At 70.6% G+C, this 53,703-nt stretch carries 59 protein-coding genes and 1 pseudogene (1 of these 60 only partly in view); 30 read left to right on the top strand and 30 right to left on the bottom strand.

Going from position 1 to position 53,703, the window contains the following annotated elements; genetic code table 11:
• The first annotated feature begins 181 nt into the window (after positions 1 to 181).
• The 8 genes from HNR73_RS30110 (at position 182) to HNR73_RS30145 (ending at position 7,357) form a co-directional block, all read left to right on the top strand.
• Positions 182 to 1,369, top strand: coding sequence for a sensor histidine kinase (locus HNR73_RS30110; RefSeq protein ID WP_184791070.1), 1,188 nt, complete (start codon positions 182 to 184; stop codon positions 1,367 to 1,369).
• A gap of 49 nt (positions 1,370 to 1,418) precedes the next feature.
• Positions 1,419 to 1,829, top strand: coding sequence for an ATP-binding protein (locus HNR73_RS30115; protein ID WP_184791071.1), 411 nt, complete (start codon positions 1,419 to 1,421; stop codon positions 1,827 to 1,829).
• 119 nt (positions 1,830 to 1,948) lie between these two features.
• Complete coding sequence (gene wrbA / locus HNR73_RS30120; RefSeq protein WP_184791072.1) at positions 1,949 to 2,551, top strand: NAD(P)H:quinone oxidoreductase; 603 nt, start codon at positions 1,949 to 1,951, stop codon at positions 2,549 to 2,551.
• An 81-nt stretch (positions 2,552 to 2,632) separates the two neighbouring features.
• Positions 2,633 to 3,631, top strand: a complete 999-nt coding sequence (locus tag HNR73_RS30125; RefSeq protein WP_184791073.1) for a hypothetical protein — start codon at positions 2,633 to 2,635, stop codon at positions 3,629 to 3,631.
• The gene (pheA, locus tag HNR73_RS30130; protein ID WP_184791074.1) at positions 3,568 to 4,482 is read left to right on the top strand and encodes a prephenate dehydratase; all 915 of its coding nucleotides are present in this window, start codon (positions 3,568 to 3,570) and stop codon (positions 4,480 to 4,482) included. The genes HNR73_RS30125 and pheA overlap by 64 nt, the downstream gene beginning before the upstream one ends.
• A 45-nt stretch (positions 4,483 to 4,527) precedes the next feature.
• Complete coding sequence (locus HNR73_RS30135) at positions 4,528 to 5,646, top strand: S8 family peptidase (RefSeq protein WP_184791075.1); 1,119 nt, start codon at positions 4,528 to 4,530, stop codon at positions 5,644 to 5,646.
• 35 nt (positions 5,647 to 5,681) lie between these two features.
• Positions 5,682 to 6,053 (top strand): hypothetical protein, encoded by a 372-nt coding sequence (locus tag HNR73_RS30140; RefSeq protein ID WP_184791076.1) that lies wholly within the window; start codon positions 5,682 to 5,684, stop codon positions 6,051 to 6,053.
• Positions 6,054 to 6,079: 26 nt separating this feature from the next.
• A complete protein-coding gene (locus HNR73_RS30145; RefSeq protein ID WP_184791077.1) occupies positions 6,080 to 7,357 on the top strand; it encodes a WXG100 family type VII secretion target in 1,278 nt (425 codons plus the stop codon).
• Positions 7,358 to 7,360: 3 nt separating this feature from the next.
• On the opposite strand, the gene HNR73_RS40265 is transcribed toward HNR73_RS30145, so the two are convergent.
• The 4 genes and pseudogenes from HNR73_RS40265 to HNR73_RS30160 all read right to left on the bottom strand — a co-directional run bounded on the left by HNR73_RS40265 (position 7,361) and on the right by HNR73_RS30160 (position 9,862).
• Positions 7,361 to 7,729: a cellulose-binding domain-containing protein gene (locus HNR73_RS40265; RefSeq protein ID WP_260337528.1), complete on the bottom strand. Its 369-nt coding sequence runs from the start codon at positions 7,727 to 7,729 to the stop codon at positions 7,361 to 7,363.
• Between the two features lie 6 nt (positions 7,730 to 7,735).
• Positions 7,736 to 8,884, bottom strand: a pseudogene (locus HNR73_RS30150) (glycoside hydrolase family 10 protein); the annotation flags it as partial.
• Complete coding sequence (locus tag HNR73_RS30155; RefSeq protein ID WP_239121934.1) at positions 8,781 to 9,506, bottom strand: cupin domain-containing protein; 726 nt, start codon at positions 9,504 to 9,506, stop codon at positions 8,781 to 8,783. The gene HNR73_RS30155 and the pseudogene HNR73_RS30150, both read right to left, overlap by 104 nt.
• 8 nt (positions 9,507 to 9,514) lie before the next feature.
• On the bottom strand, positions 9,515 to 9,862 hold the full coding sequence (locus HNR73_RS30160; RefSeq protein WP_184791296.1) for a metallopeptidase family protein: 348 nt from the start codon (positions 9,860 to 9,862) through the stop codon (positions 9,515 to 9,517).
• Positions 9,863 to 9,923: 61 nt separating this feature from the next.
• Between HNR73_RS30160 and serS the strand changes: the two genes are divergently transcribed.
• The 5 genes from serS (at position 9,924) to HNR73_RS30185 (ending at position 14,582) form a co-directional block, all read left to right on the top strand.
• On the top strand, positions 9,924 to 11,180 hold the full coding sequence (gene serS / locus HNR73_RS30165) for a serine--tRNA ligase (protein ID WP_184791079.1): 1,257 nt from the start codon (positions 9,924 to 9,926) through the stop codon (positions 11,178 to 11,180).
• Positions 11,181 to 11,185: 5 nt separating this feature from the next.
• Complete coding sequence (locus HNR73_RS30170; RefSeq protein WP_184791080.1) at positions 11,186 to 11,998, top strand: HAD family hydrolase; 813 nt, start codon at positions 11,186 to 11,188, stop codon at positions 11,996 to 11,998.
• 39 nt (positions 11,999 to 12,037) lie between these two features.
• On the top strand, positions 12,038 to 12,853 hold the full coding sequence (locus tag HNR73_RS30175) for an HAD family hydrolase (protein WP_184791081.1): 816 nt from the start codon (positions 12,038 to 12,040) through the stop codon (positions 12,851 to 12,853).
• Positions 12,854 to 12,948: 95 nt separating this feature from the next.
• Positions 12,949 to 13,770 (top strand): HAD family hydrolase, encoded by an 822-nt coding sequence (locus HNR73_RS40270; protein ID WP_184791082.1) that lies wholly within the window; start codon positions 12,949 to 12,951, stop codon positions 13,768 to 13,770.
• Entirely contained in the window at positions 13,767 to 14,582 is an 816-nt protein-coding gene (locus HNR73_RS30185) for an HAD family hydrolase (protein ID WP_184791083.1), read from the top strand. The genes HNR73_RS40270 and HNR73_RS30185 overlap by 4 nt, the downstream gene beginning before the upstream one ends.
• A 4-nt stretch (positions 14,583 to 14,586) precedes the next feature.
• Here HNR73_RS30185 and HNR73_RS30190 read toward each other — a convergent pair whose 3' ends face one another.
• From HNR73_RS30190 to HNR73_RS30215, 6 genes are all read right to left on the bottom strand, one after another.
• Positions 14,587 to 15,297 carry a hypothetical protein gene (locus HNR73_RS30190; protein ID WP_184791084.1) on the bottom strand — a complete coding sequence of 237 codons (711 nt, stop codon included), beginning with the start codon at positions 15,295 to 15,297 and terminating at the stop codon, positions 14,587 to 14,589.
• 136 nt (positions 15,298 to 15,433) lie between these two features.
• Positions 15,434 to 16,372 carry an alpha/beta hydrolase gene (locus HNR73_RS30195; RefSeq protein WP_184791085.1) on the bottom strand — a complete coding sequence of 313 codons (939 nt, stop codon included), beginning with the start codon at positions 16,370 to 16,372 and terminating at the stop codon, positions 15,434 to 15,436.
• A 9-nt stretch (positions 16,373 to 16,381) separates the two neighbouring features.
• Complete coding sequence (yidD, locus tag HNR73_RS40980) at positions 16,382 to 17,035, bottom strand: membrane protein insertion efficiency factor YidD (RefSeq protein ID WP_239121935.1); 654 nt, start codon at positions 17,033 to 17,035, stop codon at positions 16,382 to 16,384.
• A gap of 56 nt (positions 17,036 to 17,091) precedes the next feature.
• A complete protein-coding gene (locus HNR73_RS30205; RefSeq protein WP_184791086.1) occupies positions 17,092 to 17,928 on the bottom strand; it encodes a DUF1028 domain-containing protein in 837 nt (278 codons plus the stop codon).
• A gap of 244 nt (positions 17,929 to 18,172) precedes the next feature.
• Positions 18,173 to 18,799 carry a bacterial proteasome activator family protein gene (locus tag HNR73_RS30210; protein WP_184791087.1) on the bottom strand — a complete coding sequence of 209 codons (627 nt, stop codon included), beginning with the start codon at positions 18,797 to 18,799 and terminating at the stop codon, positions 18,173 to 18,175.
• Between the two features lie 19 nt (positions 18,800 to 18,818).
• The gene (locus HNR73_RS30215; RefSeq protein WP_184791088.1) at positions 18,819 to 19,613 is read right to left on the bottom strand and encodes an enoyl-CoA hydratase-related protein; all 795 of its coding nucleotides are present in this window, start codon (positions 19,611 to 19,613) and stop codon (positions 18,819 to 18,821) included.
• A 71-nt stretch (positions 19,614 to 19,684) separates the two neighbouring features.
• Between HNR73_RS30215 and HNR73_RS30220 the strand changes: the two genes are divergently transcribed.
• Positions 19,685 to 20,446 carry a MerR family transcriptional regulator gene (locus HNR73_RS30220; protein ID WP_184791089.1) on the top strand — a complete coding sequence of 254 codons (762 nt, stop codon included), beginning with the start codon at positions 19,685 to 19,687 and terminating at the stop codon, positions 20,444 to 20,446.
• Entirely contained in the window at positions 20,443 to 21,015 is a 573-nt protein-coding gene (locus HNR73_RS30225) for a GyrI-like domain-containing protein (protein WP_184791090.1), read from the top strand. The genes HNR73_RS30220 and HNR73_RS30225 overlap by 4 nt, the downstream gene beginning before the upstream one ends.
• Here HNR73_RS30225 and HNR73_RS30230 read toward each other — a convergent pair.
• Both HNR73_RS30230 and HNR73_RS30235 read right to left on the bottom strand, forming a co-directional pair.
• The gene (locus HNR73_RS30230) at positions 20,993 to 22,417 is read right to left on the bottom strand and encodes an FG-GAP repeat protein (protein WP_184791091.1); all 1,425 of its coding nucleotides are present in this window, start codon (positions 22,415 to 22,417) and stop codon (positions 20,993 to 20,995) included. The two genes, HNR73_RS30225 and HNR73_RS30230, sit on opposite strands and share 23 nt — an antisense overlap.
• Positions 22,418 to 22,446: 29 nt before the next feature.
• Positions 22,447 to 23,871 carry an integrin alpha gene (locus HNR73_RS30235; protein WP_184791092.1) on the bottom strand — a complete coding sequence of 475 codons (1,425 nt, stop codon included), beginning with the start codon at positions 23,869 to 23,871 and terminating at the stop codon, positions 22,447 to 22,449.
• A gap of 110 nt (positions 23,872 to 23,981) precedes the next feature.
• On the opposite strand from HNR73_RS30235, the gene HNR73_RS30240 reads away from it, so the two are divergent.
• Entirely contained in the window at positions 23,982 to 24,902 is a 921-nt protein-coding gene (locus tag HNR73_RS30240) for an NADP-dependent oxidoreductase (protein WP_184791093.1), read from the top strand.
• A gap of 124 nt (positions 24,903 to 25,026) precedes the next feature.
• Here the strand turns inward: HNR73_RS30240 and HNR73_RS30245 are convergent, their stop codons facing one another.
• Both HNR73_RS30245 and HNR73_RS30250 read right to left on the bottom strand, forming a co-directional pair.
• A complete protein-coding gene (locus HNR73_RS30245) occupies positions 25,027 to 26,223 on the bottom strand; it encodes a S8 family peptidase (RefSeq protein ID WP_184791094.1) in 1,197 nt (398 codons plus the stop codon).
• 702 nt (positions 26,224 to 26,925) lie between these two features.
• Positions 26,926 to 27,270, bottom strand: a complete 345-nt coding sequence (locus HNR73_RS30250; protein WP_184791095.1) for a hypothetical protein — start codon at positions 27,268 to 27,270, stop codon at positions 26,926 to 26,928.
• 140 nt (positions 27,271 to 27,410) lie between these two features.
• On the opposite strand from HNR73_RS30250, the gene HNR73_RS30255 reads away from it, so the two are divergent.
• The 3 genes from HNR73_RS30255 (at position 27,411) to HNR73_RS30265 (ending at position 30,745) form a co-directional block, all read left to right on the top strand.
• On the top strand, positions 27,411 to 28,577 hold the full coding sequence (locus HNR73_RS30255; RefSeq protein WP_184791096.1) for a hypothetical protein: 1,167 nt from the start codon (positions 27,411 to 27,413) through the stop codon (positions 28,575 to 28,577).
• A gap of 336 nt (positions 28,578 to 28,913) precedes the next feature.
• A complete protein-coding gene (locus HNR73_RS30260) occupies positions 28,914 to 29,828 on the top strand; it encodes a GNAT family N-acetyltransferase (RefSeq protein WP_184791097.1) in 915 nt (304 codons plus the stop codon).
• Positions 29,829 to 29,830: 2 nt separating this feature from the next.
• Positions 29,831 to 30,745, top strand: a complete 915-nt coding sequence (locus HNR73_RS30265) for a GNAT family N-acetyltransferase (RefSeq protein ID WP_184791098.1) — start codon at positions 29,831 to 29,833, stop codon at positions 30,743 to 30,745.
• Here the strand turns inward: HNR73_RS30265 and HNR73_RS30270 are convergent.
• The 5 genes from HNR73_RS30270 to HNR73_RS30290 all read right to left on the bottom strand — a co-directional run bounded on the left by HNR73_RS30270 (position 30,734) and on the right by HNR73_RS30290 (position 34,004).
• Positions 30,734 to 31,078 (bottom strand): type II toxin-antitoxin system PemK/MazF family toxin, encoded by a 345-nt coding sequence (locus HNR73_RS30270; protein WP_184791099.1) that lies wholly within the window; start codon positions 31,076 to 31,078, stop codon positions 30,734 to 30,736. The two genes, HNR73_RS30265 and HNR73_RS30270, sit on opposite strands and share 12 nt — an antisense overlap.
• Positions 31,072 to 31,314 (bottom strand): hypothetical protein, encoded by a 243-nt coding sequence (locus tag HNR73_RS30275; protein WP_184791100.1) that lies wholly within the window; start codon positions 31,312 to 31,314, stop codon positions 31,072 to 31,074. The genes HNR73_RS30270 and HNR73_RS30275 overlap by 7 nt, the downstream gene beginning before the upstream one ends.
• Positions 31,315 to 31,451: 137 nt before the next feature.
• Complete coding sequence (gene arfB / locus HNR73_RS30280; protein ID WP_184791101.1) at positions 31,452 to 31,877, bottom strand: alternative ribosome rescue aminoacyl-tRNA hydrolase ArfB; 426 nt, start codon at positions 31,875 to 31,877, stop codon at positions 31,452 to 31,454.
• A 61-nt stretch (positions 31,878 to 31,938) separates the two neighbouring features.
• Positions 31,939 to 33,435, bottom strand: coding sequence for a glutamate-cysteine ligase family protein (locus HNR73_RS30285; RefSeq protein WP_184791102.1), 1,497 nt, complete (start codon positions 33,433 to 33,435; stop codon positions 31,939 to 31,941).
• Between the two features lie 158 nt (positions 33,436 to 33,593).
• Entirely contained in the window at positions 33,594 to 34,004 is a 411-nt protein-coding gene (locus HNR73_RS30290) for a CBS domain-containing protein (RefSeq protein ID WP_184791103.1), read from the bottom strand.
• Between the two features lie 156 nt (positions 34,005 to 34,160).
• Here HNR73_RS30290 and HNR73_RS30295 point away from each other — a divergent pair, with 156 nt between their 5' ends.
• The 3 genes from HNR73_RS30295 to HNR73_RS30305 are packed head-to-tail and all read left to right on the top strand — an operon-like array spanning position 34,161 to position 36,810.
• Entirely contained in the window at positions 34,161 to 34,886 is a 726-nt protein-coding gene (locus tag HNR73_RS30295) for a CDP-alcohol phosphatidyltransferase family protein (RefSeq protein ID WP_184791104.1), read from the top strand.
• A gap of 8 nt (positions 34,887 to 34,894) precedes the next feature.
• Complete coding sequence (gene galE / locus HNR73_RS30300) at positions 34,895 to 35,863, top strand: UDP-glucose 4-epimerase GalE (protein WP_184791105.1); 969 nt, start codon at positions 34,895 to 34,897, stop codon at positions 35,861 to 35,863.
• Complete coding sequence (locus HNR73_RS30305) at positions 35,836 to 36,810, top strand: formylglycine-generating enzyme family protein (RefSeq protein ID WP_239121936.1); 975 nt, start codon at positions 35,836 to 35,838, stop codon at positions 36,808 to 36,810. The genes galE and HNR73_RS30305 overlap by 28 nt, the downstream gene beginning before the upstream one ends.
• Here HNR73_RS30305 and HNR73_RS30310 read toward each other — a convergent pair.
• The gene (locus HNR73_RS30310; protein ID WP_184791106.1) at positions 36,807 to 37,196 is read right to left on the bottom strand and encodes a RidA family protein; all 390 of its coding nucleotides are present in this window, start codon (positions 37,194 to 37,196) and stop codon (positions 36,807 to 36,809) included. The genes HNR73_RS30305 and HNR73_RS30310 overlap by 4 nt on opposite strands.
• A 73-nt stretch (positions 37,197 to 37,269) precedes the next feature.
• Here HNR73_RS30310 and HNR73_RS30315 point away from each other — a divergent pair, with 73 nt between their 5' ends.
• Positions 37,270 to 38,160: a LysR family transcriptional regulator gene (locus HNR73_RS30315; RefSeq protein WP_184791107.1), complete on the top strand. Its 891-nt coding sequence runs from the start codon at positions 37,270 to 37,272 to the stop codon at positions 38,158 to 38,160.
• Here HNR73_RS30315 and HNR73_RS30320 read toward each other — a convergent pair.
• Positions 38,147 to 38,881: a PIG-L deacetylase family protein gene (locus tag HNR73_RS30320; RefSeq protein WP_184791108.1), complete on the bottom strand. Its 735-nt coding sequence runs from the start codon at positions 38,879 to 38,881 to the stop codon at positions 38,147 to 38,149. The two genes, HNR73_RS30315 and HNR73_RS30320, sit on opposite strands and share 14 nt — an antisense overlap.
• A gap of 127 nt (positions 38,882 to 39,008) precedes the next feature.
• Here HNR73_RS30320 and HNR73_RS30325 point away from each other — a divergent pair, with 127 nt between their 5' ends.
• Positions 39,009 to 39,983 (top strand): serine hydrolase, encoded by a 975-nt coding sequence (locus HNR73_RS30325; RefSeq protein WP_184791109.1) that lies wholly within the window; start codon positions 39,009 to 39,011, stop codon positions 39,981 to 39,983.
• A gap of 56 nt (positions 39,984 to 40,039) precedes the next feature.
• On the opposite strand, the gene HNR73_RS30330 is transcribed toward HNR73_RS30325, so the two are convergent.
• A complete protein-coding gene (locus HNR73_RS30330) occupies positions 40,040 to 40,471 on the bottom strand; it encodes a hypothetical protein (protein ID WP_184791110.1) in 432 nt (143 codons plus the stop codon).
• Between the two features lie 99 nt (positions 40,472 to 40,570).
• Here HNR73_RS30330 and HNR73_RS30335 point away from each other — a divergent pair, with 99 nt between their 5' ends.
• The 3 genes from HNR73_RS30335 (at position 40,571) to HNR73_RS30345 (ending at position 42,510) form a co-directional block, all read left to right on the top strand.
• Positions 40,571 to 41,026: a MarR family winged helix-turn-helix transcriptional regulator gene (locus tag HNR73_RS30335; protein WP_184791111.1), complete on the top strand. Its 456-nt coding sequence runs from the start codon at positions 40,571 to 40,573 to the stop codon at positions 41,024 to 41,026.
• Between the two features lie 54 nt (positions 41,027 to 41,080).
• Entirely contained in the window at positions 41,081 to 41,659 is a 579-nt protein-coding gene (locus HNR73_RS30340; RefSeq protein WP_184791112.1) for a TetR/AcrR family transcriptional regulator, read from the top strand.
• A 71-nt stretch (positions 41,660 to 41,730) separates the two neighbouring features.
• Positions 41,731 to 42,510: an SDR family NAD(P)-dependent oxidoreductase gene (locus tag HNR73_RS30345; RefSeq protein ID WP_184791113.1), complete on the top strand. Its 780-nt coding sequence runs from the start codon at positions 41,731 to 41,733 to the stop codon at positions 42,508 to 42,510.
• Positions 42,511 to 42,553: 43 nt separating this feature from the next.
• Here the strand turns inward: HNR73_RS30345 and HNR73_RS30350 are convergent, their stop codons facing one another.
• On the bottom strand, positions 42,554 to 43,558 hold the full coding sequence (locus HNR73_RS30350; RefSeq protein WP_203685759.1) for an NADP-dependent oxidoreductase: 1,005 nt from the start codon (positions 43,556 to 43,558) through the stop codon (positions 42,554 to 42,556).
• Between the two features lie 125 nt (positions 43,559 to 43,683).
• Between HNR73_RS30350 and HNR73_RS30355 the strand changes: the two genes are divergently transcribed.
• A complete protein-coding gene (locus HNR73_RS30355; protein ID WP_184791115.1) occupies positions 43,684 to 44,568 on the top strand; it encodes a LysR family transcriptional regulator in 885 nt (294 codons plus the stop codon).
• A 7-nt stretch (positions 44,569 to 44,575) separates the two neighbouring features.
• Here HNR73_RS30355 and HNR73_RS30360 read toward each other — a convergent pair whose 3' ends face one another.
• Positions 44,576 to 45,031 carry an Lrp/AsnC family transcriptional regulator gene (locus tag HNR73_RS30360; protein ID WP_184791116.1) on the bottom strand — a complete coding sequence of 152 codons (456 nt, stop codon included), beginning with the start codon at positions 45,029 to 45,031 and terminating at the stop codon, positions 44,576 to 44,578.
• Positions 45,032 to 45,138: 107 nt separating this feature from the next.
• On the opposite strand from HNR73_RS30360, the gene HNR73_RS30365 reads away from it, so the two are divergent.
• Entirely contained in the window at positions 45,139 to 46,398 is a 1,260-nt protein-coding gene (locus HNR73_RS30365) for an APC family permease (protein ID WP_184791117.1), read from the top strand.
• On the opposite strand, the gene HNR73_RS30370 is transcribed toward HNR73_RS30365, so the two are convergent.
• Complete coding sequence (locus HNR73_RS30370; RefSeq protein ID WP_184791118.1) at positions 46,351 to 47,415, bottom strand: winged helix DNA-binding domain-containing protein; 1,065 nt, start codon at positions 47,413 to 47,415, stop codon at positions 46,351 to 46,353. The two genes, HNR73_RS30365 and HNR73_RS30370, sit on opposite strands and share 48 nt — an antisense overlap.
• A 10-nt stretch (positions 47,416 to 47,425) precedes the next feature.
• Entirely contained in the window at positions 47,426 to 48,277 is an 852-nt protein-coding gene (locus HNR73_RS30375) for an SDR family NAD(P)-dependent oxidoreductase (protein WP_184791119.1), read from the bottom strand.
• Positions 48,278 to 48,324: 47 nt separating this feature from the next.
• On the opposite strand from HNR73_RS30375, the gene HNR73_RS30380 reads away from it, so the two are divergent.
• Positions 48,325 to 48,702 (top strand): winged helix-turn-helix transcriptional regulator, encoded by a 378-nt coding sequence (locus HNR73_RS30380; protein WP_184791120.1) that lies wholly within the window; start codon positions 48,325 to 48,327, stop codon positions 48,700 to 48,702.
• 830 nt (positions 48,703 to 49,532) lie between these two features.
• Here HNR73_RS30380 and HNR73_RS30385 read toward each other — a convergent pair.
• The 4 genes in view from HNR73_RS30385 to HNR73_RS30400 are tightly spaced (each overlapping or abutting the next) and all read right to left on the bottom strand, a layout consistent with a single transcriptional unit that may run on beyond the window.
• The gene (locus HNR73_RS30385; protein ID WP_184791121.1) at positions 49,533 to 50,270 is read right to left on the bottom strand and encodes a hypothetical protein; all 738 of its coding nucleotides are present in this window, start codon (positions 50,268 to 50,270) and stop codon (positions 49,533 to 49,535) included.
• Positions 50,260 to 51,432, bottom strand: a complete 1,173-nt coding sequence (locus HNR73_RS30390) for a DUF5047 domain-containing protein (protein ID WP_184791122.1) — start codon at positions 51,430 to 51,432, stop codon at positions 50,260 to 50,262. The genes HNR73_RS30385 and HNR73_RS30390 overlap by 11 nt, the downstream gene beginning before the upstream one ends.
• The gene (locus tag HNR73_RS30395; RefSeq protein WP_184791123.1) at positions 51,429 to 52,295 is read right to left on the bottom strand and encodes a hypothetical protein; all 867 of its coding nucleotides are present in this window, start codon (positions 52,293 to 52,295) and stop codon (positions 51,429 to 51,431) included. Before HNR73_RS30395 ends, HNR73_RS30390 begins: the two co-directional genes overlap by 4 nt.
• A protein-coding gene (locus HNR73_RS30400) for a hypothetical protein (RefSeq protein ID WP_184791124.1) crosses the window boundary here: on the bottom strand, positions 52,292 to 53,703 show its 3' portion. Its footprint extends 172 nt past the window's final position; the window shows 1,412 of its 1,584 coding nt (coding positions 173-1,584); the start codon falls outside the window, past its right edge — the gene reads right to left on this strand; the stop codon is at positions 52,292 to 52,294. The genes HNR73_RS30395 and HNR73_RS30400 overlap by 4 nt, the downstream gene beginning before the upstream one ends.

Here is a 53,703-nt window from a genome sequence, read left to right on the forward strand (position 1 = left end):
GGGGCTTCGCCCCAGACCCCACCAGGGACTCCGTCCCTGGACCCGGAACTCGCTGCGCGAGTCTCTTCGAGACTCGCTACGCGAAGATCAAGACCTAACCCCGCTACGCGAAAACCCAGACCACCCCGCTCCGCGAAAACCAAGTCCTCGCCTCTCCACTCTCGTCCCGTACCGTGACCCCATGGCCCCCCACCCGCGTGTAGCCGTCTTCCTCACCGGGATCGGCGACGTTCTCACCGCTGCCGACGCGGGCGGTCCCCACGCGCACGGTGTCACGGCCCTCACCCGGCTCACCGAAGTCACCACCGAAGCCCTCGGCGCCGTCATGACCACCTATGCCGAAGTCGTCGGACGACGCGCACGCACCCTCTCCGCGTCACGCCGGGCCCGCTTCCTCCTCGGCCGGCAGACCGAACTCCCCACCGAACACCTCACCGCCCTCACCCGCGGCGTCCCCTGGGGAACCGCGACCCACGACCCCCTCCTGGCCGACACCGCCCCACACACCGTCCACGTCCCCGTCCTCGTCCACGACCGGCCCGTCGGTCTCCTCCAGGTCTTCCTCAACGAGGCCCCGAACAACGAAGACCAAACCCCGGCCCTCCACCTCGCCGCCGCCACCGCCGCTCACCTCGTCTCCGACCACGAGGCCGCCTCCACCACCCCCACCACCCAGGACGCCACCGACGATCTCTTCCTCGCCGCCGCCGGTCATGAGCTGCGCACCCCCGCGACCGTCATCAAGGGCTACGCCGACACCCTCCGCCATCGCTGGACGCGTCTCGACGACACCGCCCGCCTCGAAGCCGTCACCGTCATCGCGCAGCGCGCCGACGCGCTCGCCTCGCTCGCCGACCGGCTGTTGTCCGGGGCGGCGCTCGGCGGCGGACCGCGCGATCGCGAACCCGCCGTCTTCGACCTCGCCGAGGCCGTCGGCACCGTCCTCGACGATCTCCCCGGCGACCTGGAGGCGCGACTTGAACGCGATCTCACTCCCGGCACCCTCGCTCACGGTGACCGGTCGAGCCTTCCCCTCGTCGTCGGCGAGCTCGCCACTAACGCATCGCGCTACTCCCCGGGCGACACTCCGATAAATGTGTCGGTGATCACCGAAAACGAGACGGCGTGTCTGCGTGTCGCCGACAGAGGGGCCGGTTTGAGCGCGGAAGAGGCCTCCATGGCCTTCGAGAGATTCTGGCAGGGCGAGCGAGGTGACGACAGACGCTATGGCGGCGTGGGCTTGGGGTTGTACCTTGTACGGCAGATCGTTGAACGTCAGCATGGATGGGTGTCCCTTCGGCCGAGACCGGGGGGCGGGACGATCATCGAAGTGCGGTTGCCGCGCGCGGCACCGTTGAAGCCGCGGTAGGGAGCGGACGCTTTTGCATAAGGCCACCGGTGAGACGACCCGCGGAGTCATGCGGGTGGCTCACCATGCCCGCAGCGCGGCGCTGGTCCGGCGGTGGCTCGCCGAGCAGCTCAACGGCCTGTCGAGCGAGCTGGTCGCCGACGCGACCATGGTCGGCACCGAACTCGTCGCCAACGCCATCCGCCACGCCACGCCCCTGCCGGGCGGTGTCGTGTCCGTCGGATGCGAGGTCACCGACACGCACATCGAGATCTCGGTGACCGACGGCGGCGCCGATACAACCCCCGAGCCCCGCAAGGCCACGATGGAGGACGTCGACGGACGCGGCCTGACCATCGTCGACGCCCTCGCGCAGCGCTGGGGCGTGCGCACGGGCATCGACGGGCAGTCGGTGTGGGCCTGGCTCGGACCGGTCCGCGCGGCCCTGACCGGCGGTCCCGGGGTGGGGTCGGCGGCCTGACGGCCGTGCCATTCTTCACGTGCGCGAATCACTGATCGGGATCTTCTGCGACGGTTGACCCTCCACGAAAGCGGGCAAAGCCCGACAATCGAGGGAAACCCGACGGAAGGGACACCATCATGGCGAAGGTCGCCGTCATCTATTACTCCTCGACCGGCACCGTCCACGAGATGGCCGGCCACGCCGTCGCCGCCGCCGAGAAGGCCGGCGCCGAGGTGCGGCTGCGGAAGGTCGCCGAGCTCGCGCCGGACGCCGCCGTCGCCTCCAACGAGGCCTGGGCCGCGCACGCCGCGGCGACCACCGACGTCGAGCACGCCTCGCTCGACGACCTGGAGTGGGCCGACGTGCTCGTCTTCGGGACGCCCACCCGCTACGGGCTTCCCACGGCGCAGATCAAGCAGTTCATCGACACGAGCGGGCCGCTGTGGCAGCAGGGGAAGCTGGTCGGGAAGGTCGCGACGTCGTTCACGTCGACGGCGACGACCCACGGCGGGCAGGAGAGCACGATCCTGGCGCTGAACAACACCTTCTACCACTGGGGATGCGTCATCGTCAGTCCCGGCTACTCCGACCCGGTCATGTTCGACCCGGCCAACGGGAACCCCTACGGCGTGAGCGTCGTGGGCGGTTCGGGCGTGTCGGAGCCGCAGGTCGCGGCGATCGGCGTGCAGATGAGGCGCGCGGTGTCGGTCGCCGACGCCCTCGCGGCCGCCGCGGGCTGAGCGCGTGGTTCCCCCGCCCGGGGGAACCACCTCCCCTGCGCACGTGACGCGCCCGGCTTCGGCGAGCACGAGCCTGGGGGCATGACCAGAAACCTGCCCGTCGTCACCGCCGTCGGGGCCCTCGCCTACGGCGCCCTGCGCGCCGCGTGGGCGTGGCTCGGCGCGCCCGAGCTGCCGCCGATGGGCGGCGACCTCATCGTGTTCACCGGCTGGGCGCCGACGTCGCTGTGCCTGGCCGCCGCCGGGATCGCCATCGGGCTGCGCTTGTCGGGACGCTCGCGGGCGCTGATCGTCGCGGGTTTCGGCGTCGCGGCGGCGCTGCTCGTCGCCGACGCGCTGTTCCTGCTCGACATCGTGGGCGTGCTCACCTTCGGCGTCGACACCGGCCCCGAGGCGGCCGCCCTGGCGTCGCGGACGGGGTGCGCGGCGGTCGCGCTGCTCCTGCTGGCGTCGGTCGTGCGGTACCGGCGCGGTATGCGCGGCACCTGCCCGCGCTGTGGCCGGCGCGAGTCCTCGCCGCCGATGACGACAGTGCCGGGCTGGGCCCGCGCCGGGGCGTGGACGGCGGTCGCCGGCTGCCTCGTGCGGGTCGGGGCGCAGATCGCCGTCGGTTTCGACGGGATGCCGCTCAACGGGTCGCTGGTGGTCTTCGAAGGCGGTTTCCTGCTCGCGGGGACGCTGCTGCCGTTGGCGCTGGTGCACCGATGGGGGCGCGTGTGGCCGCGCTGGACCCTGTTCCTCGCCGGGCGTCGCGTCCCGCGCCGGCTCGTTCTCGGACCGGCGGTGGTGTTCGCGACCGGGCTCGTCGTCTACTTCGGGATCGCGCTGAGCCAGATGGCCGTCAGCACCGCGACCGGCGACTTCGACGGCGGCACGCTCCCCGCCGCGTTCTACTGGGTCGCCGTGCCCGCCTACTGGGCCTGGGGACTGGGGATGGGAGCCGCGTCGGTCGCGTACTTCCAGCTCACCCGACCCGCGTGCGCGGCCTGCGGTCGCGGGGAATCTAGGCTCGGGGCATGGTCACCATCGCATACCTCGGACCACCCGGAACCTTCAGCGAGGCGGCCGTCCGGCGTCTGAGCCCCGCGCCGGACGAGGCCGTGCCGACGCGCAGCATCCCCGAGGCGCTCGACGCCGTGCGCGACGGCGCCGTCGGGGCCGCGCTGGTGCCGCTGGAGAACTCCCTGGAGGGGTCGGTGCCGGTCACGCTCGACAACCTCCTCGGCGGGCCGGGACTGCGCGTCGTCGGGGAAGTCGCCCTGCCCGTGACCTTCGCCCTCGCCGGACGTGGGCCGCTGGAGTCGGTCCGGACCGTCGCCAGCCACCCCCACGCCCTCGCCCAGTGCAGGGGCTTCCTGCGCGCGAAGCTCCCGTCGGCGTCCACAGTGGAGGTGCTGTCGACGGCGGCCGCCGCGCAGGCCGTCCTCGACGGGACCGTCGACGCCGCCGTCTGCGCGCCCATCGCCGCCACCGCCCTGGGCATCCCACTGCTCGCCGAGAACATCGGCGACCGCCCCGACACCGCGACACGGTTCGTCCTCGTGGTCCCCGCCGACACCCCGCCGCCGGCCCCGACCGGCAACGACGTCACCTCCCTGGCCGTCTACATCGCCCACGACCGCGTCGGCGCGCTCCTGTCGGTGCTCACCGAACTCGCCGTGCGAGGCGTCAACCTGACGCGCATCGAGTCGCGCCCCACCGGCGAACGCCTCGGCAGGTACGTGTTCCTGCTCGACTGCGCCGGACACGTCGCCGACTCCCGGATGGGCGAGGCCCTCCTCGGGCTCCGCCGCGTCTGCGCCGAAGTGCGCTTCCTGGGGTCCTATCCCCGCGACACCGACGACCCACCCGTCGCCGCCCCGGCGGGGCTCACCGACGACGACCTGCACGCCGCCGAGGACTGGCTCAGGGGGCTGCGCGGCGGGGCGTGACGCGAGGCTTGCGGTGGGTTGTGGGGGTGGGTTAGCGTGCCCCACATGCGACGGTTGTGGGCGGGCGTTGCGGCCGTCGGAATCCTTGTGCTGTGGACGACCCCGGCACACGCGGACTCCGTACGCGACTCCGAGTGGATGGTCGAAGCCCTGAGACTGCCCGAAGCCCACCAGATCGCGACGGGTGAAGGCGTGACCGTGGGAATCGTCGACACCGGCGTGGACTCGACCCACCCGGACCTGACGGGGGTCGTCGTCGCGGGGAAGGACTCGTGGAGCCCGGCCGGGGACGGGCAGACCGACGCCACGGGACACGGGACCGCGATGGCGTCGCTGGTGGCGGGGCATGGGCATGGGGCCGACGGGGGGGATGGCGTGCTGGGGGTGGCGCCGGGGGCGAAGGTCATCTCCTATGGTGCTTGGCGCGAGGGCGACGAGCAGTACGACAACGCCGAGCTGGAGAAGGGAATTCGGTGGGTCCTCGACAACGGCGCCGATGTGATCTTGCTGGCTTACGGGAACGGCAACTCGACGCCAGGCGAACAGGCGCTTGTGGAAGAGGCGCTCGCCATGGGAATCCCCGTGCTGACACCTACCGGAAACACCGAGGAAGGCCAACTAGGCGTCGGCTTTCCAGGCATGTACCCGGACGTAATGTTGGTTACCTGCAGCAACCGTGAGAACAACTACTCCAAGATCGGCCTGCCTTCACCAGAGGTCGACTTCGCTGCCCCATGCGAAGATGTTGTGTCCGCCTCGAACGATCACAGCTACAACAGCATCAGCGGTCCGTCCAAGGCGGCCGCAGTAGCGGCAGGTATGTACGCCTTGATCCGATCTCGCTGGCCAGATATCTCGTTGGCAGACATGCACCGCAAGATCCTGCTAACCGCAGCGGACACAGGCTCTCCTGGCCCCGACTCCGAGGGCGGCTACGGCGTCCTCAGGCCACTGGACGCACTGACAGCTGCTGTCGAACCTGCTGACCCGGCCAACCCTCCGCATCCTGTGGGGGATCCGATCTACGCGTCGGGACAGCCTGACCCCGCTACAGAAGCCGAGAAGACTTCCGGCGCACCTTGGCCTCTCATCGCAATCGGAAGCGCAATTATCCTGATCGGCGCCTTGATCTTGGTAGTAGCCATCCGTCGGAAACGGACTTGACAGCCCTGTCATGATGGCCTGGGGAGGACAGCAGAGTGACCAATGTGTACATGGACCCGGCAGAGCTTCGGCGTATCGCCGAGCGGCTACTAGGCGATCGCGAGTATGACTATCGTGTGCAGCTCAGTGAGATACACGAGGATCTTCGTGTAGGCAACGCCTCGCGGTTCGTCAACGGCGCACCGAATGAGGGCTACGTCTACGGACGAAGCGGCATTGGCGCGTACCACGACGAGTGCGTCGAAGACAACGTCATCATGTTTGAGAACATCGACCAGGGCCTGATCGCACTCGCGAACGTCTACGCGGCGATTTCGGAGGACTACACCGATACCGACGGAGAAGCCGGGCTCGAACTTGAATCCACCATGGACTACTTCACGCCAGGTGGCGCGGTTCCGCGATAGGACCTGAGAACGGGGGGGGGGAAGAGATGGCTGACGAGTTCGGCGGGTCCGTGACAGCTGGTGGCGAGGACAGGTTCGACGACCTAGATCTCGAAGGCATGGCGTACGTGATCTTCGCCGACTTTGAGCAAGTACCGAAGTGGCGCACACAGGCAAAAGGTTATCGACGCCTAGCTGTACTAGCTGAACAACTGCGTGGCGATCTTTCCGTCCATGTGAATCAGGCCATGGACAGCTGGTCTTCCAAGGGCGCGCTCGGGGTGCACGAAGAGGCTACAAAGATCGACGACTCGTTCCGGCGCGGCCTCGAATCCGCACGAGGGAACGCAGAAGCACTTGAGCGGATCGCCGATGAGGTTGAGGACGCACGAGCGGAGATCAGCCGTCTTCAGACGGAGTGGGCCGAGATGAAGGCCAAGTACCAGAAGAACCCCCATCTCTTCGACGGCTACTCCGCCGACGGAATGAGCGGCTACCAAGCGGCGAAAGCCTCCTACGACCGATCCGCGCGCGAGCGAATGCACGCGATGTCAGTCGTCGCATCGCAGGCTTGGTATACGAACATGCACAAGCCAGGCGAATACACGGGCCCGAGAGCTGGCAGGGAGCCGAAGTACCCCCTCCACCCCTCCACCGGCTCCGGCTCCGGCGGCGGCCCCGACACGACCTACCCCTTCACCTACCACCCCCCTCCGCCGTCCGGCATGACGCCCGGCACGGGCCCCACCGGTGAGGACATCGCGCCTCCCAGCGGCGCCACTCCTCCGCGCCCGCCCGCCAACGACCCCAGCCTCGAATTCCCGACGGCCCCCGTCCACTCCCCCGGTCCCGCCGTCATCTCGCCGACGGTGCCCTCTCCGACGGGTCCTGCTCCGCTGCCGTCGGGCGGGTTTCCGTCTTCGGCGCCGCCCGTGTCTCCCGGGCTCTTCAACGGGCTGCGGCAGGCTTCCAGCGGCGCCCTTCCCGGGCAGCCGGCGCGCACTTCGCCGTCCGTTCTCGGGCAGCGTGCGGGGACGGCGAGCGGCCGTCCGGCCGCGGTGGCTCGTCCGGGGGCGGCTTCGCCGGAGCGGGGTGTGATCCGCAATCCCAAGCAGGCCAATGGGTCCGGGTCCACACCTCAGCAGCGTTCGAGCCGTCGGGAGCAGGATCGCGAGGACGACGTCTTCCGCGACGGACCCGAGACCGACGAACTGTTCGAGGGCCTGTCCCTCGACTCCGTCCCCGATGTCGTGCGGCCCGAGGCCCCGCCTCCGCGGATGCGGCGGCGGGACGTCGGGCCGGTGTTGCGACAGCGTCTGCGGTAGTCGTCAGCCGACCGTGCAGGCGGTCCCGTTGAGGCTGAACGCGTTCGGCGCGGGGTTGGACCCCGTCCACGTGCCGTTGAACCCGATCTGGGTGGACTGGCCGGGCGCGATCGAGCCGTTGTAGGCGACGTTGCGGACCGTCACCGTCGCCCCCGACTGGCTGTACGTGCCGTTCCAGCCCTGACTCACGCTCTGTCCACCGGGGAATGTCCACACCAGACTCCACGACGAGATCGCCGCCGTGCCGGTGTTCGCGATCGTCACGTTGCCGGTGAAGCCGCCTTGCCAGTCGTTGGTGCGGTACGTGACGCGACAGGGGCCGGTGCCCGGGTCGGGTCCGGGACCGCCGGGCGTGCCACCGAGCGCCTCCAATGTGGACGTGTACGCGGGTTTCGGCTGGTAGTTGGCGTCGTAGATCAGCGCCGCGCCCTGGCCGGGGAACACGTCGGGGACCCACGAGTACTTGTCCGTGAAGCCCCAGATCGTGATGCCGCGGCAGCGGCTCACGCCGAGGCAGGCGTTGACGACGGCGGCGTAGTCGGCGGCCTGCCGCGCCAGTTTCGTCGCGTCGGCCGGCGTCTGCATGCGGATGTCGAGCTCGGTGATCCGCACGTCGAGGCCCAGGTCGGCGAAGCGCTGGAGGTTGGCGCGCATGTCGCCGGGGACTCCGCCGACGGTGAGGTGCGCCTGGAAACCGATGCCGTCGATCGGCACGCCCTGCGCCTTCAGATCGCGGATCATGTTGTAGTACATGGTGCTCTTGGCGTTGACGCCGTCGATGTTGTAGTCGTTGATGTACAGCTTCGCCGACGGGCTCGCCGCCCGCGCCGCGCGGAACGCCTCGGCGATGTAGGTGGTGCCGAGTTTCTGGTACCAGAAGGAGTTGCGGTAGTTCGCGTCGTCACCGATCACCTCGTTGACGACGTCTTACGAGTCCACTGTGGAGTAGTGCTGCATCACCTTGGTGATGTGGTTGCGCATGGCCGGAAGCAGGTCGGCGGCCGAGAGGTTCTGCACCCAGGACGGCGCCTGACTGTGCCAGACCAGCGTGTGGCCGTAGACGCGCTGTCCGTTGGCGGCGGCGAAGTTCACCACCGCGTCGCCGCCCGACCAGTTGAAGCTGTTCGGTGAGGGCTCGACGGTGTCCCACTTCATCGCGTTCTCCGCGGTGAGCGAGTTGAACTCCCGTGCGACCGTGGTGCGGTAGGCGGTCTCGCCGGCGAGGGGGCCGGTCGCCACGGCGGTGCCGATGACGATGTTCTTCTCCGCCGCGGCGGCGCGTAACGTGCTCGCCGCCGGCGAAGACGTTGCGGTGAGGATGAGGCCGAAGGCCGCGAGGAGCGCGACGATTCCCAGTCGCGCCAACAGACGTGCTGTGTCCTTTGTGTACACGGTGTGCTGCCTTTCCAGGTTCGAAAAGCGGTTACCGCGCAGGTTGGGCACCTTCCACGTCGAAGGTCTGCAGGTGTCCGCACATTCCGTACCGTCGCGGGCCCGGGTGGGCGTCCGCGGCGAACACGGAAGCATGTGACAGGTGCTCGGGATCGGCTCCGGCCGCCAGGGCGTCAAGGTGCTCACCGGTCCGGTGCGCCTCGGCGAGGGGTCGGTCCCGCCATAGATTCTGCCAGCCGGATGCCTTGCCGCGCACCAGTTTCGCGGCGTGGGCATGAAGTTCCGCCAAGGCTGCCGGCCCTTCGGTCTCCACCCGCGAGCGCCACCAGAGGTACCCCTCGACGGCGTGGTCGCGGCGGCGGCGCACGAACTCCTCGACGCCGGGCCCGTCCGGGATCGCCGTGACGGCGGCGTAGGCGCCGGGATCGGCGAGCAGTTCGGGCTTGTAGGTCAGCACGGCGTCGCCCGCCTCGGGCAGGCCCGCGTTGGACATGACGACGAGGATCTCCAGCCCGCCGCCGTTGACCAGCCGGTGGACGGTGCCCGGCGTGAACCACAGGATCCGTTCGCGCGTAAGGGGATGCGACGCGAAACCGTCGGCCCCGAGGGTCTCGACGCGCCCGCTTCCGGCGAGCACGACGTAGCCCTCGGCCGACGCGGTGTGCAGGTGCGGCGACCCGCCCGCGCAACCGTCCACCGTGGGCCAGTCGTAGACCGAGACGCGGGAGACGGAGGTGCCGCCGGGGAACCAGGCCATGTGATCCATTATCCCCACCCCCACTCGTGCAGGTGCGCGTCGTCGATGCCGAAGTGGTGCGCGATCTCGTGCACGACCGTCACCGCCACCTCCTCGACCACGTCCTCCTCCGTCTCGCAGATCCGCAGGATCGGGTTGCGGAAGATGCTGATCTTGTCGGGCAGCACGCCCCCGTAGTCCCACCCACGGTCGGGCAGGGCGACGCCCTCGTACAGTCCCAGCAGCTCGGGCCCGTCGGGCGGGGATTCGTCCTCGACGACTATCGCCACGTTGCGCATCATGCGCAGCAGCTGCTCGGGGATCTCGTCGAGCGCGTCGGCGACGAGCTCCTCGAAACGTTCGGCGTTCATCTCCACGGCCACGCCGACAAGTTAACTCGCGTGCGGGCGCTTCGCGCCGGTCGTTACCCTGAACGGCATGATTGATCTGCGCATCCTCCGCGAGAACCCGGACCTGCTACGTGCCAGCCAGCGCACCCGCGGGGCCTCCGAGTCCGTGGTCGACACGCTGATCAAGGCCGACGAGGACAACCGTGCGGCCCTCCACGCCTTCGAGGTCCTGCGCGCCGAGCAGAAGACCCTCGGCAAGGAGGTCGCCAAGGCCAAGGGCGACGAGAAGGCCGCCCTCCTGACCCGCACGAAGGAGCTCGCGGCCCAGGTGAAGGCCGCCGACGCCCACGTCACCGAGAGCGCCGAGGCCCTCAAGCGCGCGCAGCTCGACGTCCCCAACATCGTCGACGAGGACGCCGTCCCCGGCGGTGAGGACGACTTCGTCGTCGTCCGCGAGGTCGGCACGATCCCGCGGCTGGAAAAGACGCGCGACCACCTGGAGCTCGGCGAGCTGCTCGGCGCGATCGACATGGAGCGCGGCGCGAAGGTCTCGGGTTCGCGTTTCGCGTTCCTGCTGGGCCCGGGCGCGCTCCTGCAGCTGGGGTTGTTCAACTTCGCGCTGCAGCACGGTGTCGCGAACGGTTTCGTCCCGTCGATCACGCCGACGCTGGTGCGTCCGGAGTCGATGGAGGGCACCGGTTACCTGGGCGCGCACGCCGACGAGGTCTATCACCTGGAGCGCGACGACCTGTACCTCGTGGGCACCTCGGAGGTCGCGCTGGCGGCCTATCACGCCGACGAGATCCTCGATCTGAGCGAGCCGAAGCGTTACGCGGGCTGGTCGAGCTGTTTCCGGCGTGAGGCCGGCAGCCACGGCAAGGACACGCGGGGCATCATCCGCGTGCACCAGTTCGACAAGGTGGAGATGTTCACGTTCTGCCGGCCTGAGGAGGCCCGCGACGAGCACCGCAAGATCCTTGGGGTCGAGGAGGAGCTGCTCGGGAGGCTCGATCTCCCCTACCGGGTCATCGACACCGCGGCGGGTGATCTGGGCAGTTCGGCGGCGCGCAAGTTCGACACCGAGGCGTGGTTCCCGTCGCAGGGCCGCTATCGCGAGCTGACGTCGACGTCGAACTGCACGACCTTCCAGGCGCGGCGCCTGAACATCCGTTACCGGGACGCCGACGGCCGTTCGCAGATCGCGGCGACCCTCAACGGGACCCTCGCGACGACGCGCTGGCTGGTGGCGATCCTGGAGAACAACCAGCGTCCCGACGGCTCGGTCGTGGTGCCCGAGGCGCTGCGGCCCTTCGTCGGCCGCGATGTGCTGGAGCCGGTGAAGTAATGGGCGTGCCGGGGCTGGTGGCCGTCGACATCGACGGGACCGTGCTCCGGCATGAGCCCGGCAGCCTGCCGAGTGGGGCGGTAGTGGGCTCGCTGCGTGCCGTCCTCGACGCGGGTGTGCCCGTGGTCGTGGCGACCGCGCGGGCCGAGTGTGAGGCGCGGCGGGTCGTCGCGGCCCTGGGCCTGACCGAGGGGCTGCACGTCTACTCGCACGGCGGGCTGGTCCGTGACCTCGCCGACGGACGCGACGTGCACCGCGGCCATTTCGATCCGCGTGCGGCCGTGGAGGGTTTCCTGGCGGCCGATCCGTCGGCGACGTTCATCGTCGAGCACGACGAAGGCGGCTGGCTGACCTGCGAAAACTATGTCCGGGGTTTCCCGACGACGTGGCGCGAGCGCCTGCCGCACGCCGAGCTGTCGGCGACGCGGACGGTCATGCTCGGGGTGCGTGTCGCCTGCGACGGGACTTACGGGCCGACCGGGCGTTGCCCGCACGCGCTGGCGGCGGTCGATCGGGTGGGCCTCGATCCGAAGCGGTACCGGACGGACGTGGGCGTCGGCGGCTGGCTGGCGGTGCTCGCGGCGGAGACGACGAAGGCGAGCGGCCTGGCGCGGGTCGCGGCGGCGTACGGCGTGGAGGCGGCCGACGTGGTCGCGTTCGGTGACTCGGGCAACGACCTGCCTATGTTCGCGTGGGCGGGGCACGCCGTGGCGATGGGGCAGGCCCTCGACGACGTGAAGGCGGCCGCGGACGAGGTGGCGCCGACGGTCGAGGAGGACGGGGTCGCGGTGGTGCTGGGACGGTGGTTCGGGGGTTAGACGGTAACCCTTGTCACCCCCTCCCGTTAACCTCGTTCCATGACCCCAGCCCTCGTCGCCGTCGACCTCGACGGCACCGTCGTCCGCCACGGCGACTACAACCGCGCGGCGGGTGCCGTGACGGTCGCCGCGCTGGCCGCCGTGCGCGCGGCGGGCATCCCGGTCGTCGTCGTCACCGCACGGCCGCGGTGGGACTCCAGCGCCGCCATGACCGACCTGGGCATCGCGCCCGGCCACCATGTCTTCTCCGAGGGCGCGGTCGTCACCGGCGCCGACGGCCTGGTCGCACACCGGGTCGAGATCGACCCGGGCGCGGCGATCCGCGGCTACCGCGCGTCGACGCCGGCCGCGACCTTCAGCCTCGAAGTCTCCGACGACGGCTGGCTGACCTGCGAGAACTACGCCCAGGACGTCCCGACGAACTGGAAGGGCCGTGCCACACACGACACGCTGGCGGCCACCCCGACGACCTCCCTCACCGTCCGCGTCCCCTGCGACGGCGTCTACGCCCCCGCCGAGCTGTGCGCCCACGCCCTCGACGCGACCGAGCTCGCGGGCCTCGACCCCACCGTCTACCGCGCCCACGTCGGCCGCAGCGGCTGGGTCTCCGTCGTCGCCGCAGGCACGGACAAGGCGACCGGCCTCGCGCGCGTCGCGGCGACCCTCGGTGTCGCCCAGGCCGACGTGATCGCCTTCGGCGACTCCCTCAACGACCTCCCCATGCTCGCCTGGGCGGGCCACGGCGTCGCCATGGGCCAGGCGCCCGCCGCGGTTCGCGACGCCGCCGACGAGGTCGCCCCGCCCATCGACGCCGACGGCGTCGCCACCGTCCTGGCCCGATGGTTCCAGGCCTAGGGGCAGCCACTTTTCACCTTTGATCACCCGGAATGTGCCCAAGGCAACGCCCCGGTGATCTCGGCCGTTAACCCGCGCGTCGGTAATGTCGGATGATGAGGACCCCCAAACTCGTCGTCGTCGACCTCGACGGCACCGTCGTCGGGCACGACACCGCCCACCTGAGGCCCAGCCGGGCCGTGGTCGACGCCCTCGCCGCCGTCCGCGCCGCCGGCGTCCCGGTGGCCGTGGCGACGGGCCGCGCGCTGTGGAGCACCCTTCGCACCATCACCGATCTGGGCTTCACCGAGGGGCTGCACGTCGCCTCCCACGGCGCCATCGTCTACGACATCGCCGTGCGGCGGGCCGTTCACCAGCAGCACATCGACCCCGCCGCCGCGATCGCCGCCTACGCCGCCGCCGACCCCGAGGTCACCTTCGCGATCGAGTACGAGTCCCGGGGCTGGGTCACCACGACCGACTTCAAGCGCGACTTCGAGTCGGTGTGGCTGCACACCCTCGACCTCGACGCGCTCGGCGCGACTCGCACGCCCCGGCTCGTCGCCCGCGTCCCCAGCCTCAACCCCTACGGCGTCGGCGAGGCGCGCTGCCCCCGCGCGCAGGCCGCGACCGACGGCGCCCGCCTCGACACGACCGTCTACCACGCCGAAGTCGGCTTCAACGGCTGGACCGACGTCGGCCCGGCCGGCGCGACGAAGGCCAGCGGCCTCGACCGTGTCGCCCACGCCTACGGCGTCACCGCCGCCGAGACGGTCGTCTTCGGCGATTCCGCCAACGACCTGCCGATGTTCGCCTGGGCGGGGCATGCTGTGGCCATGGGACAGGCGGCCGACTCGATCAAGGCGGCGGCCGACGAGGTCGCCCCCTCCGTCGCCGACGACGGTGTCGCCGCGGTCCTGCGGCGGTGGTTCCCGTGACCAGGGCCGCGCTCCCCAAACTCATCGCGACCGACCTCGACGGGACGCTGCTCGGCCCCGACCACTCCAGCAGCCCCCGCACCCGCCGCGCGATGGAGGCCGTCAAGGACCACGGGATCCACCTCGTCGGCATCACCGGACGTGGCCCGCGGCTCCTCGACATCTGCCTCGACGAGATCCCCCTCGCCGACTACCTCGTCCTCGCGCAGGGCTCCCACATCTACCGGCTCGGCCCCGGCGGGCCGGAGCTGCGCCACGAGGCGCACCTGCCCGGCGAGGTCATCGTCGACGTGCTGCGCATCCTCGAAGCCGAGGTCGGGCACCTGGAACTCGTCGTCGAGAACGACGGCGCCGCCGACTCGCCGCTGCTCGCCGACCCCGTCCCCAGCGACTGGGCGTTCCCCGTGACCCTCGCCGAAGCCGAACGCAGCTTCGCCCTGTCGCGGCCCGTCCTGAAAGGCTTCGTGCGCAGCCCCGAACTGCACATCGACGTCGTCCTCGACGCCGCCCGCCGGCTCATCCCCGAAAGCTGGTGCATGCTCACCGAGGCCGGTATCGGCTACGTCGAACTCTGCCCGCCCGGTCACGACAAGGGCAGCGGCCTCGCCTTCGTCGCACAGGAGCTCGGTGTCTCCTCCGACGACGTGCTCGTCTTCGGTGACGCCCGCAACGACCTCCCGATGTTCGGCTGGGCCGGCGCCTCCGTCGCCATGGCCAACGCGCACCCCGACGTCATCGCGGCGGCGAGGGCGCGCACGCTGTCGAACCGGGAGGACGGAGTCGCGGTCTACCTGGAAGGCCTGCTGGGGTAACCGGCTACGCCACGGCCTCCCGGTCCAGCCACGACCGGATCTTCCCGCCCTGCTCGGCGAAGCGGCGGCCCAGTTCCTCGCGCGCCTCCTGCTGGCCCGTGCCCGACTGGACGCAGAAGTCCGCCTCCGACACCGTCAGCAGCTTCGCGTTGACCAACCTGATCGTCGACAATGGACCATCCACGGTGGACGGTAGTTCCTTCTCGTCGTCGAGACCGAGAACGGCCACGACGTTGCCTGAGCCGTCGACGTACTTCTCCTCGTGCGAACCGGGAACGGCCACCCCGCCGAAGGCGACGGTCAACGTCCCCCAATGCTCCAGCTGACGGGTGAACGTGATCCCGTGCTGAGCCACCGTGTTCGACAGCGACATCACCAGCTGCCCGAGCCAGTTCGCCGCCACGCCCATGGTGTCGTCGCCGCCGAAGCGCTCGCCGATGCCGTAGACCTCGACCTCGTAGCCGTTGGAGGGCTCGGCGTCGTTCCAGCGCATCGGGTCGGCGAGACCGTCGCTGGCGACGAGCAGCGCGTCGTCACGACGGGAGATGACGTGCCCCTGCCGCAGGGCCGGCCAGCGCGGGCCGCCCATGAACGACGGGTTGATCAAGTGACCGATGACGTGCGAGTCCAGGGTGCCCCAGGTGTTCCAGACACCCGAGGTGGCCTCGTGCGTGGCGGGTCCGTGCAGTTCGTAGATGTCCGGTTCTTCGCTCATCGGAGGCACGGTAGCAAGCGCCCGCACACCGCGCCCGGTGCTCGTCGAGCACCGGCCGCGCGCTCGTGACGTGCCGTCGGCGGTGCAGGCGATGTACCACCGGAAGCGGGAACCAAAGGTCCACAAGCGACCGTTGTCAGTCGAAACGCGCGTCGAGCCACACACCGAGTTCCTTGAACATCCGGGAGCGCGCCGACTCGCCGGACAGCGCCAGATCGTGCATGCCCTCAGGGATGCGCACGACCGTCACGTCCGGTCCCAGCCGGGGCGCGATCCGGGCGATGGCCTCGGCGTCGAGGACCGCGTCGGCGGTGTGCGCCTCGGGCGCCCAGCCGGGCCGCTTGTAGGAGGACGTCGACGACGCGACGAGGATCGGCACGTCGATGCGCAATCCTCTGCGCACCTTGGCCTGCGCCCGCACGACGGCCCGCAGCCAGCCCATCCGGACGGGCAGTCCGCTCACGGGTTTCCAGGTCAGGTCGAAGTCCCATTCGCCGTGGTGGTCGCGGTGCAGGCTCTTGGCGTTGGCTCCACTGAGGGGGACCGGGACGTGCGCCTTGGGCGCGAAGCGCCCGACCGGGCGGACGACCAGCGGCCCGAACACGCGGACCGGCCAGGGCGCGTTGACCTCCAGGAAGGGGCTGTTGAGGAAGATCGCATCGATGATCCCCTTACCGCGCAGGCGATCAGCCCACAGCGCGACGGCGAGGCCGCCGGTCGAGTGCGCGTTGACGAGTACTTTGCCGTGCCGGGCGCGGATCCGCCGGGCGGCCTCGTCGAGTTCGGCGAAGTAGTCGGAGATGTCGGCCATGTCGTAGGGCGTCTGGCCGGGCCGGATGCTGCGGCCGCTCTTGCGCAGGTCGAGGGCGTAGAAGGCGTAGCCGCGGGCGCGGTAGAAGTCCGCGACGTGCGGGTGGAAGAAGTAGTCCACGAAGCCGTGCACGTAGAGAACGGCGGGGCCGTCGGCGGGGTTGTCGGCACGTTCGACGAGCGTCGCGACGACGTCGCCTTCGCGGTCGCGGCCGAGCGACAAGGTCTCGTAGCGGTATTCCTCGCCGAGGTGATCTGTCTCCACCCCACATTTCTACCGGCAGCCAGGCGGTGGTGGCGGCTCATCCCGCGTGCCGCGCGGCACACTCGGCGCGCAACGGCGGATTCGGGCCAGCGCGAGGCGTGCTCCGGCGGCCAGGCCGTGGCTTTCGACGACGGCGAGGCCATAGACGCTGCACGTCGGCGTGTACCGGCAGCGAGCTTTGACGCGCGGCGAGAGCCAGCGCCGGTAGGCGCCGATTCCGGCGCGTCCGACGGCCCGGCCGACGCGGCCGTTGCCGCCGACGGTTCCGGCGACGCGCAGCGGGAACACGATCGCGGCGGCGGCACCGGTCGACGTGCAGGTGGCACCGTCGCAGCCGCCGGAGGTGTCGCAGGTGGTCGATTCACATGAGGTGGACATGGAGTCGCAGGCGTCGTCGGCACAGCCCTGGCCGCCGCCGTCGTCGGCGCAGCCTTGGCCGCTCCCGGTGCCGGCGTCACCGTCACCCGTTCCGGCGTCGCTGTCGCCCGCGTCGCCGTCGTGCTCACCGGCGTTGCCGCTGTGGTCACCGGCGGCGCCGTCACTGTCGGCGGGCCGGGTGCCCGGGCGCCACGCCAGCCACACCGCGACCATGGCGGCGATCGCGGCTAAAGGCGCGCCGACCGCGATCGCGATCGTGCGGATCCTCTTGTGTCGCTCGTCCACGTACGCACCTCTTTGCTGCGGAGTACGCGCACACTACTCACAGCGTGCGAATCGGGCTAGCCGGCGCGCAGGTGGGCGAGGACGAGCGGGTCGATCCTGCCCGGGACGAGGCGCTCCTCCAGGTTCTCGATCCCCGCCCACGACGAGAGAGCGCGGTCAAGACCATCCTCTGTGGACGGTCCACGGTGACCTCGCGCGTCGAGGAGGGAGCGGACTTCGGCGCCGAGTTCGCCGTCGAGGTCGAGGAGGGTGGCGGGGTCGGGCGTGCCGAAGAGCAGTTCGTGGATGCCGAGGAGGCGGCCGAGTTCGCCGACCGGGTCGGTGTGGTCGTCGACGCGCAGGTCGACGGCGACGTCGCTGGTGCCGCCGTAACCGAGGCCTTTGCCGACGACGTAGAGCCCGGCGCTCTGGCGTCCGCGACGGTCGCCGCCCGCTTCGTCGCCCGCGCGCAGCGCGGCCAGAAGCCTTGCGGGGAAGGGCATGTCGGCGCCGTCGAGCCAGGCGGCCGCGATCGCCTCGACCACCTCGGGGCCCGTGAGGATGTTGCCCTGGGCGGCGAATCCGTCTCCGGCCACGCCGCCGGCCCAGTCCATGCACTCGTCGCCGGTGAAGGTCGCTCCGGGGCCTTCGGTGCCGACGATGCCGAGCTGCCGTTCGGCGCGGCCCGGGTCGGCGACGGCGAGCGCGGCGATGACGTCGGCGGGCGCGACGCCGGTGGCGAGCATGGCCATGCCCTGGGGCCGGTAGGCGAGGTTGGCGAAGGCCTGGGTGGCGAGGGCACCGATGCCCGCTCGGGCTTCGGGGACGACGGCGCCGGCGGCGAGGAACTTGCTGGCCACGGCGACGCCGTGCATGGTGCCGTCATCGGAGCGGGCGACGATGGAGAAGGTCATGGGGGAAGCGTAGGGCTCGGTTCGCGCGGCGGGTACCCCACGCGACGGGCGCGTGCCGGTGGAAGCGCATGGCGAGAAGGCGGAGGACGAACACGGCGGTCCCGCACGGGCGAAAGGCCGGACGCAAGCGCCCGGCCCCGCCACATTCGCGGCCCGTCCCTCCGGGAGCCGCCCCACACGTCCCCGCGGCCCCAACCCGCGAGGGTGAACTCCGCGGCTCCGGCCGCATCACGAGCGCAGCGAGTCAGAGGTACTGCCCGTGCCCGCCCTCTTCCTCGTCCTCGTTCTTCCCCGCGGCGAGCGCGGCCTGGAGTCCGGGGATCTGTGCGGCGTTGATGGGTCCGCCCGGCAGCGCGGGCATGGTCCGTCGCATCTGTTCGAGTTGCATTCGCGCGGCCATCTGTTGCGCGACGAGCGCGGCCTGGATCCCGTGGAACAGTCCTTCGAGCCATCCGACGAGTTGGGCCTGCGCGATCCGCAGTTCGGATTCGCTGGGCACCTCTTCCTCGTCGAAGGGGAGCGAGAGTCGTTCGAGTTCGTCGCGGAGTTCGGGAGCGAGGCCGTCTTCGAGTTCGGCGATGGACTTGCGGTGGATCTCTTTGAGTCGTCGGCGGCCGGCGTCGTCGAGGGGCGCGGCGCGGACCTCTTCGAGGAGCTGTTTGATCATGCTTCCGACGCGCATGACCTTGGCGGGTTGTTCGACGAGCTTGGCGGGGTCCTCGTGGTCCTCGGCGTCGTCGTCTCCGCCGACCTCGACCGTGCCGACGGGTTGCCCGTCGGGTCCGACGACGACCACCGTGCGGGGTTTGTCGGCGTCGTCGCGGTCGGTGTCGTCTGCGTCCTCCGGGCCGCGTGCATCAATGTCGGTCATGGCTATCAGTCTCTCCCTGTCAGCGGAACCGGCCGAAATCAGGTGGGCGTTTCTCGCTGAACGCCGCCGCCCCCTCCGCGGCTTCGGCCGTGCGGCCGAACACGTCCAGTCCGTCGAACGCCAGGTGGGACAGCCCGCCTAGGTGGTCGCTGTCGGCGTTGAACGAATGTTTCAGGAAGCGTAGCGCGGTCGGGGAGAGCGCATTGATCTTCGCGGCCCACTCGATGACCGTGTCGGTGAGCCGGTCGGCGGGGACGACCTCGTTGACCAGTCCCCAGTTCAGGGCGGTGTGGGCGTCGATGAGTTCGCAGAGGAACCAGAGTTGGCGGGCGCGTTTCTCGCCGATGACGCGGGCGAGGTAGGCGGAGCCGAAGCCGGCGTCGAAGCTGCCGACGCGGGGCCCGGACTGGCCGAATCTGGCGTGTTCGGCGGCGATGGTGAGGTCGGCGAGGACGTGCAGGACGTGTCCGCCGCCGACGGCGACGCCGTTGACGGCGGCGATGACGGGTTTGGGCACGTCGCGGATGATGCGGTGGAGGCGTTCGATTTCGAAGGTGCCCCATTCGGTTTCGCCGTAGGAGCCGGTTTCGGCGCGTTCTTTGACGTCGCCGCCGGCGCAGAAGGCGCGTTCGCCGGTGCCGGTGATGACGATGACGCCGACGGCTTTGTCGGCCCAGGCGTGTTTGAAGGCGCTGATGAGTTCGTCGACGGTCCGTCCCCGGAAGGAGTTCATCCGTTCCGGTCGGTCGATGGTCACGGTGGCGGTGGCCTGGCTGACCTCGTAGCGGACGTCGGTGAAGTCGTCTGGGTGCATGGGAAGTCACGATAGGGGTTTCGGGCGGTGTTGTGGACTCTTCCACGGTGGGAGGGTCCAGGCTTGGTGGCATGCGGGAGGAGCTACTCACGATCGGCCGCTTCGCGCGGTTGTGCCGGTTGTCGGTGAAGCGGTTGCGGCATTACGACGAGTTGGGCCTGCTGACGCCGGCGCGTGTCGATCCGCACAGCGGTTACCGGATGTACGAGCGCGGGCAGGCGCGGGACGCGTTGACGATCGCGCTGCTGCGGGACGCCGATGTGCCGCTTCCGGCGATCGCGTCGATCGTGCGGGCGTCACCGGAGGCGAGGTCGGGGCTGTTGCGGGCCGAGGGCGAGCAGCTGGCGGCGCGGATCGAGCGTGACCGGGAACGGTTGCGGCTGCTGGAGCGGCTGGCGGCGGATTCGCCGTACGACATCGCGCGGGAAACCGTGGCGGCGCTGGATCTGGTCGTCGTGGAGGGCGTGTGCGATCCCGACGGGATCGGGGCCGTGACGGGTGGGCTGGTCGGGCGGCTGCTGGGGTCGGCGGGGGCGTGGGTGCCGCCGGTCGTCGGGCTGTTCCCGCTGGATCTGCGCGACGGGATGCGCGTGGCCGTTGGCGTGCGCGCGCCTTCGCCGACGCTGCGGTTGCCTGCCGTCGACACGGTCACGACCACCCATCACGGCCCGTACGGCGGGCTGCCGCTGGCGTATCACGCGCTGCTGTCGTGGATCGGCGACCGGGGCCTGGTGCCGCGGGCGCCGGTGCGCGAGGAGTACCTGGTCGCGCCGGGCGAGGCCGCCGAGGAGGAGCTCGTCACCCGTATCTCGATTCCCGTGGAGGAAACATGAAACCCGTTGAGTTCAAGGCGACCGCCGCCCCCGCGCTCATCAACGTCCCGTCGCTGACCTACCTGATGACCGACGGGAAGGGCGACCCCGACGGCGAGGTCTACCGGACCGCCGTCGAGGGCCTCTACCAGGCCTCTTATGCCGTGCGGGCCGCGCTCAAACCCGTCACGACTTACACGGTCGGAACCCTCCAGGGCCGCTGGCACGGCGTGGGACTCGACCCCGACCGCTCCTCATGGCGCTGGACGATGATGATCGCGCAACCGCCCGAGGCGACCGCCGACGTCGTCGCGGCGGCCTTCGCGGCGGTGAAGAAGCCGCGGCCGGGACTCGACCTGGTGCGCCGGGAGGTCTTCGCCGAAGGCGAGTGCGCGCAGATCCTGCACGTCGGGCCCTACGCCGACGAGAAACCCGCCCACGACCGCCTTATGGCCTTCATCGCGGCCGAGGGGCGGGTCGTGAGCGGGTCCCATCACGAGATCTACCTGTCCGATCCGAGGCGGGTGGCACCGGAGAGGATGCGGACGATCCTGCGTTATCCGGTGGCTAGTGGGGCCACGGCCACATGATCGGGCCGATCGCGGTGTAGGTGAGTTGACGACCGGCGAGGATGTCGCTCCACGGCACGGCGTAGGCGGGCGCGCCGACCCACTCCTCCAGGTAGAGGTACTCGCGCGAGGCGCCGTAGGCGCCTCCGACGTTGTAGGCGGGCAGTCCGGGGTCGGCGCGCTCGAACCGCAGATCTCCCGTGCCGGGGGTCTTGGTGGGCAGGAAGACGTGCCACCCGGAGTCGGCCGACGCGACCCAGCGGACCGTCGACGGCGTCCCGAATTTCCCGTCGCCCATGATCGCGACGATGACGTCGCCCCCGAACTCGTCCCACTGCTCGACGCTCCCGGGCACGCCCGCCGTGGCCTGGTTCACGGCCGTGACCTGGGTGACCTTGCCGCCGTTGGTGACCTGGACCAGGTGCGCGATGCCCTCGAAGGAGGTGTCGGCGTCGCCGATGTGCTCGTAGGGGACGCCGACGGCCACGAGCGCGCCGATCGACGCGCTCGCCGAGGGCCGGTAGGAGATGACCGAGAGCGAGGACCCGAACTGGTCATAGGTTTCGGGTCCACCGGAGATGCCCGGGGTGTCCTGGCTGAACCCGGCGAGCGGGGTGGGCGCTCCGGCGCGGAAGGTGTTGCTGAAGACGTGGACCATCCCGGCCATGTCGTTCCAGCCGATGCCCTCGTCGGGCGTCCCGACGGCGAAGTAGCGGTCGGTGACCGCGAGGGTCGCGCCGAAGCCGTCGCGCGTCTCGGCGGTCCCGGCGACTCCGGTGCTGTTCTGGCTGATGAAGTCCCAGGCACCGGCCCGCCAGTACCAGACGGCACCGGCGTCCTCGACCGAGCCGATGCTCTCGCCGGGTGCCGACACGAGCAGGTACGGGACGCCGTCGGAGGTGACCGACGCGGCGAGCGCGGCGCCGAAGGCGTCGCCCTCCTCGCGGACCTCGGGGACGTCGGGACTGTTCTGCTGGAGCGCGATCGCGCCGGCGGGGTTCAGTCCGCCGGGCGCGCCGGGGATGACCCAGATCATGCCGGCGCCGCCGGTGGAGCCGATGCTCTCGCCGGGTGCGCCGACGACGAGGTCGTCGCAGCCGTCGCGGTTCCAGTCGAGGCTGGCGTGGGCGGCGCCGAAGTGGTCGTTGTACTCGGACAGGTCGGGCATGCCGGCCGTGTCCTGGCTGTACGTCGACGTCCGGCGGCCGCCACCGATGTCGGCATAGGTGACCGCGAAGGCCCCGGCGTAGGTCTTGCCGCCGACGGTGGCCCACTCGTCGGCGAGGACGACGTCGCGCGTGCCGTTGCAGTCGAGGTCGTAGGCCTCGTCGCGGACGTAGTCCTGGGCGGCGGCGGGCGTGGCGGGCTGGACGACCGTGAGGGCCGCGCCCGCGAGGGCGGCGGCGAGGAGGAGCTTGTTCACGCGGACGCCAAGCTGTCGGGAGGGACGGGTCACCACGATCGGTTCTCCAGGACCGGTTCGTTCGCGCCCCGGAGGATGTTGTTCCAGGGGACGCCGAAGTACGGGCCGCTGCCGAGATAGAGGTACCGCGCCGAGGCCGCGAGTTCGCCGAAGCCGAAACCGCCGTCGGCGGGCAGGCCGTGGCGCGTCGCCTGCATCCAGATGTCGGACGCGCCGGGGTTCTTGACGCCGCGCATGACGTGGGCGGCGCCGTAGAAGCCGTCGGCGGTGGTCTCGCCGGGGACCGAGGCGGCCCACACGGTCGTCGACGGTGTCGCGATGGCGCTGCCGTCGCTGGTCGCGACCACGACCCCGGCCCCGAGGTTGTCGCCGTCCTGGGCGCTGTCGGGGACGCCCTCGGCGCTCTGGTCGAGATAGCTCAGCGCGGTGACCTTGCTGCCGACGACCGACACGAGGTGCGCCGAACCGGCGTCCTCGGCGGTGTTGGAGATCAGGTCCTCATCGGGCACGCCGATGGCGAGGAGAACGCCGACGGGCGCGCTCGTGCTGGAGCGGTAGGACACCAGGGAGACCGAGCTGCCGAAGAAGTCGAACTCCTCGGGCGTGCCCTCGACTCCCGCCGTACCCTGAGTGACGCTCGCCATCGCCCACGGGCGGCTCGTCGCCGAACCGTGCGTCATGACCTGCACGGCACCGGTCCAGGAGGCGCCGTCGTCGTAATAGGGCATGCCGACGGCGAAGAAACGCTCGTTGGCGACGAGGACCTCGCCGAAGTGGTCGACGTCGTCGGAGTTCCCGATGACGCCCTTGGTGTCCTGGGTGATCGTGGTCCACTTCCCATCGCGCAGGTAGTGGATCATCCCCCCACCACCGCCGTACCGCCCGACCGTCTCATCCGGGCTGCCGATGATGAGGAAGGGAGCGCCCGCCGAGGTCGTGCCGGCGGCGAGGCTCGTGCCGAAACCGTCGCGCGTCTCGGCCGTGCCGGGGACACCGGCGGTGTTCTGGCTGTACGCGAAGGACTTCGAGGTGTCGAGCCCGGTCGGGGAGCCGGGGATGATCCACACCATCCCGGCCTCGGCCGCCGAGCCGATGCCTTCGCCGGGAGCGCCGACGACGAGGTCGTCGCAGCCGTCCTTGTTCCGGTCGTAGGAGGAGTGGACGGCGCCGAAGCGGTCGCCCTTCTCGGCGGTGCCGGTGATGCCGGGGGTGTTCTGCGTGAAGTGGGCCGTCCGGCCGGTGGTCGTGTAGACGACGGCGAAGCCGCCGGAGCCGGGAAGCTCGTCCGGGCCCGATTCGTCGTGGTAGGCGTCGCGGAGGCCGTCGCAGTCGAAGTCGTCGGTCTCCTGTGGCAGGTAGACACCGTCGGCCTGCGCGGGAGTGGACGAGAGGGCGGTGAGCGTGGCCGCGGCCAGGAGGGCGGCGGCGAGCGCTGGCACTGTTCTTCTGTACATCAGGCACCTTCGGGCAGAGGGGGGCTGCCGAGAAGATACTCGATCCGGGGGGCCGCCGGTCCTGGCCGAACATCCGCCGTTCACCTGACCGTCACGGCAGACTCGTGGGCATGCCACGAGCTCTCGTCTTCAGCGAATACGGCGGTCCGGAAGTCCTCCGCCTCATCGATGTCCCCCTGCCCGAACCCGGTCTGGGCGAGGTGCGCCTGCGCGTCCGGGCGGCGGGCGTGCAGCCTTTCGACAACGCGTTCCGGGCGGGCATGGCGCGTGCCTGGGCGCCGGCGAGTTTCGACCGGGGTGGCGGCCCGCAGCCGACGGGGACGGAGGCGGCGGGGGTCGTCGACGCCGTCGGCGACGGGGTTTCCCGCCTGACGGTCGGTGACGAGGTGCTCGGGTGGTGCGGTGGGGCCTTCGCGGAGTACACCGTGGTGCCCGAAGGGCAGCTCGCGGCGAAACCGGCGGGCATGCCGTGGGCGGAGGCGGGGTCGCTGACGGCGTCGGGGCAGACGGCGCACAGCGCGCTTCGGGCCCTGGGCGCCGAGGAGGGTGAGACCTTGCTCGTGCACGCCGCGGCCGGGGGTGTCGGGAGCTATGCCGTGCAGTTGGCCGTCGCGTGGGGAATGCGCGTGATCGGGACGGCGTCGGCCCGCAACCACGACTATCTGCGCGAGTTGGGCGCCACACCGGTCGCGTACGGGCCCGGTCTCGCCGACCGCGTCCGCGCGATCGCCGCGGTCGACGCGTCCTTCGACGCCGTCGCCACCGACGAGTCGCTGCGGGTGGGCGCCGAACTCGCGCCCGGCCGTGCCGGGACGATCGCGGGCGACCCGGGCAAGGCCGCCGGGTTCGGCGTGCGCTGGCTCGACACGGGCCGCGACCTGCCGAGCCTTCAGGAGCTGCTCGCGCTGTACGGCGACGGGAGACTGCGGGTCGAGGTCGCGCGGACCTTCCCCCTGGACCGCGCGGCCGAGGCGATGAGCGAGGTCGCGACGGGGCACGTGCGCGGGAAGGTCGTCGTCACGCCGGCGTGACGAGAAGCGGGGCCCGGCGCGTGCGCCGGGCCCCGCTCTTTCCTTGTACATCAACCGCTGCGGCCGTGTCGCTGCCTTCCGAACCGACCCGGCCACGCGGTCGTCGTCACGTGCTCCTGAAGCCTCAGGCGCCCGCGATGAATCCCACGTAGAGCAGGAGGTTCGGCGAACCGGTGCCCGGGTCGGTGACGACGTCCGGGGTCGCGTTCTCCGTCAGCGCCGCCGCCACGTCGGCGGGGGTCGCCGAGGTGTTGGCCGACAGGTACAGCGCGGCCGCGCCGGCGACGTGGGGCGTCGCCATCGAGGTGCCGCTGATGGTGTTCTCGCCGCCGTCGAGCCACGCCGAGGTGATGTCCTCGCCGGGGGCGAAGATGTCGACGCAGCTGCCGTAGCTGGAGAAGTCGGCCTTGGCGTCGGTGTTGTTCGTCGCGCCGACGGTGATGGCCGACTCGACCCGCGCGGGCGAGTAATCGCACGCGTCATCGGCGGAGTTGCCCGCCGCGACGGCGTAGGTGACGCCCGATTCGACGGAGGCCGCGACGGCCGCGTCGAGAGTCTCGTCGGCGCCGCCGCCGAGGCTCATGTTGGCGACCGACGGTCCACTGTGGTTCTCGGTGACCCAGTCGATGCCCGCGACGACGCCCTCGGTGGTGCCGGAGCCCGCGCAGTCGAGGACGCGGACGCCGACCAGCGCCACATCCTTGGCCAGCCCGTACTCGGTGCCGCCGATGGTGCCCGCCACGTGCGTACCGTGACCGTTGCAGTCGGTCGCGTCGTCATCGTTGTCGACGGCGTCGACACCGCTGGTCGCGCGGCCACCGAAGTCAGGGTGGTCGAGCGTGACACCGGTGTCGATGATGTACGCGGTGACGCCGGTGCCCTCGTTCGGCGACGTGTAGCTGTCGTCGAGCGGGAGGGCGTTCTGGTCGACGCGGTCGAGACCCCACGACGGAGGACTCGGCTGCTCGCCGAGGCTCCAGACCTGACGGTCCTGCTCGACGAACGCGACACGCGGGTCGGCGGCGAGCCGCCGGGCCTGTGTGTCGTCCATCGTCGCGGCGAAGCCGCCGAAGCTGTCGAAGGTGTTGGTGATCGTGGCGTCGTAGCGACCGCCGAGCAGCGACGAGGCGTCCTCAGTGGACACTCCGTCGGCCAGCTTGATCAGGAACTCACCGGAGATTGCGCCTTCGGCGCCTGCGCCAAGAACGTTGCCCTCAGCCTGTGCCGGGGAGGCTGAGAGCAACGCGAGGCCCAGCGCGGCCACCGCGGAGACACCGACACCGGTGGCTACGCGGCGCCGGAAGGACGTGGATTCCTTCATGCCGTTCCTTTCACTGTCCGTAAGTGACAAACCCGGACATGGGGTCCGGGTTTTTCGAACACTTCCAGACAGGTTGAGGAATGTAAACCCTTCGATGCCATTGATGAGGACCTTCGGCCTAGTGACGAAAGGCGGGGGTTCTGCTAGCGAACTTTACGAACGTTAGGGCGGACAAGGGATCCCGACACCGACGGCGGCCGCGTCGACCCCTGCCGAAGCGCGCCCGCACAGGTACGGATTCCCGGCGCGTAAGCCCAGTTCAACGCTACTTTTGTTGGTCCACAAGGGAAGCGGCCGAGGATGCTCCCGAGACCACCTGGCGCCACGGGAAATCCGGCGGCGGTCGCCACGACTGTGACCGCTCCCATGCCGACGCGGAGGCTACCGACGGGTAGCCTCAAGCCGATTTCGCTGATTCCCAGCATATGGACATCGAGATCGCTCGATAACCGAGCGTCGCCGACGGATGTGGCCTGCCCGGGCCGTTGCGGAATCGGGAAAGTCACAGTGAAAGCACGCACTTCATTGGGAATGGTGTCCAATGCGGACTCATCGCCGGATGCGGCCACGCGATCATGGGTATGCCTCGCCGGCCGCGCCAGATCGGGGCCGGCCGGGTCCCGGCGCACGGCGGGGCCACCGGTCCCGGTCAGGTGCGCTCCCGCCGTCCGGCGCGCGTGGAGGAAGGAAAGGCGATAGGTGTCAGTGCCGGGTTCCGGGGCGGTACAGCAACTCCAGGATCGACCGGGCCGTGGTGATCCAGCACTCCAGGAACTCCGCGGTCGGCGGATCGGTGCGCGCCGGAAGCTCGTGCAGCAGCCCGCGGAAGAGGGGGTGCGCGGCCATGGGGAGTCCGGAGTCGTCGTCGGGGTGCGGCGGGCCGTACTGGTGCGGCGGCTCGAAACGCTCGCGCGGGAAGTCGCGGTGATCGCGCGGGTCACGGCGGCGGTCGGGCGGCATGAGCCCGAGAAGCGGGTCGCCGTCGACGGCGTGGCCGACGGGACCGTCATGGGTCACCGTCTGTGCGTTGTCCGGAACTCTGTTCACCTTGTCCATGGTGCCGCACACAAGGCGTAGTCGGGGCGAATCCGGGCGTGTGTCGCGAATCCGGCTTTTCGCGAGCGGGTTTCCTAGCGGGACCTTAACAAGGGTGGCGCGCCTCGACGGACCTCAATACGCTGCCGGACATGGCCAGAAACGCCTGGGGAACCGCGGTCGCAACCGCTTTCGGAACAGCCGCGGTGATCGCCACCGCGCAGCTCGGTGTCGCCTACGGCCTCACCATGATGGACTGGCGCACCGGCACCGCCGGACTGTGGTCGACGAACATGGCCTGGACGACGTGGCTCGCCGCGGTGTCCACTGTGCTCGGTGCGCTCGCGGGCGCGATGGTGGCCGCCGCCAAGGGATCGCAGTCGGTCGCCGTGCGGCTGTCGGCGGCGCTCGCCGCCGGGATCGGCGCGGGCGTCCTGGCGCCACTGGTCGCCTTGCCGGCCCGCGAGAACGCGCAGGCCGCGGTGTCGGGGACACCGTTCCTGGCCGTCGGGATCGGCATCGTGGCCGGGCTCGCGCTCGCGCTGATCGCGATGGCCGCCCGGCCGGTCGCGTGGAGCATGCTCGCCTCGGCCGCACTGATCTGGCTGCTGGCGATCCTCTCGATCGCCGTACCGGTCGGCGACAAGAGCATGCCGGTCGCCCAGCTCGGTGTGTGGGGTTCGTGGGCCGACGTGACCGGCGCGCTCGGCAAACGCGGTTTCGCGCTGGCCCCGCCGCTGCTGATCGGTTCACTGCTGATCGGCGTGATCGTCGCGCTGTTCGCCAGCGGGAACGGGAAGAAGCAGGGGATCGCGGCCGCGTCGGGCGTGGTCGGGCCGCTGCTGGTGACCGTCGCCTACCTGGTGGCCGGTCCCGGCACGGGAACGACCGTCGACTCGCTGTCGGCGTTCCTCGTCGGCCCGTACGCGGCCCTCGTCGGGTTGCTCGGATCCCTCGTGGTGACGCTGTTGCGGCGGGACAAGCCGAGCTCACCGCCGCTGACGCCGGTGACGGCGACCGCCGAAGGCGACCACCCGCCGCCACTCCCCCGCCGCGACGATGACGACACCGTCTACGAGCGGATCCCGGCCTCGCCCAACCCGCCCGACCCGTACGTCGACGAGTACACCAAGGCCCTCGACGACGTCGACAGCGCTTTCGGCGGCAGCACACCGCAACCCGCCCGCGAAGGGGAGGACGTACCCGCCACCGCCCCCGACGCCCCACCGCCACCGAAGGACGACACCGAGGACTGGGTCACCGGTCTGCGCGAGGACGAGAAGGCGCCGCCCAAGAAGCGGACGAGGCGCAAGAGCTGACGTGACGGTCCGGGCGGCATGATCGACGCGACGATTCGTGCCGCCCGGACCGCCTACCTGCCCGCGCTCACCGACGTCAAGGCCGTCTGGCGGTCTGGCGGTCTGGCGGTCTGGCGGTCTGGCGGTCTGGCGGCCCCGGCTGATCATGACGCCGGAGTCCCTGGCCCACACCTGCGACGGCACGCCACCCGAGCCCTTCCGTCTGAAGTGGACGGTAGTGACACCGGTGTCGCCGGAATCGGGCCGGTCCGCTCGTCAACGCGCGCCCGGGGCACCTAACGGACACCGAGCGATATTCGCTCGGACGCCGAAACCCGGCGGTGGCAGGCTGAAGCCATGAACGACATCATCGTCCGCGACGCGGGCCCCTCCGATCACGAGGCCATGGCCGAGGTCTTCCGCTCGTGCCATCCGGCGCTGCTGGTCAGCGCGGCCTCCATCGCGCACGCCGCCGAGGCCTTCGCCGACGCCGGTCTCGCCGAGTTCGTCGCCGAGACCGAAGGCCGCGTCGTCGGCGTCGTCTCCGGCTGGCGCAACGTCTGGAGCACCGAGGAGGGCGCGGTGGCCGTGGACATCGCCGTCCGGCCCGAGTTCCAGCGCCGTGGCGCCGGAACGCTGCTGATGGCACGGATCGAGCGGCACCTCGCCGGCCTGGGCGCGCGGGTCACCTCGGCGAACGCCGAAGACCCCGCGGGGATCGCCTTCGCGGCCGCGCACGGGTTCGGCACGGGCCGTATCGCGCGGATCTCACGCTGCGACCTGGCCGATCTGCCACCCGTGCTCGCCGTTCCCGAGGACGTCCGGATCGTCCGGCTGTCCGAAGTGGACGACCTGCGCGCCCTGCACGCGAGTGACAACCTCGCGGCCATGGACATCCCGACCGACCGGCCCTTCGTGCCCTTCGCCTTCGAGCAGTGGAAGGTCAAGCAGCTCGGCGATCCGCGCCTCGACCACGATCTGAGCCTGGTCGCGATGGTCGGCGACACGTTCAGCGCGATGGCCTACCTGCAGCGCGTCGGCGACCGCGTCCACTCCGCCTTCACCGGAACGCATCCCGGCTTCCGTGGGCGCGGGCACGCCACCGTGCTGAAGTCGCACGCGCTGCACGCGGCCCGCGACACCGGCGCCACCGAGGCCTTCACCGCCAACGACGCGAAGAACGCGCCGATGCTGAAGGTGAACACGCGGCTGGGCTACGTGCCGTTCCTGGAGCGGACCGCGCTGCGTCGCGAAGGTGTGGCAGGGTCGTGATCATGTCCCCTCACACCGTCCGCCCGGCGACCCCCGCCGACCACCAGGACATCGCCGACGTGATCGCGGCGGTGTTCCCGTACCTGCTCACCAGCCCCGCGTCGCTGGCGCACTGGCTGGAGACGTCCACCGGCGACAGCCCCGCGCTGTTCGCGGCCGAGGAGGAGGGGCGCGTCGTCGGGTCCTGCTTCGTGAGCTTCTCGCCGATGTCGTCGACGCCCGGCGCGGTGGGCATGCAGCTCGCCGTCCTGTCCGGTCACCGGCGGCGGGGCATCGGCTCGGCGCTGCTGGCCCGCGCCGAGGAGCACCACGCCACGATCGGCGGATCGACGTTGTCGTCGCACTCCGGCGACGACGACGGGCTCGACTTCGCCGTCAAGCGTGGCTTCGCGGCCGGGCGCACCGGCCGCATCTCGCGCGCGCTGCTCGCCGGGATCCCCGACGCCGCACCGGTTCCCGCCGGGATCGAGGTCCGGCCCCTCGCCGAGGTGGAGGACTGGCGCGCGGTCTACGAGACCGACGCCCTCGCCCTCGTCGACATCCCCGGCACGACACCTCTGGTGCCGCCGCCCTACGAGCGCTGGCGCGAGGAGATCCTGGCCGACCCTCGCATGGACGTCGCGTCGAGCGTCGTCGCGCTGGACGGGAAGACGGTCGCGGCCCTGGCGTACCTGTACCGCGTGGGCGGCCGCGTGTACTCGAACTTCACGGGCACGCACCCGGAGTATCGCGGGAAGGGACTGGCGATGCTGGTGAAGTCGCACGGCCTGCACACGGCCCGGCGCGCCGGTGTGACCGAGGCGTTCACGATCAACGACGCGGAGAACACGGCGATGCTGGCGGTGAACACGAAGCTGGGGTACGAGGGGTTCGCGGTCCAGCGGGCGGTGAAGAGGGCGGCGAGGTCAGAGCTCTAGGAGGGTGATGAGCATGTCGCGGAGGTCGTCGAGCTCTTCTCCGCTCACCCGGCCGATGTAACGCTTCAGCCGTTCGTGCGCGACCGTGCGTATATCCTCGGTACGCACCCACGACGGCCGCTCAAGTCCGCACCGCTCGACATCGAGCGGGAGGTGATAGGGGACGCCGCGATCACGTGAAGTGACCGCCATCGCGATGGCGATGCGACTCGGGGTGCGGTTGAGCCGCTCCGGGCTGATGATGACCGCAGGCCTTTGATAGCCCTGTTCGTGTCCGACCGGATCACCGAAGTCAACCATGTAGATCTCACCGATGCGCGGTGCGTTCACCACTCGTCCAGTCCGTCCTTGAGCGAGGCGTCCCCGGCCGCCTGTTCGCGGCGAAGGTCGGCGAGCTCCTCGGGACTCATGCGGGCGAACGCGGCGTCGACCGAATCCCAGAACGCCTTGCGCTGCGCGGCCTTCACCGCCTTGGCGACGACGACGGCGATCGTCGTGCCGCTGGCGGTGGCGAGCGCCGCGGCGGCATCACGGACAGACTTGTCGACGCGGATCATCACGGTGGCCATGGGTCGAGTATACGTTAGTGTAGACACACGAATAGTATAGATCACATGTGCGAAGCGTTATTCATGCGGGTCAGCGCATTGACGAAGCTCGACGTCTGGATTGCTTGCCGCAACGAGGATGCGGACACGCGCGTGTCTTAATCGTCCCGATTTCGCCGGGTCCGCTTCACGTCCGACCGGCGCTTCTTCGCCGCGATGCGCCGTTCGACCGCGCGGCGGCCGGGTTTCGTCGCCCGCCGCTTCGGCGGTGGGGGCGCGATCGCCTCGCGCAGCAGCTGCGCGAGGCGGGCCAGGGCGGCCTCGCGGTTGCGCAGCTGTGCCCGGTGTTCGGAGGCGGCGACGGTCACGACGCCATCGACGAGCCGTCCGGCGAGCCGTTCCAGCGCGCGCGTCTTCAGAAAGTCGCTCAGCGCGCCCGTCGCGGCCACGTCGAAGCTGAGTTCGACGCGGCTGTCGGTGGTGTTCACGCCCTGCCCGCCCGGTCCTTGCGAGCGCGAGAAACGCCAGCTCAACTCGCCCTCGGGTATCAAGACCGTGTCGGTGACGCGCAGCGGTCCTGGCACGGCGGGGCTCCTCTTCGATGGTCTCCCACCATCGTAGTGAGACCCCGCCGTGCGCTCAGGTCTATTTCGCGGCCTCCCATTCGTGCACGGCGGGTCCGGCCGCGGCGTTGCGGACGTAGAGCTTGAGCATCTCCCGCAGGGCCTCGGTGCGCCCGTGCGTCTCCTCGAAGTGCCGCACGGTCGCGACCTGCCAGGAGGCTCCGTTGATCCGCGACCGGCACCGCGCCTCGATCACACCGAGGAGCCGGTCGCGTTCGACCGGGTCGACGCCGAAGCGGTCGAGCCCTTCGTAGGCCAGTGGGAGCAGCACCTCGTCGACGAGCCGGACGCCGTCCACCTCACCGATCCCGGGCCACCACTGGCGGGCGTCGATCCCGTCGCGGGCGGCGGCCTGGAGGTTCTGCTCGGCGACGCCGAAGGGCATGCGCGTCCACACCGGATGGTCGCTTTCGGCGAGCATCCGCACGGCCCCCATGTAGAAGGCCATGTTCGCCAGCACGTCGATGACGGTCGGTCCGGCGGGCAGGACCCGGTTCTCCACTCGCAGGTGCGGGCGGCCGTTGGGGCCGACGTCGTAGACCGGCCGGTTCCAGCGGTACACGGTTCCGTTGTGCAGCCTCAGTTCCGGCAGTTTCGGCACACCGCCCGACCGCCACACCTCGAAGGGGTCCTCGGCGTGCGACTCGGGCAGCAGCGGCGGGAAGTAGCGCGAGTTCTCCTCGAAGAGGTCGAGTACGGACCGGGCCCAGCGTTCGCCGAACCACACCCTCGGCCTCACCCCCTGCGCCTTGAGTTCGCGGCTTCGGGTGTCGGTGGCCTGCTCGAAGAGCGCGATGCGGGTCTCGGCCCACAGTTGCGTGTCGAACAGGTAGGGCGCGTTGGCGCCGACGACCAGCTGAGCGCCGGCGAGGGCCTGTGCGGCGTTGTAGTAGGCGGCGAAACTCTCCGGGCCGACCTGGATGTGGAACTGCACGCTGGTGTTGGCCGCCTCCGGCGCGATCGAGTCGGTGTAGACGCGAAGCCGTTCGGCGCCGCGGATGTCGAGCTCGATGTCGTCACCGCGCGCGTTGATGATGGAGTCGTTGAGCATGCGGTAGCGAAGGTTCACCGAGAGGCTCTCCTCGGTGGCGTCGGCGTGGCGCAGGGTGGGCAGCGTCCCGACCAGGACGAGGGTGGATCCCGTTTTGCGCGCGCGTTCGTCGACCTCGTGCAGCATGTGCCGCAGATCCTGCTCGTAGGCGGAGAAGCCGCCGGTCGCGATGGATCTGGGCGCCAGGTTCAGTTCCAGGTTGTACTGGCCCAGTTCCGGCTGGACCGATACCTCGTTGTAGGCGTCCGACTCGGCCAGGTAGGCCAGTACCTCGGCGTTCTTCAACGACGCCCGCCCTGCGTCGTCGATGAGGTTGATCTCCAGTTCGACGCCGGTTAACAGCTCGTCGCCCTCGAACTGTCCACTGTCGAGCATCAGGCCCAATGTGGACAGACATCGTCGCATCTTGCCCCTGTAGCGGCGAAGATCCGCGTGTGTGTACGTACGCTGACGTACCTGGTCGCCCATCTGCCCTCCCCAGCGTCCGGCGCCATTGACAACAACCGGTCGTACGGTTGTTACATCATGGCTACCGCACGCTAGGCGGACCGACACCATCCGGGGAAGGCCTTTCCCTCCGCTGTCAACTAATCGACGGAAGGCTATACAACAGTCGGTATGCGTGCTCAGTGCATGGGTGTGCTTACTGCGCCCTGTGACTGAATCGCCTGGGACCAGACCCGGACGATGTCGCGCACCGAGATCACCCCCGACGGCTCCTTGCCGTCGATGATGATGAGGTGCCGGAACCCGCCCCGCACCATCGCCGAGGCCGCCTCGTGCAGCGTCCACGTCGGCGGCGCGAACACCAGGTCACTGGTCAGATGCGAGCCCGTCCGCTCCACGTCGGGATCGAGCCCGGCGCCGATCGCGTTGAGGATGTCGCGTTCGGTCAGGATCCCGATCCCCGAGGAGTCGGGGTCGATCACGACCGCCGCGCCGACCCGTTTCTGCGACATCAGGCGCGCGGCCTGCCGCAGTGTGTGGTCGGGCCCGATCGACAGGACCTGCGTGCTCATCGCGTTCCGTACCTGCATGGGAGCCACCCTTCAGCCGGCCGTCCGTAGGGTCATACTCGCCCAAATCGTTCCTCCGCTCAAGGGCTTGACCGGCACATTTAACGAATAAGTCATCTTGAGTACGCTGTGTGCGCCCTCACGCGGTCCCCACGGTCCTAAGGAGCACAAACGAGCATGCCCAGCGACCCCGCGAGCAAACCCACCGCCGCCGACTTCCTCGCCTTGAACCGCCGCGGCGGCCTGTTCACGATGATCGTGAACCAGCGCATCGGTTCCTACTGCGCGCTCGCCGCCCACCGCCTCGGCCTCGCGCCGACCATGGTCACCCTCATCAACCTCGTCTGCGGCATCGCCGTGTCGGTCGCGCTGATCCTCGCGGCCCCCGCCATGGCCGACGGGCGCGTCTCCCCGGTGCTCATGGGACTCCTGGCGCTGGTGGTGTGGCAGTTCGCGTACTCCCTCGACTGCGCCGACGGGCAGCTCGCCCGCGTGACCGGACGAACCTCCCCGGCCGGTGCGAAAGTCGACATCCTGGCCGACATCGCCCAGCAGACCGCCGTCACCGCCGCGACCGCCGCGGTCGCCATGGCCTTCGAACCGAAGACCCCGACGTGGCTCGTCGCCGCCTTCGCCGGCCTGTGGATGACCAACCTCGTCACCTCCGTCATGGGCAAGGACGGCGGCGGCGACAGCCTCGTCGCCAGCGAGTCCGTCGTCGTGGGAGTGGTCAAGCTGATCCGCGACTACGGGGCCATCGTCGTTTTCATCCCTGTGGTCATCGCCTTCTTTCCACAGTGGACGATCTGGGTGCTCGCCCTGTTCACGTTCGTCAACGGAGGGTTCCTGGCGGCGCTGATCGCCAAAACCGCGCTGGATAGTCTGAAGGCTCCCCAGACCTAGGAGGGCGCATGACCTGGCTGGTTACCGGCGGGGCGGGCTACATCGGGGCGCACGCCGTCAAGCGGCTGCACGCCGCAGGCACGCCCGTCGTCGTCTACGACGACCTCTCGACCGGCGACGCCCGTCGCATACCCGACGGAGTGCCGCTCGTCGAAGGCGACGTGACCGACAAGGCGGCGCTCGCCGAGGCCTTCGCCAAGCACCAGGTCACCGGCGTGCTGCACTTCGCGGCCCAGAAGTCGGTCCCGGTCTCCATGGAACGGCCGCTGTTCTACTACGAGCAGAACGTGGGCGGCCTCGCCGCGATCGTCGCCGCCATGAACGAGGCCGGTGTGCGCCGGATCGTGTTCTCCTCGACGGCGGCCCTCTACGGGCTGGCGCCCGAGGAGACGCTGGTCGAGGACCTCGTCGTCGACCCGATCTCGGTCTACGGCGAGACGAAGCTCATCGGCGAGCGCATGCTGCGTTTCGCGAGCGCCGCCTGTGGGTTCTCGTGGATCGCGCTGCGCTACTTCAACGTGGTCGGCGCCGACGAGCCCGCGCTGGGCGACACGTCGGTCGGGAACCTCGTGCCGATCGTGTTCCGCTGCATCGACGAGGGCCGCACGGTCAGTGTGACCGGCGGGGACTATCCGACGCCGGACGGTTCGGGCGTGCGCGACTACATCCATGTCGCCGACCTGGCCGACGCGCACGTCGTGGCGGTGAATCACCTGATCGGGCGGGAACCGGGTTCGGTCGGCGAGGTCTACAACGTCGGGACGGGCACGGGCTCGTCGGTGCTGGAGGTCCTCGACGCCGTGCGTGCGGTGACGGGCCTTGAGGTGCCGGCCGAGGTCGTGGCGCGGCGGCCGGGTGATCCGGCGCGGTCGGTGGCCGGTGTGGCCAAGATCGAGCGCGACCTGGACTGGCGTGCGAGCCGGGGCCTGACCGACATGGTCGCCGACGCGTGGACCGCTTGGCGGGCCGCGCGCTGAAGCCGTGCTGCACCCCGGCGGGGGCGGCGTCGCCGGACGTCGTCCCGCTGGGTTTCACGCCCCCCGAGCGCGACCGGGCGTCGGTGCTCAAGGGCATGGTCGCCGTCCCGGGAGGGACGTACCTGCTGGGCGGTGAGGATCCCGACGCCAACGCCGGTGACGGTGAGGGACCGGTCCGCGAGGTCGTGCTCGGCCCGTTCAGCGTCGATCCGGTGGCGGTGACGGTCGCCAAGTTCGCGACCTTCGTGAAGGCGACCGGTCACGTCACCACCGCCGAGCGCGAAGGCTGGTCGTACGTCTTCCACCTGCTGCTCGATCCCGCCGACCGGGCCGCCGTCGTCGACGCGCACGTGCCGGGGACGCCGTGGTGGCTGCCGGTGCGGGGCGCCGACTGGCGGCATCCGGGTGGTCCGCATTCGGGCGTGGCGCAGAACCATCCCGTGACGCATGTGAGCTGGTACGACGCCTGCGCCTACGCCGCGTGGGCGGGGAAGTCGCTGCCGACGGAGGCGCAGTGGGAGGCTGCGGCGAGGGGCGGGCTCGTCGGCACGCGTTACCCGTGGGGCGGTGAGCTGACGCCGAAGGGCAGGCACCGCGCCAACATCTGGCAGGGGCGTTTTCCTCGGGTGAACAGCGCCGACGACGGCTTCGTCGGTACCGCGCCGGTGAAGACGTATCCGCCGAACGGGTACGGGCTGTACCAGATGGCGGGCAACGTGTGGGAGTGGTGCGCCGACCGGTGGAGCACCGACTGGCATGCGGTGGCCGCGCCCGGGACGCGGGAGGATCCGCGCGGGCCGAGCACCGGGGACGCGAGGGTCGTGCGCGGCGGGTCGTACCTGTGCCACGACTCGTACTGCAACCGGTACCGCGTGGCGGCGAGGACGCGGAACACGCCGGACTCGTCGAGCGGGAACACCGGGTTCCGGTGCGTGGTGGGGGCCTAGCTCCTCCCGGACCCTCGCCGTGCCGTCACCTCCACCTCGATCCGCATGCGCGCGTCGGCGAGCCCGCATTCCAGCATCGTGGCGGCCGGGCGGACCTCGCCGAACACCGCGCGCAGCACCGGCCAGCACGCCGGGAAGTCCTCGCGGTCGGGGAGCATGTACCGCACGCGCACGACGTCGGCGAAGCCCGCGCCGGCCTCGGTCAGGGCCGCCTCGATGTTGCGCAGGCACTGCTCGGCCTGCGCGACCACGTCGTCGGCGATCGTCATCGTCGCGTAGTCGAAACCGGTCGTACCGGACACGTGGATCCAGTCGCCGTCGACGACGGCGCGGGCGTAGCCGATCTGCTCTTCGAAGGTGGAACCGGAAAGAATGGCGCGTCTCATGGACCGGAGGCTAGCCCCGGACCAGGCGATACGTCCAATACGCGGTGGGGCCGGGCACGATATCGTCGGCGATATGGACCTGCCCGAAGTCGAGCTCCGCCAGCTGCGGGTCTTCGCGATCGTCGCCGAGGAGGGTCACGTCGGACGGGCCGCGCGGCGGCTCGGTATCGCGCAGCCGCCGCTGAGTCAGCAGATCCAGCGCCTTGAGGCGAAGATCGGCCACGCGCTCTTCACCCGTCATCCCCGCGGTGTCGCCCTCACCCCCGCCGGGGCCGAGCTCCTCCCCGTCGCGAATGCCGCCCTGGCGCTCGTCGCCCACGGCGTCGACGCCGCCCGCCGCGCGGGCCGGGGCGAAGGCGGGCGCCTGCGCGTCGGGATGGCCGCGTCGCTGGCGTCGTCGTTCCTGCCCCGGGTGGTCCGCGCGTTCCGGGCACGGCACCCGACGGTGGCCCTCGACATCCGCGAGATGACCACCGATCCACAGGCCGACGCCCTGCGCGACGGGCTCATCGACGTCGGTGTGGGCCGCGACGCCGAACCGAGCGAGGGCGTCGCCGTGCGCGCGGTCGCGCACGAGCCGCTGGTGGCGGTGCTGCCGAGAGGCCACCGGCTCGCGACCGCGCCCGACTTCGAAGCGGCCGACCTCGCCGGCGAGACCTTCGCGCTCTTCCCCGCGCGGGCCGGCCGCGCCTTCCACGACCGCGTTCTCGGCGTCTGCCGCGCCGCCGGGTTCACCCCCGACGTCGGACACGAGGCCGTCGAATGGCCGACGCTCATCGCCTTCGTCGCCGCCGGACTCGCCGTCACGATCGCACCGAAAGGCGTCGCGCTCACGGGCGTCGTGCGTCGTGGACTCGCGCGCGACGCGGTCACCGCGATCACCGTCTCCCGTCGCCACGGCGACGCCGACGTCCTCGTCGAGGCCTTCCTCGACGTCGCCCTCGCGGCCGCTAGCCGGTCGTGATCAGCTCGAACGAGGCCGCGAGCGCGCATCCCATCCGCTCGCCGCTGGCCTTGCCGATCATGCTCAGGAACTCGCGCGCGTACTCCTCGACCGGCTTGTCCGACAGGGCCGCGATGTAGGCCTTGTGCTCGGCGAGCGACGCCACGGACGCGTCAAGGGTCGCGGTGATGTCGAGGCCGTGCGTCGACCGCGGCGAGTTCGCCAGCGCGACCCAGCGGACACCGCCCCAGGGCTCGTGGCCCTCCTCGACGAGTTCGGGGAAGATCCAGCGGTTCCCGGCGTCGCCGACGGCGTCGAGCACCGACTGCCCGACCGCGCGGTGGTCGGCACTGTTCCAGGTGCCGGGCGCCCAGTGGTCGCGGTGGTTGAGGGTGATGACGAGTTCGGGCTTGTGGCGGCGGATCGCGCGTGAGAGGTCGCGGCGCAGCGGGAGTCCGGCCTCGACGACACCGTCGCGGTGGTCGAGGAACTCCACGGTGGACACGCCGACGACCGCCGCGCTGGCGATCTGCTCGGCCTCGCGCAGCGGCGCCGACTCGGCGGGCGCGATCCCGTCGATCCCGGCCTCCCCGCGTGTGACCATGAGGTAGGCGACCTCGCGGCCCTCGCCGGTCCAGCGCGCGACGGCGCCCGCGGCGCCGTACTCCATGTCGTCGGGGTGGGCGACGATCGCGAGCGCGCGTTGCCAGTCTGCGGGCATCGGGAGAAGCGGTTCAGGCATGCCGATCAGTATGCCCCTACGTGTGAGGGCCCCCGGTGGGTTGTGCACGAGCCGCACATATTTCCGCTAAATCCCTTGTGGACACTCGGGGCCACGGACGAAGATCACGCTGGTTAAGGTCATGTGAGTGACTTTCAATAGGCGCAAGGCAATCGGACTCGGCGTCGGCGGCGCACTCGCCGCGACCATCGGGGTGGCCCAGCCCGCCGGGGCGTCGAACGCGACCCTCAACGAGGCCTACCAGGCCCAGACGGCCGCCGCGGGCGGGAACTGGTACACGAAGGTGACCAAGGTCGACGCGGCCGGCACCTGGACCTCGATCATCACCGACGACCCCAACAAGGTCATCGACGGCGCCAGCGTGCAGAAGCTCGCCGTCGCCACCGCGGTCCTCGACAAGGTCGACCGCGGCCTCCTCCAGCTCGACCAGAAGGTGTCGCTGACCGGCGACATCATCCTGGCCGGGTCGGGCATGTACTTCCTGCAGACCGTGTGGGGCGACCAGCTCACCGTCGCGGGTTTCCTCACCACGATGCTGCTGGTCTCCGACAACACCTGCGTGCGGCTGTGCGGTTCGCTGTGCGGCACCGACGAGACCAACGCGATCCTGGCCGCGAAGGGCTTCACCTACACGCGCGTCGAGCCCGGTTCGGGCCCGAACCGCTTCTTCCTGGGCAAGACCACGCCCAACGAGATGAACCTGCTGCTGCGCAAGCTCGTCGGCGGGACGCTGCTGTCGTCGCGGTCCTCGCAGTTCCTGGTGGGCGTGCTGCGCGGCCTGTCGGGTTACCACGACGGTGTCCGCCGCGACATGTCCTCGGCGGAGCGGGCGCGGGTCGCGACCAAGTACGGCGCCGACGACGACCGTCGCCACGAGGCCGGGGTCATCTTCGACGCCTCGGGCCGTCCGACGCTCACCTACGCCATGTTCGCCGACTCGGTGCCCGACTCCGGCAACTACGGCGGCACCAACCCGGCGGTGAAGGCCCACGCCGTCCTCGGCCGCAAGATATTCGACGAGGTCAAGACCGCGACCGGACTGAGCCGCTCGGCGGCCGGTGCCTTCCCGATCGAGGAGTTCCGGCCCTCGAACGGCAACTGATCCGCGTGCCCACCCGGCCCCGGTCCTCACTAGAGGGCCGGGGCCTTTCGCTCGTCTCACTTCCGGCGGGCGATGACCGCGACCGAGGCCAGGTGGATCACCGCGCCGATCGCCGAGCCGGCCATCATCCCGGGGATTCCCTGGACGGCGCCGATCGCGAGGTCGCCGACCTGCGCGACCCCGGCGACGGTGAGCGCGACGAGCACGGCCGGGCGCGTGCGCAGCCCCGCGACGAGGAGCACCGCACCGACGGCGAAGCCGACCGGGACCGCGCGGGCGGCGTAGGCGTAGGCGTACAGCTCCAGCCAGGAGTCGACGGCCGGGGCTCCGAGGATCGCCGGGTCGACGAGGGCGAGCACGGCCGAGCCGGTGGCCAGGAGCGCGGCGATGAGGTTGACGGCGACCAGGACGCGACCGAGGCGAGCGGTCGCGGGGCGGGAGGCGGTGGTGAGGGCGGTCGCGGAGGCGGGGGTGGCGGTGAAGGTCATGACCGATTCCATTCTCGAACTAAAGCATTCATGAACAAGATTATCCAGAGCCTATATCATTCACTATCTGAATGATTCTTGGACTGTAGCATGAAGGGCGTGAGTGACATCGACGCCGGCGCGCTCGCCGGCACCGCCACCTTCCAGCTCGGCACGCTCGGCGCCATCGCGACCGAGCGCTTCTCCACCGCAATCGGCGCCTTCGGCCTCAAGCCCAAGCACGCCGGGGTCCTCCAGGTGCTGCTCCTCGACCCGCTCATCTCGCAGCAGGAACTGGCGCACAAGATGGGCGTCGCGCCGAGCCTGATGGTCGGGCTGCTCGACTTCCTGGAGTCGGCCGGCGCGATCGAACGCGAACGTGACCCGGCCGACCGCCGCCGTCAGGTCATCGACGTGACCGACGAGGGCGAGCGCCTCTACGTCCTGTGCGCGAGGGCGGCGGCGTCGATCGAGGTGGAGCTGCTGGCGGGCCTGGGCGAGCGAGCCGAGGGCTTCCGGAAGCTGCTCGCCAACGTCGCCGAGGACTTCGGGCTGCCGACCCGCGACACGCGATGACGGTCACAGCCCGAATATTGGACCTCTAGGTAAACAACGGCTTAGGCTCATGGCATGGGCCGTCCCAAGCAGTTCGATCCCGACGTCGCGCTCGACCGCGCCATGCACACGTTCTGGTCGAAGGGCTACGCGGCCACGACGCCGCAGGACCTCGTCGACGAGCTCGGCATCGGCAAGGGGAGCCTGTACAACACCTTCGGCGGGAAGCACGACCTGTTCCTGGCGGCGCTGCGCCGGTACGCCGAGGGCGCGGCCCGCCAGTTCACCGAGCTGATGGCCGAGCCCGGACCGGTGCGCGAGCGGGTCCGGCGGATCCTCGACGCGACCGTCGACCCCTCGCCGCCGCAGGCGGCCGGCGACGGCTGCCTCGCGGTCAACACCGCCGCGGAACTGGCGCGGAGCGACGAGGAGTCGGCGCGGATCGTGCGGACGATGTTCGCGCGTACCGAGAGCGCGCTGGCCGCGGTCCTCGAACAGGGCCGCCGGGACGGTGAGATCGCCGCCGACCGCGACCCGAAGGCCCTGGCCGCGCACCTGTTCGCCACGCTCGTCGGGCTGCGTGTGCTCATGAAGACCACGACCGACCCGGCCACGCTGCGGCCGGTCGTCGACGCGGCGATCGCCGCCCTCTAGACCCGGATTCCCCCTGGGAACCGGGGCACACCCTAATTTTGTACCCGCAAGTCAAGAACAAGGAGCACCCCGTGGATCTCGGACTCACCGGCAAGACCGCCGTCGTCACCGGTGGCAGCAAGGGCATCGGCCTCGCCGTCGTGCGCACCCTCGTCGACGAGGGCGTTCGCGTCGTCACCGGCTCGCGCAGCATCACCCCCGAACTGAAGGAGACCTCGGCGGTGCCGGTCACCGTCGACCTGTCGACGCCCGAAGGCGCCGCCGAACTGATCGAACGCGCCACCGCCGAGCTCGGCGGCATCGACATCCTGGTCAACAACGTCGGCATCGGCGACATGAGCGACTTCGTGCTCGGAGGTTTCCTCGACCTGCCCGAAGACGCCTGGCGGCACAACTTCGACCTGCACTTCTACAGCGCCCTGCGCGTCAGCCGCGCGGCCATGCCGAGCCTCGTCGAACGCGCGGGCGCGCTGGTCAACATCTCCTCGATCGGCGCTCGCCGCCCCGGCGGGCCGATCGCCTACGACGTCTCGAAGGCGGCGCTGACCGCGCTCGGCAAGGCCCTCGCCATCGAGTTCGGGCCGCAGGGCGTGCGGGTCAACACCGTCTCCCCCGGCCCGGTGAGCACCGCGGTGTGGACCGACCCGAGCGGTTTCAGCGGCGCCCTCGCCGACTCGCTGGGCATCCCGCACGACACCTTCGTCGCGGCCACGATGGAGCGCATGGCACCCGACACCGGCCGCATCACCACGCCCGAGGAGGTCGCACGGGCGGTGGCGTTCATGCTGTCGCCGAACAACATCAGCGGCGCCGACCTGCACGTCGACGGCGGCATCCTCAAGCAGGTCTAGGAAACGCCAAGGGCCGGAGGGAGACCCTCCGGCCCTCCCAGGTCTACAGGGACACGATCATCTTCCCGAGGTTCTCGCCTCTCAGCATCCCGATGAAGGCGGCGACCACGTTGTCGATGCCCTCGACGACCGTCTCGTCGGGCTTCAGCGCACCCGAGCGCAGGTGCGGGACGAGGAGGTCCTCCAGCTCGCCCTGGAGGTGGTTGTACTCGCGGACGAGGAAACCTTCGAGGCGGATGCTCTTGGACACCACGTCGTAGAGGTTCCGGGGCGCCGGTGGCGGGTTTCCCAGGTCGTTGTACTGCGCGACGGCACCGCACCAGGCGACACGGCCGTGCGTTCTGAGGTTCTCGATGGCGCCTTCGAGATGGTCGCCGCCGACGTTGTCGAAGAAGACGTCGACGCCCTCGGGCGCGGCCTTCGCCAGCTGCGCGCCGACCGGGCCGTCGTGGTAGTCGAAGGCGGCGTCGAAGCCCAGGTCGTCGACCAGGTGACGCACCTTCGCCGCCGATCCGGCGCTGCCGATGACGCGCCGGGCGCCCAGCAGCCGCGCGATCTGCCCGGCTGCGGTGCCCACGCCCCCGGCGGCCGCCGAGATGAAGACGTCCTCGCCGGGCTGGAGGCGCGCGATCCGCGTCAGGCCGACGTAGGCGCTCAGGCCGGTGCCGCCGAGCAGGCTCAGGCGCGTCCGGATCGGGACGCCCGCCCAGCCGGGCAGCACCGTCGCCTCCTCGGGGGTGACCAGCGCGTGCGTACGCCAGGCCTTGCGGTGGAAGACGAGGTCGCCGTCGGCGAGGCCGGGTGTCCTCGACGCGATGACCCGCCCGATCGAGCGGCCTTCGAGGGGCGTGTCGAGGTCGTTGCCGCCGCCCCAGCCGTCGTAGTCCATCGCCTCGCGCATGTAAGGGTCGACCGAGAGGTGCAGGTTCTCGACGAGCGCGGTCCCGGTCGTGACCTCGGGCAGAGGGCCGCGCACGAAGGCGAAGTCCTCCGGGGTCGGCAGGCCGCTGGGGCGTCGTACCTGGTGAACTGTGGTGGCGGTGGCCATCGTGGGCTCCTCTCGGGGGTCAGGGCTCATTGGTATCCGGGTTCGCGCGCCGGTATCAGGGGTCGGCGTCGATGGATGGCGGGCGATCCATGAGCGCGGCTCATGTGCCGGGGTAGCGTTGCCGCGTGACCACCTCCGAACTCGCCCCCCATGAGCTGCGCGTACTGGTGTCGGTGGCCGAGGCGCGCGGTTTCGGCGCCGGCGCGGCCAGGCTCGGACTGACGCAGTCGGCCGTGTCCCACGCGGTGCGGACCGCCGAGCGCAAACTCGGCGTCGTGCTGTTCACGCGCGGACGGCAGGGCGCGGCCCCGACCGAGGCGGGCGCGCGGGCCGTCGCACGTGCCCGGCACATCCTGCGGCTGCTCGACACCATGGGCGCCGAGGTCCACGCCGCCGGCGGCGGCGAGGTGACGGGGACCGTGCGGATCGCGGCCTTCCGCAGCGCCGCCGTGCACGTCCTGCCCGGCGTGCTCGATCGGCTCGCGGCACGACACCCGGGGGTGTCGCCGCAGGTCAACATCGTGCGCGAGGTCGGTCCCGGCACGACCGGCGAGGTCGCCGACGGGCGCGCCGACCTGGCCGTCGCCACCCTCAACCCCGACACGTACCCGATCCCGAAAGGGCTGCTGTCCGGGAAACTCTTCGAGGAGCGCTACCTGCTCGTCCATCCCGCGAGCGCACCGGACCCTCGCGGGCTGCCGCTGGTCGACTGGGCGGAGAACTGCTCGTCGCACACCCGCGGCTGGTGGCGCGACCAGGACTGGATGCCCACGGCGACCGTGACGGCCGAGGACGACGGCGTGGTCCTGTCGATGGTCGCGGCGGGCATGGGCATGGCGGTGGTGCCGGAACTGTCACTGCTGGGCGCGCCGGGCGGAATCGTGACGCGGGATCTGGGACCGGACGGACCGAAGCGGCAGGTCGGGTACGTGGTCGCGCCGGGGATGGCGCAGGGCGCGGCGGTCCGCGAGCTGATCCGCGGACTGCGGGAGACGCCGGTGGGGGTCTAGGTCGTCCCTACCCCAGGTACTCCACCACCGCCCGCTCCGTCCGCTCGAAGATCAGCGTCGTCCGGAACCGCGCGATCTCCTTGCGCTTGGCGAGCCGGTCGACCAGAAACGCGTGCAACCGCTCCGGGTTCTCCACGGCCACGTGCAGCACGAAGTCGTCCTCGCCGCTCACCACCGACAGCGACAGCACCTCCCACCATTCCCCGACCGCCGCCTTGAACGCGTCGATCTGCGGCCGCGCCGGCAGGCGCAGCACCACCGCCACGAAGGCCTGCGTCCCACGGTTGAGCGCGGGCAGGTCGATGTCGGCGTGATAGCCCTTGATCACCCCGCGCCGGGTCAGCGAGCGCAACCGCTCCAGGCACGTCGAGGGCGAGATATCCAGGCGCCTGGCCAGCTCTCGGCTCGACAGGCGCGCATCCGTCTGAATGAGGCGGATCAGTTCGGCGTCGCGTTCGTCCACAGGCCCGATTCTGCCATCGTTTCCGGACGATCGTTCGGTTCGAGGGTACTTATTCAACGCAGATGACTAGCTTTCGCACCTCCACACCGCACATATGGAGGTTCGCGATGACCACCCGACTCGGCCCCTGGCAGGGCGTCGCCGTCTACGTCGGCTCGGTGCTCGGCCCCGGTGTCCTGGTCCTCCCGCGACTGGCCGCCGACGCCGCCGGACCGGCGTCGCTGGCCGCGTGGACCCTGCTGCTGGCGTTCAGTGTCCCCGTCGCCGCGACCTTCGCCGCACTGGGTGCGCGGTTTCCCGACGGCGGCGGCGTCTCGACCTTCGTCCGGCACGCCTTCGGCGCCCGCGCGGCCGCGTCGGTCGGCTGGTGGTTCTACCTGGCGATACCACCGGGTGTCGTGGCCGGCGCCCTGATCGGCGCCGGGTACGTCGCCGGCGCCGCCGGACTCGGCGAGCGCGGGACGATGGTCGTCGCCCTGGGTCTGCTCGCGGTCGCGTTCGCGGTCAACCATCGTGGGCTGCGCCTGTCGGGCCGGGCTCAGCTGGCGCTCACCGCCTTGCTGGTCGTCCTGCTCGCGACGGCGTCGGTCGCGGCCGCCGGGCACTTCGACGCGGGAAACTTCCGGCCTTTCGCCCCGCACGGCGCGGCCGGGGTCCTCGACGCCGTCGGGGTGCTGTTCTTCGCCTTCGTCGGCTGGGAGGCGGCCAGTCACCTCTCGGCGGAGTTCGCCGACCCGGCCCGCGACCTGCGCCGGGTCACCGCGGGCGCGCTGGCGACCGTCGCCGTCCTCTACCTCGGACTGTCCACGGTGTCCATCGGGGTGCTCGGCGGCGCCGCCGCGACGGAGGAGACCCCGCTCGCCGCGCTCCTCGCCGTCGGACTCGGGCCGCGCACCGGCTGGGTCACGGCGGTCGTCGCGCTCGCCTTGAGCTTCGGCGCGGTCAACGCCTACATCGCCGGTGCCGGCAGGCTCGGCGCCGCCCTCGGCCGTGACGGCGTGTTCCCCGCCGCGCTCGCGCGCGGGTCGCGGCCGGGCCAGGTGCCGCATCGCAGCCTCGCCGTCCTGGGCGGACTGACCGCGGTCACGCTGCTGGGCCAGTCGCTGCTGGGCGTCGGCATCGAGGAGCTCATGCGCGTCACGGTGGGTTTCCTGGCGGCGGTCACCACTCTGGGCTGCGCCGCCGCGATCCGGCTGCTGCCCAGGGGAAGGGGACGGCGGATCGCGATCACCGCGACGGTCTCGTCGATCATCCCGCTGGCCTCGGTCGGCTGGTTCCTGGTGTTTCCCGTGGCGCTGGCGGCCGTGGCGTGGTGGCGGTCAGGCGAAGGCGACCTCGCCGTCGCCGATGCCCGCGAAGTCCAGTAGCGCCTCGGCCTCGGCGGTCACGGCGGCGCGCTCGGCTGTCGACAACCCGCCGAAGGTCTCGACGCGCAGGACGCGTTTCCCGACGAGGTCCCACATCGCGCGGACCCGCCCGCCGACCAGGACGGTCGGGTAGATGACCGCACCGACGCAGACCCGCTTGCGGACCTCGGCGGTCATCATGCGCGAACGGTCGTCGTAGGCGACGATCAGGTTGTCGAAGTAGGGCAGCAGCCGGACCGGTGCCTCGTCCACTTCGGACAGCTCACCGTCGGGCACGTCGTACAGCTCACGGCCCGACTCGTCGCGGTAGGCCCGCAGGTCCATCCCCGCGACGACCTCCTTGAGCCGCGTCAGGCCCGACCACATCTGCACGTCCTTCACGCTCGCGGGCCCGAAGGCCCGAAGGTAGCGCTCCACCAGGAGTTCCCTGCTCGGCTCGGCCTCCAGCGGACGGCCGAGCCACTCCTCGGCGAGCGTGAAAGGCGTCGCCCCGCCCTTGTTCCAGGTCCCGTTGGGCGGCGGGTGCACGACCGGCACGAGCATCTGCGCCGACCAGGCCAGCGACAGCGGCGGCACCCCGGGCCAGCGCTCGGCGAGCACGTCGCGCAGCTGCGGGCGGGTGAGGGTGCGGCCGGCGAGGGTTTCCCGCGCGGCCTTCGCCAGTTCGTCGAGGTCCACGCCGACGGTGTCGCGTCCGAAGGCCGACTGCCGGATGCGCGCGAGGAGGGGCTGCATCAGGGCGCGCATCCAGCCGAAGTCCTCACCGGTGACCAGGTGCTGGGTGCCGCGCAGGACGGAGGAGCGGACGACCGTGCGGTCTTCGAGTGCGCGGGTCAGTTCGTCGTGGCGGAAGTCGCGCAGGCGGGCCCACAGGCTCAGGTAGGGGGTGTTGGCCTCCTGGCCCTGTAGCCCGGCGAGCCGTTCGACGGCCGTGGCGGCGGGGAGGTCGACGCGGTCGAGGAGCAGCTGCCGGGCGAGGGCGGTGCGGTTCAGGACGTGGCCGGTGAGGACGTTCATGAGGACGAGGTTAAGAGCCCTTGCGGACGGATACGGTCCGCAACAGTTCGGCGGTGTAGTCGGCGAGTCTGGCGGCGTCGCCGGGGTCGAGGGTCTTGAGCGACGGGTCGACGGGTTTCCCCCGGTCGTCGGCGGTGAGGGGGGTCGCCGGGGGGCGGTCGATCCAGTCGTGGATGGGCGCGACGGACTTCGCGATGGGTTTGGCGAAGACGCGCAGGCCGTACATGACGGTCTTGAGGACCGGGTTGAGGAAGGACGTGTCGCCGCTGCGGGTGAAGCCCGGGTGGTACATGACGAACGGGACCCGGGTTTCCTCACGCGCGAAGGCGACGCCGAGGAGGTCGGTGCAGCGGCCGCCGTGGAGCTGCGCGGCGACCATGCCGTACTGGCGGGTGAGCTGCATGTCGTCCCAGGAAACGGCTCCGGCGGTCGCACCGACGCCGGCGACGCTGACGATCACCGGCCGGGGCGCCGCCGCCAGCGCCGGGAGCAGGGCGTGGGAGAGGAGGTGACGGCTGAGGTAGTAGGTCGCGAAGACCGATTCGAGGCCGTCGACGGTTTCCCTGCGGTACTTGGCGACACGGTTGGCGAAGAGCGCGAGGGCGTCGACGGCCGGGAAACGCCCGGTGATCTCGGCGGCGACGCGGCGGTTCTCGGCGATGCTCGACAGGTCGGCGCGCAGGTAGGTCAGGCGCGACGTGCCGGCCTCCCGGGTCAGTGCCGCGCCTTTGGCGGCGTTGCTGCCGATGGCGACGACGGTGTCGCCGCGCGCGAGCCGCCCCAGGGCGAGGGCGCGGCCCATGCCGTCGGTGCCGCCGCTGATCACGATGGTGCGGGTGCCGGTCTGCGTATCGTCGGTCATGGGGCGATCGTGAGGGCGCCGCCGAGGGCGCGCAAGGAGGCAGTTTCATGTCGGGTACGCACAGCGATGTTCCCTCCGTGGTCACGGCGCCACTGCCGGATCCGGTGCCGCGAAACGAGTACGAGGCGTGCCCGGTGACGGCGGCCGTGCGGCGGGTCGGGGACAGGTGGACGCTGCTGGTGCTGTCGGTGCTGAAAGGCGGGCCGCGGCGGTTCAACGTGCTGGAGCGGTCGATCGAGGGGATCAGCCAGCGGATGCTGACGCGGACGCTGCGATCGCTGGAGTCCGACGGACTGGTCGACCGGACGGTGTTCGCGACGAACCCGCCGAGCGTGGAGTACGCGCTGACGGCGAAGGGGCGAGGGCTGCTGGGGGCGCTGGCGGGGCTGGCGGCTTGGGCGATGGAGCACGCGGAGGGCGAGTGAGGGAGAGATGAGGGTCACGTGGCGGGAATCGCGGGCGGGCCGCGAGCCGCGCCACGCCCGAACCGCGAAACGAGATATGCCCCTTCCCCGCGGACCGTCCGAAGTCGCCGGTGTTCGCGAAAGGGCCGGATTCGCTGCACGGACGGGCCGGTTCGCGGTGGCCGCCGCGGCCTTGCCAGGCGCGACAAAAAACCCCGGCCGAAGCCGGGGTTTCCCTGGTGGGGAAGGGGGGAGTTGAACCCCTCTTCTAGACCCATTCTGACCAGGGACGTCCCGATTTGCACTGACGTCTTTGGGGGTATTTGAGAAACCCACCATAGCCGAGAACGGCCCAGTTGCCCCCCAGGGGGCACCCGGGGGGCAAGCGAGGGCGTGCGCTAACTCGTCGCCGCCCGGGGGTCCTTCGTCGCCGTACGGCAGCAGTAGGCCGGTGTCGTCCACGGGGGCGCCGTCCTCGGGCACGGCGATCGCCATGGCGATCCAATGGGCGCTGTAGGGCTGGTCGTTGACTCGGTAGCCGACGACGCTCATGCCGGTGCGGCTGAGGTTGGCCGTAGCGCACTGGACATTCTGCGGGGCAGTCGTGAACGGGTTCGAAAACGCGATGATTCGGTTACCGCCTTTGAGGTCGAATCTGACCCCAAGTGTCTGGGGAACGTTGGGCTTGGGTGCGGCGAACCTTACGACCCCGGAAGCGACATCACAGACGTTGCCGAAAGCGGCCTCAACCGCTTCGGCGAGTGCGCGCAGTTGCACCGGCCCGTTGGGCGGGTCGCTGCTCTCGGGGTAGGGCAGTTGCATGTTCGGCGTGGTCCCCATGAGTCGGTCTCCTATTCGGTCCAGTCGATTTCGAGCGCGCCGGATTGCGGGTCGCCGGACAGGCCGACGGCGGTCAGCGCCGGTCCGGCCGTTGAGAGCGCGACTCCGCGCGCGGTGCCGTCGGCGAGCAGGGGCGGCCATGCGGCGGGGAGTTCGAGCCATGCGCCTTGTCCGTGGTCGAGGGCGCCGATGGTGTGGAGCGCGGCGGCTTCTGTCGGGGGTCCGGGGGTGGGTTCGGGGTCGGCGTGGAGGTAGGCGACGACGTCGGCCGGTCCGGCCGGGCCGGACGGCGCCCGGTCGATCCAGACCCGTCCGCCGGTGGCGGTGAGTCCGGCGAGGGTCGCGCCGGGGGTGGTGGCGTACCACCAGGCTCCTGTGTAGACGGCGCCGGTCGCGTCGCCGCCCTGGCGCACGTCGTCGGTGGTGGGTTGGCGCACGCCGTCGCGGTAGGTGCCGGACTCCACCGGCACGAACACGTCTGTTCCGGCGGTCGGCGCCGACGGCGGCGCGGGCGGTAGGGGCTCGTCGTTGGTGCCGAGCTTGCCGAGGACGTACCAGGTTCCGCCCGGGGTGCCGAGGATGAGCACGACGTCTTGCGCGGCGGGTGTGTAGGCGGCCAGGTGGGTTGCCTCCACTTCCCCGCCGTCGAGGTTCACGGTCACGTCGTCACCGTCCACGCCCGTCACGACGCCGGTTCGGGTGATCGTGGCCGGGGCGGCGCGCAGCACGTCGGCGAGGTCAAGCGGCACGGTAGGTCTCCTCGATCGGTTCGGACGGGTCAAGGGTCGTGATCCCGGATTCCAGGGCGCGGACGGTGTAGGTCGCCGCGCCCCCGGCGGCCGACAGCGGCATGTCGACGGTGAGCAGGCGGCCGGAGAACTCCAGGCGCGGCGTGCGGACGGTCACGACGTCGCCGGGCTCCAGCCACGGGACCGGGACGGCGGTGATCGCGATCTCGCGGTCTCGGCCCCTGATGAGCGAGTCCATACGGGACCGGGCGGTCTTCTCGGCTTGCGCTTTGGTCTTGATGACCTTGGAGACGTAGAACGTCGGGACGCGCCCGAACGGGCCATCCCATCGGGTCGGCGCGCCGGGGGTGACGTCGTAGGCGGTCGCCTGCCGGGGCGCTTTCTTGTCGGACGCCTCGCCGCGCGCCACCACGGCGTTGTAAACGCCGTCGCGGCTCGTCACGAAGGCGCACCCGAGGAGCCCGCCGGAGGCCGACCCGGTGAAGGTGTGGACGCTGCTCTTTCCGGCGGCGAGTTCGCGCACGATCATTGTTCCGTCGGGCCCGGCGTAGGCGGCGGCGTCAAGGGCACTGGCGAGGGTCTGCACGGCCTCCAACCGGGACTCCTCGTACACGAGGGACTTGGGCACGGGCTCGTCGTCCACAGCCCATGTGGACAGAGGGATCAGGCCCCGGCACAACCGACGGAGTTCGCCGACGCAGGTGGCGCCGCGCTTGGGTTTCCCGGGTGCGAGAAACCGGGAATCCTGTACGGCCGACATCCGGTCGAGTCCCTCTACCTCGATACGGGCGCCGCCCGACACCCACACACCGGCGCGGTTCTGCCGGTAGGACTCGATCACCTTCGTCTCTTGTATCCGGTACCAGCCGAGCGACACGAGTTCGGAGCGGGCGCCGGGGATGCGGGCGCCGCGCCAGACGTGGAGCTGTGAACCGTAGGGGGACAGGCCACCGGCGCCGATGGGCACGAGGTCGCCAGTCGGGTCCACAATGGTCGCCGTGAGCCGGCCTCGAATGTCCTCGGTGGACGACAGCGTTACTTTTCCTTCCACGAGCGGGATCCGGGCGCGGACGAGCCGCCCGCCGTGCCAGAGGTCGGCGCGTGTGATGACCTCGTGACTCGACCGGATGACGGCGGCCAGGGCCTCGCTGTGGCGGATCACGGCGTGTCCAGCAGGCGTGCGGCGGCGTGCGGCTCGTCGAGTTCCTCGCCGGGGTCGTTGCTGGTCGTGGGCGGGACGTGGCGCAGCAACTCCAGCCACGACGGTTTCTCGGCGATCACGTCGGCCCACGTGTCGTAGGCGTCGACGACCGTTGCCCACGTGTACAGGTAGGACGTGATCGTGGTGCCGGGTGCGGCCACCGCCGTCAACGCGAACTCGAACAGCCGCGCGGGGGCGTCGCCGCGCTTGGGTGAGCGGCGCCGCTCGGAGACCTCGCCCAGTAGCCAGTACCGCGAGGGCCAGCCCCACGACGCGGGCGGTCTGATAAGGACGGTCGGGGAGCGCGTCAGCTCGCGCATCGCGGCGGCCTCGTCGTCGGTCTTGGTGAGCACGACCATGGTCGACTCGGGTTCTTGGCGGGTGCCGATGAGCCCGACGGCCAGGGCGGAGAGCATCGGCCGCAGCACTTCGGCGGCGCGCCCGTAGGTGAGTTCTTCCCAGTCGGCGACGCGCCACCGCATCGCGGTGGACACGTCGGTGGGGTCGTGGACGACGGGGCATCCGGTGATGTCCATGGTGATCGGCGCCGACGGTGGCGAGGACGGCGAGGCGGTGCCGATGGTGTCGTAGCCGACGGCGGTATAGGTGGCCGTCTCTCCGAAAGGGACCTCGAAGTCGAGGAACACGGCCGGACCGGACACCAGCGCGCGGACGGCGCCGCGCACGGTGTGCAGGCCCGTGGCGTCGGTCCGGTACAGAGTGATGGTCTGATTGTCGGCGCCCGGGGTGACGATCACCTCCACATAGGGCGCGATGCCCTCATAGACGGGGGTGACGGTCGGCGCGGCCGGTGGCGTGGTCATCGCGTTGCCCTCCCGGTGATCCGGCGGGCGAGCGCGTGGCCTTCGGCGCGCACCTCGGTGCGGACGATCCCGGTCAGCTCCGTCTCACCGATGTAGACGCGCACGACCGGCCGGGAGATCGCGGCCAGCGCCGACCCGGACAGCCGGAACGACGGACCGGCCGCGAAGGCCCGCAGCCCGCCCGCACCGGGGAGTGCGTCGGTGGCCATGTAGGACACTGGGACCTGCACCGGCGGGACCGGGGAGCTGAACAGATCCCCGATCCAGTCCCCCGCACTGGATAGCCAGTCGGGGACCTTGATGGACTGGAACCAGCCGATCACGGCCTCGATCTTGTCTATCAGCCCGTCAAAGAACCCGGTGATCCCGGAAACGGCGGTGTCGATCGCGCCAGTCAAGGTCTCCCAGGCGTCCACGGCCTTGTCCCGGCACCACTCGAACGCCGCCACCACTCCATCGACGACAGTCGATATGGCCGTACCGATGGCGGAGAACGCCGCATCCACGATGTTGCGGAAAGTCTCGGATCGCTTGTAGGCAATGACGATCGCAGCGACGAGCGCGACGATGCCCAAGATGATCAACGCCAGGGGGTTGGCGGCCATGACGATGTTCCATGCGAGCTGGATACCGGTCCAGATCGCCGTGGCCACCCGCACGGCGCCGATCACGATCAAGTAGGCGGCGAACGCCGCCGTCAACCCGCCGATGATCGGCACGAGGATCTGCGCGGCCGTCGAGGTCCCGGTGATCCAGGAGACGAACGACCCGACGGCCGACCCGACCGCGATCAGACCGGGCACGAGCGTGCCGGACACGAACTCGCTCACCGCAGTCATGGCGGGCAAGAGGCGCTGCCCGAGGACGGCTTGAGCGTTCTCCCAGTTCGCATTCGCGATCTGCTGCGCCCCTGCCGCAGAACCGGACTCCCGCGCGAACTGGCCGGTCGCGTCGGCGGTCTGTTCGGCCAGCAGGGCCAAGGTCGCCTGCGCGTTGGCGTTGCGCTGCGCGGCGGCCGTCGAGGTGTCCAGCCCGAGAGCGGAGATCTTGGCGTTCACGGCGGCTTGAGAGATGCTGACGCCGTAGCGCTCGATCGGGTCGCGCTCTCCACGTAGGAGACTCCCCAGCGCCTCCACCGCTTGGCTCGTCGGCCCGCCGAAGGTCGCGGCGAGGTCGGCGCCGAGCGTAACGAGGTCGTTGGTCTGTGTGGACAGTTCCCCCATGGGGGTGCCCATGTTCTTCAACTGCGCGCCGAGCACGCTAGCGAGTTCGGCGTAGGCGTTCTTGGACAGGCCGACGGTTTCGGCCGACGTGTCGGCGTAGCCCTTGACGGCTTGCGCGGCCTTCCCGAACACCGATTCCACCGCGCCCATGGACTGCTGCACGTTGCTCGCGGCGGTCATCGACT

Origin of the sequence: Phytomonospora endophytica (assembly GCF_014202425.1) — a bacterium.
Classification (GTDB): Bacteria; Actinomycetota; Actinomycetes; order Mycobacteriales; family Micromonosporaceae; genus Phytomonospora; species Phytomonospora endophytica.

What these genes read in the sequence shown, in the direction of transcription:
- HNR73_RS30110 (WP_184791070.1), top strand. Translation starts at nt 182, where the DNA reads ATGGCCCCCCACCCGCGTGTAGCCGTCTTCCTCACCGGGATCGGCGAC.
- HNR73_RS30115 (WP_184791071.1), top strand. Translation starts at nt 1,419, where the DNA reads ATGCGGGTGGCTCACCATGCCCGCAGCGCGGCGCTGGTCCGGCGGTGG.
- wrbA (WP_184791072.1), top strand. Translation starts at nt 1,949, where the DNA reads ATGGCGAAGGTCGCCGTCATCTATTACTCCTCGACCGGCACCGTCCAC.
- HNR73_RS30125 (WP_184791073.1), top strand. Translation starts at nt 2,633, where the DNA reads ATGACCAGAAACCTGCCCGTCGTCACCGCCGTCGGGGCCCTCGCCTAC.
- pheA (WP_184791074.1), top strand. Translation starts at nt 3,568, where the DNA reads ATGGTCACCATCGCATACCTCGGACCACCCGGAACCTTCAGCGAGGCG.
- HNR73_RS30135 (WP_184791075.1), top strand. Translation starts at nt 4,528, where the DNA reads ATGCGACGGTTGTGGGCGGGCGTTGCGGCCGTCGGAATCCTTGTGCTG.
- HNR73_RS30145 (WP_184791077.1), top strand. Translation starts at nt 6,080, where the DNA reads ATGGCTGACGAGTTCGGCGGGTCCGTGACAGCTGGTGGCGAGGACAGG.
- HNR73_RS30155 (WP_239121934.1), bottom strand. Translation starts at nt 9,506, where the DNA reads ATGGCCTGGTTCCCCGGCGGCACCTCCGTCTCCCGCGTCTCGGTCTAC.
- serS (WP_184791079.1), top strand. Translation starts at nt 9,924, where the DNA reads ATGATTGATCTGCGCATCCTCCGCGAGAACCCGGACCTGCTACGTGCC.
- HNR73_RS30175 (WP_184791081.1), top strand. Translation starts at nt 12,038, where the DNA reads ATGACCCCAGCCCTCGTCGCCGTCGACCTCGACGGCACCGTCGTCCGC.
- HNR73_RS40270 (WP_184791082.1), top strand. Translation starts at nt 12,949, where the DNA reads ATGAGGACCCCCAAACTCGTCGTCGTCGACCTCGACGGCACCGTCGTC.
- HNR73_RS30190 (WP_184791084.1), bottom strand. Translation starts at nt 15,297, where the DNA reads ATGAGCGAAGAACCGGACATCTACGAACTGCACGGACCCGCCACGCAC.
- HNR73_RS30205 (WP_184791086.1), bottom strand. Translation starts at nt 17,928, where the DNA reads ATGACCTTCTCCATCGTCGCCCGCTCCGATGACGGCACCATGCACGGC.
- HNR73_RS30210 (WP_184791087.1), bottom strand. Translation starts at nt 18,799, where the DNA reads ATGACCGACATTGATGCACGCGGCCCGGAGGACGCAGACGACACCGAC.
- HNR73_RS30215 (WP_184791088.1), bottom strand. Translation starts at nt 19,613, where the DNA reads ATGCACCCAGACGACTTCACCGACGTCCGCTACGAGGTCAGCCAGGCC.
- HNR73_RS30220 (WP_184791089.1), top strand. Translation starts at nt 19,685, where the DNA reads ATGCGGGAGGAGCTACTCACGATCGGCCGCTTCGCGCGGTTGTGCCGG.
- HNR73_RS30225 (WP_184791090.1), top strand. Translation starts at nt 20,443, where the DNA reads ATGAAACCCGTTGAGTTCAAGGCGACCGCCGCCCCCGCGCTCATCAAC.
- HNR73_RS30235 (WP_184791092.1), bottom strand. Translation starts at nt 23,871, where the DNA reads ATGTACAGAAGAACAGTGCCAGCGCTCGCCGCCGCCCTCCTGGCCGCG.
- HNR73_RS30240 (WP_184791093.1), top strand. Translation starts at nt 23,982, where the DNA reads ATGCCACGAGCTCTCGTCTTCAGCGAATACGGCGGTCCGGAAGTCCTC.
- HNR73_RS30245 (WP_184791094.1), bottom strand. Translation starts at nt 26,223, where the DNA reads ATGAAGGAATCCACGTCCTTCCGGCGCCGCGTAGCCACCGGTGTCGGT.
- HNR73_RS30255 (WP_184791096.1), top strand. Translation starts at nt 27,411, where the DNA reads ATGGCCAGAAACGCCTGGGGAACCGCGGTCGCAACCGCTTTCGGAACA.
- HNR73_RS30260 (WP_184791097.1), top strand. Translation starts at nt 28,914, where the DNA reads ATGAACGACATCATCGTCCGCGACGCGGGCCCCTCCGATCACGAGGCC.
- HNR73_RS30265 (WP_184791098.1), top strand. Translation starts at nt 29,831, where the DNA reads ATGTCCCCTCACACCGTCCGCCCGGCGACCCCCGCCGACCACCAGGAC.
- HNR73_RS30275 (WP_184791100.1), bottom strand. Translation starts at nt 31,314, where the DNA reads ATGGCCACCGTGATGATCCGCGTCGACAAGTCTGTCCGTGATGCCGCC.
- HNR73_RS30285 (WP_184791102.1), bottom strand. Translation starts at nt 33,435, where the DNA reads ATGGGCGACCAGGTACGTCAGCGTACGTACACACACGCGGATCTTCGC.
- HNR73_RS30290 (WP_184791103.1), bottom strand. Translation starts at nt 34,004, where the DNA reads ATGCAGGTACGGAACGCGATGAGCACGCAGGTCCTGTCGATCGGGCCC.
- HNR73_RS30295 (WP_184791104.1), top strand. Translation starts at nt 34,161, where the DNA reads ATGCCCAGCGACCCCGCGAGCAAACCCACCGCCGCCGACTTCCTCGCC.
- galE (WP_184791105.1), top strand. Translation starts at nt 34,895, where the DNA reads ATGACCTGGCTGGTTACCGGCGGGGCGGGCTACATCGGGGCGCACGCC.
- HNR73_RS30310 (WP_184791106.1), bottom strand. Translation starts at nt 37,196, where the DNA reads ATGAGACGCGCCATTCTTTCCGGTTCCACCTTCGAAGAGCAGATCGGC.
- HNR73_RS30315 (WP_184791107.1), top strand. Translation starts at nt 37,270, where the DNA reads ATGGACCTGCCCGAAGTCGAGCTCCGCCAGCTGCGGGTCTTCGCGATC.
- HNR73_RS30320 (WP_184791108.1), bottom strand. Translation starts at nt 38,881, where the DNA reads ATGCCTGAACCGCTTCTCCCGATGCCCGCAGACTGGCAACGCGCGCTC.
- HNR73_RS30330 (WP_184791110.1), bottom strand. Translation starts at nt 40,471, where the DNA reads ATGACCTTCACCGCCACCCCCGCCTCCGCGACCGCCCTCACCACCGCC.
- HNR73_RS30340 (WP_184791112.1), top strand. Translation starts at nt 41,081, where the DNA reads ATGGGCCGTCCCAAGCAGTTCGATCCCGACGTCGCGCTCGACCGCGCC.
- HNR73_RS30350 (WP_203685759.1), bottom strand. Translation starts at nt 43,558, where the DNA reads ATGGCCACCGCCACCACAGTTCACCAGGTACGACGCCCCAGCGGCCTG.
- HNR73_RS30365 (WP_184791117.1), top strand. Translation starts at nt 45,139, where the DNA reads ATGACCACCCGACTCGGCCCCTGGCAGGGCGTCGCCGTCTACGTCGGC.
- HNR73_RS30370 (WP_184791118.1), bottom strand. Translation starts at nt 47,415, where the DNA reads ATGAACGTCCTCACCGGCCACGTCCTGAACCGCACCGCCCTCGCCCGG.
- HNR73_RS30375 (WP_184791119.1), bottom strand. Translation starts at nt 48,277, where the DNA reads ATGACCGACGATACGCAGACCGGCACCCGCACCATCGTGATCAGCGGC.
- HNR73_RS30380 (WP_184791120.1), top strand. Translation starts at nt 48,325, where the DNA reads ATGTCGGGTACGCACAGCGATGTTCCCTCCGTGGTCACGGCGCCACTG.
- HNR73_RS30395 (WP_184791123.1), bottom strand. Translation starts at nt 52,295, where the DNA reads ATGACCACGCCACCGGCCGCGCCGACCGTCACCCCCGTCTATGAGGGC.